The organism is Caulobacter sp. GW456-12-1-14-TSB4 (genome assembly GCF_059424195.1).
Map to the genome: position 1 here is coordinate 31,158 of NZ_JBWKZF010000020.1, position 54,979 is coordinate 86,136.

A 54,979-nucleotide genomic window follows, 5' to 3' on the forward strand; every position below is an offset into this window, starting at 1 on the left:
AGAGAACGGGCCCGGCGTCGCCGCCGGGCCCTCCCAAGTCTTCAGTCGATTCGATCTTAGAAGTTGATCGAGATCGTGGAACGGCGGTTCAGCGGTTCCTTCACACCGTCGCCGGTGGCGACGGCCGGAGCGCTTTCACCCTTCCAGTCGACGCCGAGGACGCCAGCCGGGACACCTTGCGAGACCAGGGCGTCAGCCACGGCCTTGGCGCGGCGTTCCGAGAGCTTGGCGTTGTACTTCGGCGAACCCGACGTGTCGGTGTGGCCGACGACGACGATCTTCGTCGCGTGACCGTCGTTCGAGTACTTCGCGGCTTCCGTGACCACCGATTGCGCTTCCGTCGTCAGGACCGATTGGTCGAACGGGAAGTACACGATGAACTCGCGGGCCTCATACTGCGGCGGCGGCGGGGGCGGCGGCGACGCGAACGAGTAGCGCAGACCCACGGTCAGCGACTGGTCCTTGTACTGGCCCTTGAACGCGCCCGGTTGCACCGGACCCGAGCTGGTCGTCTGCCAGGTGTGTTCCTGAGCGGTCGCCCAACGATAGGTGAAGTCGATCTTCAGCTTGTCCGTGGCCTTGATCGAGGCGCCGGCCAGAGCTTGGTAGGCGATGGCGATGTCGTCATCGTCAGCCGTCAGGGTTTGCACCGACGGGTTCGCCGTCGTGATCGCGCCCGGGATGTTGCTGTATTGGCCCAGGGCCTTGACGTCCAGGCGGTTGATGCCGACGCCGACGCCGACGAACGGGTTCAGCCAAGCGTCCGGAGCGAAGTCATAAATGACGTTCGCCATCAGGGTCCAGGCGTCGATCGAGCCGCTCGGAGCGCCGCAGGTCGGAGCCGCAGCGGTGCGGGTCACGCCGGGGGTGCAGAGGCCGATCGGCGAGCGCGCCGCCGGGCCACGAACGCCCTTCAGGTCGCCGGGGCGATAGCCGCCTTCGACTTCAGCGCGGACGTGCGGGTTGAACTGGTAGCCCAGGCGGACGAAGCCCGTCCAATCCTTCTCGGTCTTCCAGGCCCAGTGAACGTACTCGCCGTCCGGCGAGGTTTGGTTCGACTGCGTCCCGATGGACTGCGGCCAGTGGTAACCGAGGTCGACCGCGCCGTACCAGCCGGTCTCTTGGGCCGAAACGCCCGACGCGGCGAACACCGCGACCAGAGCAGCTCCCGCCAGGAGGTTGAGTTTCATCGTTGAAGAGCCCTCTATTGCCCTGCCCAGGCCGGAGACCGACCGAGCACTGTTATACCAAGGCGAACGCCACGGGACAGTGTCAGCAAAGACACACTCGTCAGGTTTCGCCCCCCTGCCCTATGCTCAGGAAAGCTAAACATGACCGCCCCTCAGGATCAACTTCCGAGCGTGTCCACCAACGTCCGCAGAAAATAAGCGTCAGCTCCGCTGGGTTCGCACGTGAACCGGTTGCGCGCAAGGGCTTGGCGGCACGAAACAGTCAAGCATTCGCAGATCGTCGCCCAAAAACCGCACATTCTTGCCGGCTAAGTCAGGTCATCGACCGACTCTGCTCTAGTCCAGGGTGGTGCGGTAGCGCGCCATGGCCAGACCCGAGACCACGATCACGAACAGTCCGAGGGCGGAAAGACTTGGCCACAGCGCCGTCGTGTCCAGTCCTTTGAGCAAGGCGCCGCGCACCACTCTGAGGAAGTGTGTCACCGGTATCACGCTGCCCAGGGCCTGCGCCCAGTCCGGCATCCCCCGGAACGGGAACATGAAGCCCGACAGCAGGATCGAGGGCATGATGTAGAAGAACGACATCTGCATCGCCTGCAGCTGGGTCCGGGCCACGGTCGAAATGAGAAAGCCCAGGGCCAGCGATCCGACGATGAACAGCAGGACGCCCAGGCAGAGCGCGATCCAGCCACCCGCCATCGGCACGGCGAACAGGGCCTTGGCCAACACCAGGATCACCACCGTCTGGATCACGCCGACGGCCACGTAAGGGGTCAGCTTGCCGATCATCACCTCGATCGGCCGGGCCGGCGTGGCCAGCAGGCTCTCCATGGTGCCGCGCTCATATTCCCGCGTGACGCCCAGCGAGGTCATCATCACCAGGGTCATGGACAGGATCACGCCCAGCAGGCCCGGCACGATGTTGTAGGCGGTGATGGCTTCGGGATTGTAGCGGCGGTGGATCACCACCTCGAACGGATCGCCACCGGGCTTCGCAACCGCGCCGACCAGATCGCGCGACAGGGCCGTGCGCGGCAGGCTGGAGAGCGCCGCGATCGCGCCCCCGGTGGCGGCGGGATCGGAAGCATCGGCCTCGACCAGGATCTGGGCCGCGTCGCCGCGCACCACCCGGCGCGTGAAGTCGGCGGGGATGGTCAGGGCGAACTGCACCTCGCCGCGCGCCACGGCGTCATCGAGCTCCTTCGGCGAGGTCGCGGTGCGGACGATCTCGAAATAGCCGCTGTTGACCAGGGCCGAGAGGGCGGACCGCGCCATCGGCCCCTGGTCCTGCACCAGCACCGCCGTCGGCAGGTCGCGCGGGTCGTTGTTGATGGCGTAGCCGAACAGCAGCAGCTGCACGATCGGCATGACCAGGATCATGGCATAGGTCAGCCGGTCGCGAGTGAGCTGGATGAACTCCTTGATCAGCACCGCCAGGATGCGGGCGCCCGACAGCTGGCTCATTGAAAGTTGTCCGAGGACTGATCCATCAGCCGGATGAACACGTCCTCCAGCGTCGGCTGGACCTCGGCCCAGGCCAAGGGCGGCTTGCGGTAGGGCGCGATCGCCGCCTCCAGCGCCGCGCGGTCGGTCCCGCTGACGTGCAGCGCGGCGCCGAACGGGGCGGCCATCAGGACACCGGGCTGGCCGGCCAGCTCACGGGCAAGGCGATCCGCCCCCTGTCCCTCGGCGCGGAAGGTGACGAGGCCGCTGTCGGCGATCACCTCATCGGCCGTGCCTCGCGCCATCAGCCGGCCGTAGGCGATATAGGCGATGTCGTGGCAGCGCTCGGCCTCGTCCATGTAGTGGGTCGAGACCATGACGGTCAGGCCCTCGGCCGACAGGGCGTGGATTTCGTCCCAGAACTCGCGCCGCGCCTTGGGGTCGACGCCGGCGGTCGGCTCGTCCAGCAGCAGGAGCCTGGGGCCGTGCATGACGCTGGCGGCCAGGGCCAGGCGCTGTTTCCAGCCGCCGGACAGCGATCCGGCCAGCTGCTTCTTGCGCGCGGTCAGGCCCAGGCGGTCCAGGCTCTCCCTCACCCGCTCGCGGCGGCGGTCCAGCTCGTGGACGCGCGCGACGAAGTCGAGGTTCTCCTCGATCGACAGGTCCTCATAGAGCGAGAACTTCTGGGTCATGTAGCCGGTCTGGCGCTTGACCGCCTCGGCGTCCTTGCGGAAGTCCAGGCCCAGCACCGCGCCCTCGCCGCTGTCGGGGGTCAGCAGGCCGCACAGCATCCGCAAGGTGGTGGTCTTGCCCGAACCGTTGGGACCCAGGAAGCCGGTGATCCGGCCCTTCTCGACCTGGATCGAGACGTCCTGCACCACGTGGCGCGGCCCGAAGCTCTTGTTCAGCCCCCGGACGTCAACGGCCAGGTCGCTCACTTTCCACCGTCCAGCGGAACGATGTCGACCGGCTGGCCCGGCGCCAGCGGCGCGCCGCCCTCGGGCTTGGCCTCGACCAGGAACACCAGCCGCTGGCGGGCCTCGCGGCTGTAGATCACCGGCGGGGTGAACTCAGGCTTGGGGCTGACATAGTTGACCCGCGCCAAGCGCTCGGCCCCGCAGCCGTCGCAGGTGAAGCGGACGACCGTCCCGGCCCGATACCGCGCCACCTCGTCCTCGGGCGCGAAGAACCGCAGGCGCACGCGGTCGTCCGACAGCAGCGCCACGACCGGCTGGTTGGCGGCCGCCCATTCGCCGGGCTGGTAGAAGACGTCCTGCACCCGCGCGGCCGCCGGGGCCTTGGGGCTGATCTGGTCCAGGCGCGATTGGGCGGCGGTCAGGGTCTCGCGCGCCGAGGCCACGGCGGCTTGAGCCGCGTTCACCGCGTCCGGCCGCGCGCCCAGCTCGCCGACGCCCTTGCGCCGCGCCACGGCGGCGGCGTTGGCGCGGGCGGTGTCCAGCGCGGCCTTGACCTGGTCGAGCCGCGCCGGGGCGTAGATGCCCTTGGCCACCAGCGGCGCGATGCGGTTGTAGTCGGATTGGGCCTGACGAACCTGCGCCTGCGCGGCCGCACGCTCGGCGTCATAGACGGCCAGTTCCTGCGGGCGCTGGCCCTTCTGGGCGTCACGCAACTGGGCCTGGGCGATCGCCACCTGGGCGGCCGCCTGGTCGCGGGCGGCGGTCAGCTGGGCGGCGTCCAAAGCGAACAACGGCTGGCCGGCCTTCACCCGGTCTCCGCGCTGCACGGCCACCGTCGAGACCAGGCCCGCGTTCGAGGCTCCGACATAGAGCGTCTCGCCCTCGACATAGCCCGACAGCCGATGGGGCCGATGCGCGTCAGGCCCCAGCAGCCGCCAGCCCAGGAAGCCGGCCAGGCCGACGCCCGCCACGACGGCGACCATCCGGACGGCGGGCTTCATGGCAAGACACCCGCTCGCGGAGCCAGACCCGCCAGCACGGTTTCACGATGCTGTACGATCAATCCTTGGAGGTCGATCGCGGGAGCGCCAACGGGCGTGAACGTCTCCTGCCATATCACGCCCATCAGGATCGGCCCCATGATGCTGAAGGCTTGTAGACGCGGATCGCCTATCCGGATTTCGCCGCGCAACTGAGCCTTCTCCAAGGCCTGGCTCAACGCCTTCATAGCGCGACTGACGACCTCGTCGTGCCAGACCCGGGCCAGTTCCGGAAAGTTGCGAGACTCGCCGATGACCAGCTTGGCCACCGCGCCCAACCGCGATGTTTGAACCATCAGTTCGACGCGTGCGAAGAGCAGACGCAGCAAATCCGGAAATGGGATCGTCGCTTGATTCAGAGCCGCTTCGACGAGGTCCAGGTTCGGGACCACCGCCTCGCGGACCACCGCGCGAAAGATGTCTTCCTTGGTCTCGAAATAGAGATAGAGCGCACCCTTCGAGATTCCCGCCCGCGCGGCGATCTCGTCCAGCTTCGCCGCCGCGAAGCCCTTCTCCGCGAACACCTCGAGCGCGGCCTGGACGATCTCGCCCGGTCTTGCCTCGCTGCGCCGCCGCCATTTCGGGGTACCGGCCTGCATTTTCGCGATCCATTATATAACTGACCAGTCGGATATATAATGGATCTGTGGAAAACTCAAGCTGGTCGGATCAGGCTCGCGCCGTCACCAACCAGCAGGCCGAGTTCATCGCGGCGACGCCATCCTTCACGTACGGCTCCAGCGCCGCCTTCACCGCCACGCGGACCTTCTCGCGCACGGCGTCGTCCGTATGGGCCAGGATCGGGTTCAGCGGCCCCACCCGCAGGCTCATGGTCATGAGCTCCTCGGCGCTGACCGGGGTCGGGTCGTCGAGCGGCGCGATGGCGACGTCGCGCCAGCCGCTCTCGTCCAGGATCGTCCGCACCCGGTCGGGATCGGCGAAGCCGAAGCGGCCGGGCGCGTCCTTCTCGAACTTCGGGACCGTCGGCAGGAACGGCGCGGCGGCCTCCAGCGGGACGGTGGAGATGGCGTTGTCCTCCGGCCCCCGCCAACAGGCGAAGGCCAGCCGACCGCCGGGCTTCAGCGCCGTGCGCAGATTGGCGAAGGCCGCCACCGGGTCGGGGAAGAACATCACCCCAAACCGCGAGACGATGGCGTCGAACGCCGGCGCGAAGGCATGGGTCTGGGCGTCGGCCTGCACGAAGTCGACGCCCTCCAGCCCGTCCGCGCCCGCCCGGCGCCGCGCCAGTTCCAGCAGGGCCGGCGAGATGTCGACCCCGACCGCGCGGCCCTGTGGCCCCACCCGCCAGGCCGCCTCGAAGGTCGTCGCGCCCGAGCCGCAGCCGACGTCCAGCACGGTCTCGCCGGCGCGCAGGTCGGCGGCCTCGACCACCGCCTGGGCGAACGGCCGATACATCCGGTCCAGCAAACCCTGCTGCTCGACCCAGACCTTCCCGGCCCGGTCCCAATAGGCCGCCATGTCCTGGTCGCTCATCCGCATCTCCTTCATTGCGATCCTCGTCTTGCCCCGCCATCCTGCAAGTTCAAGCGCACTTGAGGTCAAGCGATGTTCGACATCGACATATCGGAACTCGCCAGACGCTCCGGGGTGCGGGCCTCGACCTTGCGATTCTACGAGGAGAAGGGACTGATCGCTTCGACCGGCCGGCGAGGCCTGAAGCGGCTGTTCGCGCCGGACGCCGCCGAGCGCCTGGCGCTGATCGCCCTAGGCCGCGCCTCGGGCTTCACGCTGGACGAGATCGCCGGGATGCTGGGCGGGCCAGACATCGACCGCGCCACCCTGCGCGCCAAGGCCGCCGTGCTGGACCGCAAGATCGAGACCCTGACCCGTATGCGCGACGGCCTGACCCACGCCGCCGACTGCAAGGTCCCGCAGCTGATGGACTGCCCGCACTTCCTGCGCATCGTGAAAGTCGCGGGCGCCCGGCGGCGGTATCGGGCCGAGGCGCTCTAGTCCTCCCGGATGTCGAAGCGCGTGACCTTGCCATCGCGCAAGGTGAAGATGTGGCCGACCATCTTGTCCGCGAGCCCGTGCGTCTGGCCCTGAAGCGGGTTGCCATCCAGGTCGCGGATGGTCTGGATGACCTCGGCGACGATCGCGCCGCCCGACGTGCGGTGGAAAGCAACCGGCGCGACGTGCGGACTCACCATGGCCCATTGGCGCGTCCAGTACTCGCGGACGCCATCGTGGCCGTGGACGTGGCCGCCATCCATGCCGTTGGCCCAGGCGACGTCGTCGGCCAACGCCACCAGCACGCCGTCGATGTCGCGCGCATTGAAACGTTCGTAGAGGCCTTCGATGAGCTTGATGTCGGCGTCCATGGGACCTCTCCGTGAGACCGTTGCGTCAAGATACATATGCACGTATACACTTTGACGCAAGAGGAGACGCCGATGGATGTGCTGACCACGCCGGGCCACCTGATCAGCCTGGCCGCGCGCGGCTTCGCCCGTCTCAGCGAGGCGCGGCTGAAGCCGCTGGGCTTCGGGGTCGGCCACCTGCCAGTGCTGGTCGCGCTGCGGGACGGCCAGGCCAGCACCCAGCGGGATCTCGCCCGCTTCGCCAAGGTCGAGCAGCCGCCGATGGCCCAGATGCTGGCCCGCATGGAGCGCGACGGCCTGATCGCCCGCACCCCCGACCCGGCCGACGGCCGCAGCAGCCACATCGCCCTGACGCCGAGCGCGGAGGCGCGCCTGCCGGACGCGATCGAGGTCCTGCTGCAAGGCAATCGCGAGGTGCTGGAAGGCTTCACCGACGCCGAGGCCGACCAGCTGGCCGGCCTGCTTCAGCGGGTGATCGCCAACCTCGACCGGATCGCCAGTACTTAGTGGAAAGGGGCGCCTAACGCGCCGCGACGCCGATCATCTCGACCGCGTATTCGGGACGGGCCAAGCGCGACTCGACGGTCGCCCGGGCCGGCGGGTTGTCGGAATCCACCCAGGCGTCCCAGGCCTGGTTCATCGCGTCGATCTGGCCGATGTCCGCCATATAGATGGTGACGCTGACCAGCGCGGCCTTGGTCACCCCGGCCTGGGCCAGGGTGTCGTCGATCTGAGCCAGAACCTCGCGGGTCTGGTCGAGCACCGACTGCCCGGCCGTCTCCTCGGCCACGTGGCCGGCCAGGAACACCAGGCCGTGGGCGGCGACGGCGTCGCTCCAGCGGGCCGCCTTGCCGATCCGTTCGATGGTCATCCGAAAGCTCCTATCGCAGCGTGGCGTCGCGCAGGCGGCGGCGCTTGCCGCCCAGGGCGTCGGGACGGTTCAGCACCTTGCGGTACTCGTCGCGGCGCTCGTGGATCGAGGCGATGACCAGGCCCATCGGCACGCCGATATCGACCAGCACGGCTTCGGACAGCTGCAACGAGGCCTCGATGGTCTCGGGCACCGCGTCCGTGGCGCCCAGCTCGTAGAGCCTTGCCGCGTGACGGGCGTCGCGGGCGCGGACCACGATCGGCACGTCCGGCCGAGCCCCGCGCGCGGCGGCGACCACCGCCTCGGCGGCTTCCGGCGAGTCCATGGTGATCACCACCGCCTTGGCGGTCGCCAGGCCGCAGCGCTCCAGCAGCTCCAGCCGCGAGGCGTCGCCGTAGTAGATCTGCAGGCCTTCGCGGCGCCCCTGCTCGACCAGGCGCGCATCGCGCTCGACCGACAGCCAGGGCAGGTCGTGGCGGTTCAGCATGTCGCCGACCAGCTTGCCGACCCGGCCATAGCCGACGACCAGCACCTGATCGGCGGCCTCTTCGCCACCGCCGTGCGCTGCCGTTTCCGGCGGCGCCTCGGTGGTCGGGGCGGTCTTGTTGCGCGCCAGGCGCGCGCCCAGGCTGGTCAGGGCCGGGATCAGGAACATGGTCAGGGTGGCGCCGACCAGCACCGCCTGGCCGACCGGACGCGGCACGACGCCCGCGCCCATGGCGTTGTCCAGGATCACGAAGGCGAATTCGCCGCCGGCCGCCAGGGCCAGAGCCGACTCGAGCGAGGGCCTGGTCCCCACGCCCAGCAAACGCGCCGCGCCGAACACGATGATCAGCTTGGCGGCCAGCAGGCCCAGGGCCGAGCCCAGCACCATCATCGGCTGGGCCACGATCAGGGAGAGGTCCAGGCGGATGCCCAGCGAGACGAAGAACAAGGAAAGCAGCAAGCCCTTGAAGGGCTCGATCTTGACCTCGACCTCGTGGCGGTACTCGGTCTCGGCCAGCAGCACTCCGGCCACGAAGGCGCCCAGGCCCATCGACAGCCCCGAGATCGCCGCCACCAGGCCCGCGCCCAGGATGACCAGCAGGCAGGCGGCCATGAACATCTCTTCGCTCTTGGCCTTGGCGACGGACTTCATCATCGGCCGCAGGGCCAGGCGGCCGAACAGCACGATGGCGCCCAGGCCCAGCACCGCCGGACCGAGGGCCAGCAGGTCCTTCATCGCGAACGAGCCGTCACCGCGGCCCAGGATGGCCAGGGTGATCAGGATCGGGGCGACGGCCAGGTCCTGGAACAGCAGCACCGAGAAGGTGGCGCGGCCACCCTCTGAATGCAGACGCCGGGTCTCGGACAGGACGGGAATGGCGATGGCGGTGGACGACAAGGCCAGGGCCGCGCCGATGGCCATGGCCGCGACCGGCGGCTGGCCCAGCAGCATGGCCGCCACGCCGATGACGACCGACGAGCCGATCACCTGGATCGCGCCCAGGCCGAACACCAGCCGGCGCATCAGCCGCAGGCGCTCCCACGACAGCTCCAGGCCGATCATAAAGAGGAGGAAGACCACCCCGAACTCGGCGATCTGGGCGATTTCGGCCGGGTTGTCGACGGTGACGTGATTGAGCCAGGGGACTTGGGGAATGAAGCGGCCCAGGCCGAACGGCCCCAGGATCACCCCCGCCAGGAGGAAGCCGAGGATCGGATTGATCTTCAGGCGCTTGAAGAGCGGCGCGGCGACCCCAGCGGTCGCCAAGAACAGGACCACATCCTTGTAGTCCCCGGGGGAAACCTCGTGCGCCACGCGCCCTCCTTCGTGCTTGTTGCTCCTACCCGGCCAGTCGCAGCCGAACGCCCGCTCCGAATTCAGCCGAAGCGATCAGAATGACCCCGCCGGCCTCGATCGCGTCGATCAGAAGCCGCTCGGTGCTATGATGCAGCGCGTGGCGCTCGGTCTCGAAGTCCTTGACCGTGCTCCGCGACACCCCGGCCTTGTCGGCCAGTTCGCCTTGCGACCAGTTCAGAAGGCCGCGCGCCCCGCGACACTGCGCGGGCGACATGATCTTGGCGTGCGGCATGCCGCGCATCTCTTAAGTCAACCAGATTGGTTGAATGTAGCCCGAAAGGCTGAAATGTCAAGGATCGGCCCGCGAATGAGTCGCGAAAAGTCGCCCGGCGCGCGAAGTTTTGCCGTCAGGCCAGGCTCGCCGCCGCCTCGCTGATCAGCCCGCGCAGCCAGCGGTGGGCGGGGTCGTTCCGGTAGCGCACGTGCCAACCCATCTGCACCGGGAAGGTCCCCAGATCGACCGGCGCGGCCACCACCTTCAGGCGCGGATCGCTCGACAGGTGGCGGCAGATCAGCCTGGGCAAGGTGGCGCAGTAGTCGGTGGCCGCGACCATCTCCGGCACGGCCAGGAAGTGGGTGACCGAGACGGCGACCTCGCGGCGCAGGCCCTGCTGGTCCAGCGCCTGGAACAGGCCCGTCCGCATCCGGCCCGGCGGCAGGACATTGACGTGCTTCAACCGCTCGTACTGCTGGCGCGAGAGCGTGTCGCCGATCTCCGGGTGGTCAGCGCGCACCACGCAGGCCAGACCCTCGTCCATCAGGTGCTGGACCACCAGGTTGTCGGGCGGATCGACGATGCGGCCCAGCACCATGGCCGTCGTGCCCGACATCACCCCGGTCTCGGCCAGGTCGTTGCCGAACGGCGTCAGCCGCAGCTTGATGCCCGGCGCTTGCTTGGCCAGGCGCGAGACGATGGTCGGACCCAGCACGAACTCGACATAGCTGTTGGGCGCGACGACGAAGGCGTGGTCGGCGAGGGCTGGATCGAAGTCCTGCTGGCCCAGCACCACCTCGTCGATCCTGGCCAGCGCCTCGGCGATGTCCGGCGCCATCGCCTCGGCCTTCTCGGTAGGCCGCAGGCCGTAGCGCTCGCGCACGAACAGCGGGTCGCGCAGCATGACGCGCAGGCGAGCCAGCGAATTGGACAGCGCCGGCTGGGTGATGCCCAGCCGCTGGGCCGCGCGCGTGACGCTGCGCTCTTCCATCAGCGCCACGAAGACCGGCAGGAGATTGAGGTCGTACCGCATCAGACATCACTGATACGAATATCTACAATCATATCAATAAAGTTCTGGAATATCTCTCGCGGGAGCATGGTCAGCCTGTCCGAAAGGGACAACCAACCCAGCCAAACGGAGGCAGTCATGTCGAAGGGCAAAGTTCTCGTCGTCGGTTCCAACGCCACCCGGATCGAAATCCAGGGTGGCGGCTTCGGCGCCACCGGCCAATATCTCAACGAAACCGTCGTGCCCGCCATGGCCGTGGCCGCGGCCGGCTACGAGGTGGTCCTGGCCACCCCGAACGGCGCGCAGCCTTTCATCGATCCGCACTCGGACAGCGCCGGCCACTTCGGCGACGACCAGGCCGCTTATGAGAAGGCCCGCGCCTATTTCGACACCGATCCGGCCATGACCAACGTCCGCACCCTGACCTCGGTGATCGAGGAAGGCCTGGACAACTACGCCGGCGTCTTCGTGCCGGGCGGCCAGGCCCCGGGCGTCGACTTGATGCAGGACGCCGAACTGGGCGTGATCCTGCGCCACTTCCATGCGCGCTCGAAGCCCACCGCCCTGCTGTGCCACGGCCCGATCGCCGTCACCGCCGCCCTGCCCCACGCCCGTGAGTTCCGGGCCGCCCTGATCGCCGGCGACGAGGCCAAGGCCGCCGAATGGGCCAAGGACTGGCAGTATGCCGGCTACAAGATGACCGTCTTCTCCAACAGCGAGGAGAAGGTCGTCGAGGACCACGTCCTGAACGCCAAGCTCTACTTCAACGTGGCCGACGCCCTGACCATCGCCGGCGGCGAGGTGATCACCACGGAGGTGAACTTCACCCCCAACGTGATCGAGGACCGCGAGCTGATCACCGGCCAGAACCCCAAGTCCGACCACCCGCTGGCCGCCAAGTTCGTGGCCGCCCTGGACCGCGCTCAAGCTTAGAACCGTCAGGTCTCCGGTGGAACACCCACCGGAGACCGGTCTCTTCCCAAGGAACCCACCGATGTCCGTGAAGATCATCGCCCTGCTGACCGCCCGCCCCGGCAAGCTCGCCGAACTGGAAGCCCTGCTCCACACCTTGCAGGCCGCCAGCCGCGCCGAGCCCGGCAACCTGCGCTGGGACATCTGGCGCGACCAGGCCAACCCCGAGCGCCTGGTGCTGGACGAGCTCTACATCGACGCCACCGACGTCGCCGCGCACCGCGAGACGTCGCACTTCAAGGCCTATCTGGCCGTGATCAACGACCTGGCGGAGCGCACGGCGCTGGTGCTGGATGCGATGTCGGTGGGGTGACTAGCCCACCGACGCCGTCGGGCGGACGACGATCTCGTTGACGTCCACACCGTCCGGCTGCTCGATCGCGTAGCGCACCGCGCGGGCGATGGCCTCGGGCTTCAGGGCGATGGCGCGATAGGCGGCCATGGCTTCGATCGCGACCGGGTCGGTGATGGTCGAAGCCAGCTCGCTCTCGACCACGCCCGGCATGACGCAGGTCACGCGCAGCGCCGCGTTCTCCTGGCGAAGACCGTCCGAAATGGCGCGCACCGCATACTTGGTGGCGCAGTAGACGGCGGCGGTCGGCACCACCGACAGCGCGCCGATCGAGGCGATGTTGACGATCTGCCCCGAGCCGCGCGCGGTCATCTCCGGCAGCACCGCGGCGACGCCGTACAGCACGCCCTTGATGTTGACGTCGACCATCCGATCCCACTCGTCGACCTTCAGCGAGGCCATCAGCGACAGCGGCATGACGCCGGCGTTGTTGACGATGACGTCGACCCGTCCCCAGGTCTCGCGCGCCGCCTGGGCGAAGGCCTCGACGCTGGCGCGGTCGGTGACGTCCAGGGCCCGCGCCTGGGCGACGCCGCCCGCCGCGACCAGTTCAGCGACCAGGGCGTCGAGGCGGTCGGTGCGCCGCGCGCCCAGCATGACCTTGGCGCCGGCCGCCGCCAGCTCCCGTGCGATGCCTTCGCCGATGCCGCTGGACGCGCCGGTGATGAGAACAACCTTATCCATGTCCGTCTCCTGAGCGGGCCGATCGCCCGAGCCCAGGAGGTAGTCGTCCGCGATTGGCGCGACTATTGGCTCAAACATGCATGATCTGGTAAGCAGTTCTTACCAATGTCCTTCGATCTCAACGCCCTGGCGACCTTCGCCGCCGTCGCCGAGGCCCGCAGTTTCCGCGCGGCGGCCGAGCGGCTGGGCGTGACGCGCTCGGCCGTCAGCCAGGCGATCCGCAAGCTGGAGCAGGACCTGGGCGCGGCCCTGCTGCACCGCACGACCCGCAGCGTCCACATGACCGAAGCCGGAGAGCGGCTGCTGGCCAGCGTCGCCCCGGCCCTGGCCGAGATGCGGGCCGCCGCCGCCGCGATCACCGACCGCGAGACGCGTCCGGCGGGCCTGCTGCGGCTGGCCGTCTCCTCGATCGCCGAGCGCTTCATCTCCGGTCCGCTGCTGGCCAGCTTTCGCGAGGCCCATCCGGACGTGCGCCTGGACATCCTGGTCACCGACGAGCCGTTCGACATCGTCGAGCGCGGCTATGACGCCGGCGTGCGCCTGGGCGAGGTGATCGAACAGGACATGGTGGCGGTGCCGGTGTCGGGTCCGCAGCGGCAGGTGGTCGTCGCCGCCCCCGCCTATCTGGAGCGCCACGGCGCCCCCGCCCATCCGCGCGACCTGACCGGCCACCGATGCATCGGCTGGCGGCCGGCTCCCGACGTCGCGCCCTATCGCTGGGAGTTCGAGGAAGACGGCCGCGAGTTCGACGTGGCGGTCGATCCCGAGATCACCACCAACGACATGCTGCTGATGATCCGCACGACCTGCGCCGGCGGCGGCCTGACCTTCGGCATGCTGGAAACCTTCCAGCCGTGGATCACGCGCGGCGAGCTGGTCCCGGTGCTGGAGCCCTTCTCGCCGGTCTTCCCGGGCTTCTTCCTCTACTTCCCGGCCCGCCGGAACCTGGCGCCCAAGCTGCGGGCGCTGATCGACCACGTGAAGGTCGCGCGTCGGCAGGCCTAAAGCGCCCCTTAAGGGCCCGCGCTTCCATCCGCCTCACCCTCGCCTGATTGACCGCCTCACCCTCGCGCCCTACTCAGCGAACATGGTCGCCCGCTTAGGACAGTTCCGAGCCTTGCTCGCCGCGTTCGCGGCGATGCTGGCCGTGTTCGTCCAGGCGCTGACGCCGGCCGCGGCCATGGCGCATGACCTGCGCGAGAGCGGCTCGGCCATAGTCATCTGCTCGGCCGAGGGCTCCAAGGTCGTCATCCTCGAGAAGGACGGCTCGGTCCGCACGGCCCCGGCCAAGGGCTTCATGGGGCTGAAGTGCTCCAACTGCGTCGGCCCGACCCTGGCGGTCACGGTCGACGTCCCGGTCCCGGCCATCGCCCCCGTCCAATATGCCGAGTTCGTCGAGACGCCCGTCCAGCGCGTGCTCGGCGTTCGCGGCCATGCTCGCGCCCCGCCGCGCCCGCCCAGCCAGGGCCCGCCCGCCAACCTGAACGCCTGACCTTTTTGCCGCCGCGCCGCGTTGAACCGCCGCGCGCCTCTTCACGCCTTCAGGACTCTCATTCCTATGTCGATCTTCCGCCGCGCCCTGCTGGGCGCCGCTGCGCTCGCCGCCATCGCGCCCGCCGCCTACGCCGCTGAAACCGAAGACCAGGCCGTCTCCTCGGTCATCGTCACCGCCCGCCCCAACCCCGAGGACCCGCCCGTCGTCGCCGACGCCCGCCGACGGCTGTCGGAGACCCCCGGCGCGGTGTCGGTGATCTCGCAGGAGAGCTATCTGGCCCGCCAGGCCCTGGCGCTGGACGACATGCTGCGCGACGCCCCCGGCGTCTACGCCCAGCGCAAGTGGGGCGGCGACGTTCGCATCTCGATCCGAGGCTCGGGCATCGGCAACGCCAACCACAATCGCGGCCTGCTGCTGGCTCAGGACGGCGTGCCGCTGAACGAGGCCGACGGCTATGGCGACAGCCAGATCGCCGACCCGCTGAACACCCGCTACGCCGAGGTCTATCGCGGGGGCAACGCCCTGCGCTTCGGCGGCGCCCTGCTGGGCGGGGCGATCAACATGGTCACCCCGACGGGCAAGGACGCGGGCTTCCAGAACCAGGTCCGGATCGACGGCGGGTCGTTTGGCCTGCTGCGCGAGCGCGTGGCGATCGCCCGCCAGTCCGGCGACTGGGACGTCTACGCCGCCGCCACCAACCAGACCGGCCAGGGGTGGCGCTCGCAGAGCCAGCAGAACATCCAGTTCGGCAGCCTCAACATCGGCCGCAGCTTCGGCGAGGACCGCGAGGTCCGCTTCATCGTCAACGGCTCGAACATCAACCAGGAGATCCCCGGATCCCTGACCCTGGCCCAGTTCCAGGCCGATCCGCACCAGTCGGCGGCCGGCAACCTGGCGGGCGACCAGGGCCGCAACCAGCGCGGCCTGCGCGGCTCGCTGCGCACCAGCTGGCGGCTGAACGACAGCCTCGTCTTCCAGGGCGCGGTCTATGCGGTGTGGAAGGACCTGGACCACCCGATCTTCCAGGTCATCGACCAGCAGAGCCGCAACTACGGCGCCTTCGGTCGCTTCGACTGGGACGGCCAGGTCGCCGGCAAGCGGACCGACGCCTTCTTCGGCGCCTGGTACCGCACCGGCGACATGGACAGCAATTTCTACGTCAACAACCGGGGCGCACGCGGCGCGCCGACCTCGCGGACCTTGCAGAACGCCAAGGCCGTGGACGTGTTCGGCGAGGGCCGCCTGTTCGTCACCGACCGTGTGGCCGTGGTGGCCGGCGCGACCTGGGGCCAGGCGGAACGCGACTACACCAGCTTCGCCATCCCGGGCCAGGCGGCGACCTTCAACCTGCACGCCGACAAGACCTATGACTGGGTGTCGCCGCGCGTCGGCCTGCTGTGGCAGGACGAGGCGGGCGACCAGGTGTTCGCCAACCTGACCCGCTCGGTCGAGCCGCCGAACTTTAGCTCGATGAGCCCGACCAACACCGGCTTCGCCCCCGTGAAGGCCCAGAAGGCCTGGACCGGCGAGGTCGGCGCGCGCGGTCATCGCGGCCCGTTCACCTACGACCTGACGCTCTATCGGGCCGAGCTGCGCGACGAGATGCTGCAATATGCGGTGACCTCGTCGATCCCGGCCTCGACCTTCAATGCCGACAAGACGGTGCACCAGGGGATCGAGGCGGCGCTGGACTGGGCCGTGGCCCCGCGCTGGCGCCTGCGCCAGACCTGGACCTACTCGGACTTCCGCTTCAAGGACGACGTCCAGTTCGGCGACAACCGCCTGCCGATCGTGCCCAAGAATTTCTACCGCTCGGAGGTCCGTTACGACGACCCGCGCGGCTGGTTCGTGGCCCCCTCGGTCGAGTGGTCGGCCAGCGACGCCTGGATCGACTACAAGAACACCAAGACCACGCCCAGCTATGCGATCGTCAACCTCAACGCCGGCTGGAAGGTCACGCCCGCCGTGTCGCTGTTCGTCGACGCGCGGAACCTGACCGACAAGGCCTATGTCTCCAACACCCAGGCCGCCGTCGCCTGGACCGCCGCGACCGCCACGATCTGGCCCGGCGACGGGCGTTCCGTGTTCGGCGGCGTCACCGTGAACTTCTGAGGAGAGCCCCGATGAAAACCCAGCTGATCGTCCTCGCCCTGCTGGCCGCCACGCCTTTCCTGGCAACGGGGGCCGCAGCCCACGTCGTCGCCGTGCAGGACACCGCCAAGGCCGGCTCCTACACCGCCATCGCCTTCCGCGTCGGCCATGCCTGCGGCGCCGGTGACGCGACCCTGAAGGTCCGGATCGAGATCCCCGCCGGCGTCGCCTCGGCCCGGCCGCAGGTGAAGCCGGGCTGGACCTACGCCCTCGAGCGCGGACCGGACCCGAAGGCCGCGCCGACGGCGATCACCTACACCGGCCGCCTGCCCGACGAGGCCTTCGACGACTTCGCGGTGCTGATGAAGCTGCCGGCGACCGGCGACCGCTTGGTCTTCCCGGTCGTCCAGACCTGCGAGAAGGGCGAGAGCCGTTGGACCGACGCGCCCGGCACCGAACGCCCCGCGCCGGTCGTCACCCTGATCCCGAATGACGCGGCCCCGGCCGCCCACCATCATTAGTCAGAGGGGCCGTTCTCGCCCTTCGACGAGCTCAGGGTGAGGACTATTGCTAAGGCCGTTCAGTCGAAAACCTCATCCTGAGCTTGTCGAAGGACGAGGTTTTCGCCCCCGCTCATCACCACTAAGGAGCGTCCCATGTCGCGACCGTTCGCCATCGCCCTGACCGCCATCCTGGCCGCCGCCTCAGCCGCAGCTCCCCAAAGTGTTTTGGCCGCCGACTACAAGCTCGGCGCCGTGACCATCCGCCAGCCCTGGAGCCGCCCGGCCCAGGCAGGGATGAACGGCGTCGGCTTCATGACCATCGCCAACGCCGGCAAGACGCCGGTGACGCTCAAGCGAATGGAGACCGCGGCGGCGGACTCCGTCGAGATCCACCAGTCGGCCATGGTCAAGGGCGTCATGACCATGCGCGAGTTCGACAAGGGCGTGGTGATCCCGGCCGGCGGCCAGATCGTCTTCGCCCCCGGCGGCTACCACTTCATGATCCTGTCCCTGAAGGCCGACCAGAAGGTGGGGCAAAAAGTTCCCGTAACCTTGGTCTTCGACAACGGCCGCAAGGTCCAGATCGACCTGGCCGTGCAACTGACGCCGCCGGCCGGCGGGCCGGCTCCCGCCGCGTCCGAGCACCGTCACTGAAGAGTCAAAAAATGGGCTACATGAACTTTTTTTAAGGGAGCAAATATTCCGCGCCCGTGCAGATTGCCGGCCAGAGCCTGTCCGTTTCTGATGAAATCAGACACGGACAGGCTCTGGTCCAAACATATGGAGCGTGGCGGCCGCCGAAACCGCTCACACTTTCGGCTGCCACGCTCCAGCTCACACCAACGGATGCGACTTCCATGAAACGAGTTTGGTTCGGCGCCGCGGCGATGGCCGCGCTGTCCCTGTCGGCCTTCGGGGCCCAGGCCCACGAGGAACACCCCTGCGTCAACGACGCCTGCACGATCCAGTCGCTGCTGCCGGCGCTGGCCGAAGGCGCCGCCTCGGGCGACGTCACCTCGCTGGAGTCGCCGAAGTACGGGACCTGGGGTTTCGACATCTCGGGCATGGACACCTCGGTGAAGCCGGGCGACGACTTCTACAAGTTCGCCAACGGCGCCTGGGACGCCAAGACGGTGATCCCGTCGGACCGCACCCGCTACGGCAATTTCGACAAGCTGTCGGAGCTGTCGGAAGCCCGCACTAAGGCGATCATCGAAGCCCTGGCCGCCGACAAGGCCGCCACCGGCGAGAAGGCCAAGATCGGCGCCGCCTATCGCTCGTTCATGGACGAGGCCGGCATCGAGAAGCTGGACGCCGCCCCGATCAAGCCGTGGCTGGCCGGCGTGCAGAAGATCAAGACCAAGGACGAGTTCACCGCCCTGATGGGCAAGAGCTCGACCACGCCCTATTCGGCGATCATCGGCCTGGGCATCTCGACCGACGCCAAGAACCCGAAGGCCTACGCCGTCTACGCCTCGACCGGCGGCCTGTCCCTGCCCGACCGCGACTACTATCTGGACGCCAAGTTCGCCGACAAGAAGACGGCCTATCTGGCCTATGTCGAGAAGATGCTGACCCTGGGCGGCTGGGAGAAGCCCGCCGAGAACGCCAAGGCCATCGTCGAGTTCGAGACCAAGCTGGCCGAGGCCTCGTGGAGCCGCGTCGAGCGTCGTGACCGCGACAAGACCTACAACCCGGCCACCCTGGCCGAGCTGCAGGCCCAGACCCCGGGCTATGACTGGAACAAGTATCTGGTCGGCACCGAACTGCCGAAGGTCGATCGCTTCATCGTCACGACCAACACCTCGTTCCCGAAGTTCGCCAAGATCTATGCCGACACCCCGATCGAGACCCTGAAGGCCTGGCAGGCGTTCAAGGTGATCGACGGCGCGGCCCCGACTCTGTCCAAGCGCTTCGTCGACGCCAGCTTCGAGTTCCGCAACAAGACCCTGGCCGGCCAGCCCGAGCAGCGCCCCCGCTGGAAGCGCGGCGTCGCCCAGGTCAACGGCATGCTGGGCGAAGCGGTCGGCAAGGAATATGTCGCCGCCTACTTCCCGCCGGCCTCCAAGGCCAAGATGGTCTCGCTGGTCGGCGACATCCGCACCGTCCTGAAGACCCGCATCGAGGCGTCGGACTGGATGGGCGCGGAGACCAAGGCCAAGGCCCAGGACAAGCTCAACAAGTTCACCGTCAAGATCGGCTATCCCGACAAGTGGCGTGACTATTCCAAGCTGGAGATCAAGGAGGGCGACGCCTATGGCAACGCCCTGCGCGAAGCCGCCTGGGACTATCGCCACGACGTCGAGCGCCTGAACCAGCCGGTCGACAAGTCCGAGTGGGGCATGACCCCGCAGACGGTCAACGCCTACTACAACTCGGTCAACAACGAGATCGTGTTCCCGGCCGCCATCCTGCAGGCGCCGTTCTTCCATCCGGACGCGGATCCGGCCGTCAACTACGGCGGCATCGGCGGCGTGATCGGCCACGAGATCGGCCACGGCTTCGACGACCAGGGCCGCAAGTCCGACGGCGACGGCGTGCTGCGCGACTGGTGGACGGCGGAAGACGCCGCCAAGTTCAAGGTCCAGTCCGACAAACTGGGCGCCCAGTACTCGGCGTTCGAGCCCTTCCCGGGCGTGCACGTCAACGGCGGCCTGACCATGGGCGAGAACATCGGCGACCTGTCGGGCCTGGGCTTCGGCCTCGACGCCTATCACGTGTCGCTGCAGGGCAAGCCCTCGCCGGTGCTGGACGGCTTCACCGGCGACCAGCGCGTCTATCTGGGCTGGGCCCAGGTGTGGCGCCAGAAGTCGCGCGACGACGCCCTGAAGCAGCAGATCGCCAGCGACCCGCACTCGCCGGCCCTCTACCGCGTCAACGGCACGGTCCGGAACCAGCCGGGCTGGTACAGCGCCTTCGACATCAAGCCGGGCGACAAGCTGTACGTCGCCCCGGCGGACCGGGTGAAGATCTGGTAGGTCGAACGACCAACCCGAAACAGGAAGGGCCGCCGGACAACCGGCGGCCCTTTTTGGTTGGGGCGGAGGGGGCGCTAAGTCGGACCTACGGTCGTTTCTGAGGCCTGGGTTATGTTGCAGCCACCAACTCGTCAGCCCAATCCCGCAATTGGTCATGGTGCAAAAGAGCAACACGGTTGGTCACGGCTAACGATTTGGCCGAGGGGGTATAGCTGCTGTTGGTCACGCAGGCCGCATGGTTGGCAAGCTCATGCGCGCGCGCCGCCGCGACTTCCTGGACGGCTTTGTTCCCTACCGGATAGCTGTAAAGCTTGCATTGCAGGACCAATTTGATGCCGTCACGCTCAGCGATGACGTCTGAGCCTTGGTCGCCACTCCCCTTGGTGACCCGCGCGCTCCACCCCGCTTCGCGCAGGATATCGGCGCAATGGTGCTCATAATGCGTTGGATCATTGCCGTTGAAAGTCGGCGCAATATCTTTCAGGTCAATCCCGAGTACCGCAAGACGTTCTTCAATAAGCTTGAAAGCATCGACAGAGCCAACAATCTGCCTTTGCCGTTGGTCGAGCCTAGGCCAGATGATTGTCTCGTAAAAATAGGCAGCCTCCTTGCGCCAACCCTTCACTACCAGGGTCCCGTAGGGATCCGTGACGATCAGTTGGCGTCGTTGTAGAGCGAGCGCCTTGGCGTGTTGATCGATCAGCGCATAAGCGGTGGCAAAGGCCTGAAGACGGCGATGTCGGCGACCCACGGTCACCAGAAGCCAAGCTACAAACACTACGGCCAGAAAGATGAGAAAACCGATGGGACTCGACGTCGTGGCAGGAGGTTGAGTGTCGCGTTGGGCAGGAGAGGCCTCGACCGGTTGGCGTATGCCGGTGTTCGCGGAAGGCTCCGGCGTAACGGAACCGGACGCATCGTGCGTCGCCGATTGTGCAGTTTCCGCGACTTGGGCAATTGCCTCCGGTGCTGCAGCATCAGGACCGCTGAATGACATCTGTACGGAGGTCGCCGCGCTCAATTGCGTTAGACGAGTCCCATAGACCTCCCGCAAGCATGCTAGCGATGCGCAGCTATTTCTCTCTTCGAGCCACTGCCTTTGCTCAGCGCGCACGGACCCCGACAAATCCTGAAGACGCATGGCCTTGTAGAGCGAAGCGATCGTTTCATCCTGGGCGGAAAGCTCGGTGTCACTGCATACAGCTTGCTCGACTTGGCTCAGGGTCCCTTCGCACGCGAAACTAGCAGCCCAAGTCATTGACGGAGGAATGGCAACCGCCATCGCCCCAATAGCCGACGCCGACAATAGGCGCATATGCGTCCTCAAGCGCTCACTTTTGACCATGTCGCCCCCGCGCCAACAGAACACTGCTTAGTCGTTTACCTGTAAGGGTTGTCCCACGCGCGACCTTCGTCAACACCGTCAGCAATCAGGCCCGCGTCTAGCGTAGTTGGATCGGACCGACGGGGGCTATCGCTCCTTCACGAGGCCGCACAGTCATTCGCGTCTTCTGTGAGTGAGTATTTTGCGGCAGGCTCGAGCCACGTTCGCCATCACCGCCGCCACGCACGGAAGTAGCAACGCGGCCGGAATAAATCTTTGTAATCCAAGAGCTAATCTTGAGCGCCAGAGAACAGCGACCACTCTCCTTTCAACTATGGTCGCTCACCACCCATCGTTGCCACTAGCTTGATCGGCTAAGATCGCGACTGCGAGCAATTGTCGGCTTCGGTTTAACCCGCCCTTGTGGTGGGAACCCCTCTGTCCGCCGCAAGCGCAGAATAGGCGGACGGCTGAGCCGTCCGCTGGCGTCTCACGCGATAGCTGAGCAAGGCCTTCCCGCCGCGAGGGCGGGAAGCTTCTTGGGCCGCCCGCTAGACCAACGTCCCCCACGCATGGCCGTCGCCATACACAGCCACCAGGTCGACGTTCAGCTTGGCGTCGCCGTCGGTGAAGTCGTTGAGGAAGGCGGTGTTGGCCGCCGCGTAGCGGCCGGTGTTCTCGGTCACCGCCGCCGACAGCAGCCAGCCGATGAGCCCCGCCTTGGCGCCCTCCGCCGAGCCCGCGAACAGCTCGAAATAGTGCAGGCGGGTCATGTTGCCGCTGACCTGGTCGTACAACAGGTGCTGCATCTTGTCGGCGGTCAGGGTGGTCCCGAAAATCTCCTTGTAGGCCTTGGTGACGGTCTGTTCGAAGTTCAGCGACCCGTAGTTCGTCTCGAACCAGGCATGGGCCTGCCCCTGGGGCGAGGACAGGTTGATCGCGAAGTTGATGTAGCGGTTGTCGACGTTGAACTTCGTATAATAGGGGTCGCTCAGGTCGTTGGCGTTGACCGTGTTGGGGGCGTGCAGGAGGTACTCCAGCCCCCCCGCCGTCGGCGTCTTGCCGGTGAAGAACTCGTAGGTCATCACCGCTACCGACGTGGTGCCCTGGACCAGCTTGTTCATGTCGGTGATCGTCGTGCCGTCGACCATCTTCAACGTCTCGACGTTGATCATGGTGTCGTCGCCTTCGAAGCTGACCGACTGCAGGCCCGCGCCTGTGTGGACGAAGATGTAGTCCTTCAGGTTGCCGCCCATCAGCACGGTGTCATTGCCCGTGCCGCCGTCCATGAAGTCGTTGCCCTCGCCGCCGAACAGGGTGTCGTCGCCGGCGTCGCCATAGAGCTTGTCGTTGCCGCCCTTGGACCCGACGGTGTCCTTGCCGCCGCCGCCGTGCAGGATGTCATCGTCCGCCCCCAGCACGATGTACTGGTCCTCATTGTCGCCGAACACGATCTGCGAGCCCTCGCCGCCGCCGACCTGGGTGGCGCCGATGATGGTGACGAAGTCGATGTTGTTGAGGTTGATGATCGTGCCGGGCGGCAGGTTGGTGACGTCCAGCACCAGGGCCGTGAACACGCCGTTCGTGGGCGGGCTGCCCTCGAAGGTCAGGGGGATGCTGGTCCCGGCGTTGGGCGCGACGGTCGGGGTCACCGTCTGCACCAGGAGCCGCGCGTCCGGGGCCAGGGTGTCGAGGAAACTGCCGCCCGCGCCGGTCTGGCTGGTGTCGCCGCCCGCGCCGCGGATCGCCGTGACCAGGTTGTCGAGCGAGCTGCTAGCCGACTCCGGCGTGGCGTTGCCGCTGATGGTCATGCTGAAGCCGACCGGGGCCGAGACCGACAGCAGCGACTGGCCGTTCTCGGTGAACAGCGGGATGTCGGCGGTCTGCTCCGTCGCCGCCGGCGTCACCGACGAGATGGTCGTCGTCTGGGTGACGGTGCCGTCCGCGTTGGTGGTCTTGACGGTCTCGACCGGCGCGCCGTCGATGATGGTCGTCGTCGTGGTCGGCGGCGGCGTGTCGGGATCGACGTTGACCGCCGTGGAAGTGACGGTCTCGGGCGTGCCGTGCAGGTCGGTATAGCTGGCCACGACCGTGATCGCCGCGCCGACGTCGCTGCTGCTCAGGACCAGGGTCGAGCCGGTGGCGCCGGCGATGTTGGTCCCGTTCGACTTCCACTGGTAGCTGATGGTTCCCAGGCCATCGGCGTCGGCCAGGCTGTTGCCGGCCGTCAGGGTCTGGTTCGGCAGCGCCGAGCCGCTGATCGTCACCGTTCCCGTCGGGAGATCGTTGATGTTGGCGACCGTCGCGGTGGCGGCGCTGGTGGCCGATTCCGCGAAGCCCTGATTGTCGGTGTAGCTGACCACCACGCGGACCGCGCCACCGACATCGGCGTCGCCCAGCGTATAGGTCACCTGATCGGCCGCGCCGACGATATTGGCGAAGCCCGAACCCACGTCGCGCTGCCACTGATAGTGCAGCGTACCCAGGCCATCGGCGTCGGCCAGGGTCGAGGCCGCCGTCAGCACCTGGTCCTCGGTCGCCGTCCCGGTGATCGACACCCCGCCGGTATGCGGGTCATTGACCCCGGCGATAGCCGTCGTGGCCGTGCTGGTGACGCTGCCGGCAAAGCCCTGGTTGTCGGTGTAGCTGACCACCACGCGCAGGGTCTTGCCGACGTCGGCGTCACCCAGGGTGTAGGTCGCCTGGTCGGCCGCGCCGATGCTGACGAAGCCCGAACCGGCGTTGCGCTGCCAGTCGTAGTGCAGCGTGCCGAGGCCGTCGGCGTCGGCCAGGGTCGAGGTGTTGGCCGTCAGGACCTGGTTCTCGGTCGCCGTGCCGGTGATCGACGCGCCGCCGGTCGGGGCGTCATTGACCGCCGTGATCGCCGCGGTGGCGGCGCTGGTGGCCGATTCCGCGAAGCCCTGGCCGTCGGTGTAGCTGATCACCACCCGGACCACCCCGCCGACGTCGGCGTCGCCCAGGGTGTAGGTCGCCTGGTCGGCCGCGCCGGTGTTGACGAAGCCCGACCCGGTGTCGCGCTGCCAGGTGTAGTGCAACGCGCCCAGGCCATCGACGTCGGCCAGGGTCGAGACCGCCGTCAGCACCTGGTCCTCGGTCGCCGTCCCGGTGACGCTGGCGCCGCCGGTGTGCGGGTCGTTGACCCCGGCGATCGTCGCGCTGGCCGTGCTGTTGACGCTGTTGGCGAAGCCCTGGTTGTCGGTGTAGCTGACCACCGCCCGGATCGTGCCGCCGACGTCGGCGTCGCCCAGGGTGTAGGTCGCCTGGTCGGCCGCGCCGATGCTGACATAGCCCGAGCCCGTATTGCGCTGCCAGTCGTAGTGCAGCGTCCCCAGGCCGTCGCTGTCGGCCAGGGTCGAGGTGTCGGCCGTCAGGACCTGGTCCTCGGTCGTCGTGCCGGTGATCGACACCCCGCCCGTCGGAGCGTCGTTGGAGGCGGTGACCGCCGCGGTGGCCGCGCTGGTGGCGCTTTCGACCGTGCCGCCGGCGTCGGTGTAGTAGATCACCACGCGGACCACGCCGCCGATATCGCCGTCGCCCAGGGTGTAGGTCGCCTGGTCGGACCCGACATTGACGTAGCCGCCGCCGACGTCGTGCTGCCACTGGTAGTGCAGCGTGCCCAGGCCGTCGGGGTCGGCGAGGGTCGAGACCGCCGTGAGGGTCGCGTCCTCCGCCGCCGCGCCGGTGACGCTGGCGCCGCCCGTATGCGGATCGTTGACCCCGACGATGGTCGCGCTGGCCGCGCTGGTGACGCTGTTGGCGAAGCCCTGACCGTCCGTGTAGCTGACGACCACCCGGATCAGGTTGCCCGCGTCGGCGTCGCCCAGGGTGTAGGTCGCCTGATCGGCCGCGCCGATGCTGACATAGCCCGAGCCCGTGTCGCGCTGCCAGTCGTAGTGCAGCGTCCCCAGGCCATCGCTGTCGGCCAGGGTCGAGGTGTCGGCCGTCAGGACCTGGTCCTCGGTCGTCGTGCCGGTGATCGACACCCCGCCCGTCGGGGCGTCGTTGGAGGCCACGATCGCCGCGGTGGCCGCGCTGGTGGCGCTTTCGACCGTGCCGCCGGCGTCGGTGTAGTAGATCACCACGCGGACCACGCCGCCGATATCGCCATCGCCCAGGGTGTAGGTCGCCTGGTCGGTCCCGACATTGACGTAGCCGCCGCCCACGTCGTGCTGCCACTGGTAGTGCAGCGTGCCCAGGCCGTCGGGGTCGGCGAGGGTCGAGACCGCCGTGAGGGTCGCGTCTTCCGCCGCCGCGCCCGTGACGCTGGCGCCGCCGGTGTGGGGGTCGTTGACGGCGGTGATGTTGACCGTCACCGCGCCGCTGTCGGAGAGCGCGCCGCCGGCCCCCTGGCCGCCGCCGTCGTTCAGCTCGTAGTTCAGCGACACCGACGCGGGCGGGGCGTCGCTGGTGTTGGTGTAGGTGATGTGGTCGATGATGTCGTTGACCAGGGCCGTGGTCGCCGCCGTCCCGCTGCTGGTGAAGTTGATCGTCAGGACGCCGCCCGTGCTGGTGAACGTCGCGACGGTCAGGCCGCCGACCTGGAGATTGCCGCCGCTGACGGTGAACAGGGCGCCGCCGGTGCTGAAGCCGAAGGTGTCGGCGGCGTTGGCCACGCCGCGCTGCACCGTGAAGCTGGCGCCGGCATAGTCGCCCAAGCCGCTATTGCGGGCGTCGAGGTCGGTGTCGCTGACGCTCACCGAGCCCAGCAGGATCGCCGCCGTCTGTTCGGTGGCGCCCACGGTGGTGGCCGTGGGCGGCACGACCGGCGCGTCGTTCGAGGCGGTGACGGTGATCCCGTAGTTGTCGGTGTCGCTCAGCCCGCCGTCGTTGGTCACGACCGTCAGGGTGTCCGCCCCGCCGTTGAAGGCGGTGTTGGTGTAGGTCAGACCGTTGGTCGCCGCCAGGGTGGCGTTGATCTCGTTCAGCGTGCCGGTGATCGTGACCGAGGCCGTGCCGTTGTTGGTGATCTCGCCCGAGGTCAGGCCGCCCACGACATTGGTCAGCAGGGTGACCGTGCCGTGCGCCGCCGACACGGTCACCGTCACGTTCTGCGAGCCCGGAGCGGTGTCGACATCGGCGACCTGCAGGCCGGTGACGGCGACGCTGCCGTTCCTCGCGGCCGAAATGGCGGCGGGCGCGGTGTTGACCGGCGCGTCGTTGCCGCCGGTGATGGTCAGGACCGTCGCGCCGCTGTTGACCGAACCTCCGGGCGCATCGACGCCGTCATTGACCGTCCAGGTGATGGTCCGGGTAGTGTTGAGGCCGTAGTTGGTCGGGTTGTCGCCCGTGGTCGAATAGGTGACCTGGGCCAGCACCGACTTGTAGTTGGCGATGGTGTCGTAGCCGGTCAGGGTCAGGGTCTCGGTGGCCGCGTTCCAGCTGTAGGAGATGCCGCCGATCGTCCCCGAGGCGTTTCCGCTGACGCCGATATGGTCGTCGGCCGTGCTGGCCTCGTTGGACGTGAACTTGCCGCCGGTGATCTGCACCGTGGCGCCGGTCAGGTAGCCGCCGTCGCTGTCGGTGATGGTCGGCTGGCCGGTCAGCAGGGTGACCGTGCCGCCCTGCTCCACCGCCGCCGTCGACGTGCCGCTGACCGTCAGGACAGGCAGCGAGGCGAAGGCCAGGCCCTCGATATTGGCCGAGGCGTGGCTGAGCGTCGGGCTGGGCGCGATGGTGTTGATCAGGGTGGCGGTCGTGCCGGCCCCGTTCAGCTGGAAGACGTAGATGACGTCGTCGCTTTCCGAACCGCTGCTCTCCTCGCTCTCGATATAGAGCTGGCGGGCGACCGGATCGAAGGTCATGTCGCCGGGATAGAAGAGGTTGCCGCCTGGCAGGCCGACCAGGGTCACCTGGGTGGCGCTGTCGGAGCCGGTGGCGGTTTCGCTGATCATCCACAGCGCGTTCTGGCCGGCGATGTAGGTGCCGCCGCCGGACGGGTTCGGGGAGGTGGTCGCGAAATAGACGCGGCCATTGGCGGTATCGACCTCGACGTCGCCGATATAGCCGTTCGACGGATCGCCGCCGCCGCTCGGGTCGGGGAACTGGCTGGCCACCAGCCGCGTCGTGGTGTTGGGGCTGCTCAGGTTGTCGATCCGGTAGAGACCGGTCGTCAGCCCGCCGACCAGCTCGCTGTAGAACAGCCGCCCGGCCCCCGCATCGAGCGCGAAGTCATACGGGTCCAGCACGTCGAAGCCGCCGATCTGCGGCCGGGTGTCGGTGGTGCCGGTCGTCAGGAAGCCCGCGTCGGTCACCACGCCGGCCGAGGTGTAGTTCAGCACCTTGATGCCGCTGATCGCGCCGTTGGCGTCCTGGCCATCGAAGAAGGCGACGTAGATCTTGTGATTGATCGCGTCGACCTGGATCGTGTTGACGATGAACTTGGGGTCCCAGTTGCTGATCACGACCGTCGGGGCCGCGGAGCTGCCGATCTGGCCGCGCACCAGCTGGGCGGTGTCGTTGTCGTCGCTGTTGACGATGGCGAAGTAGAAGCCCGCCGCCGTGTCGACGCCCATGTCGGCCACGTAGTTGCGGACGAAATTCGTCCCGCCGCTGTTGTCGACCACCGTCGTCTGGTTCGAGCCGTCGCCATTGACCGTGAACACGCGCGTATCGACGCCGCCTCCCGGGGCCCCCGCGCCGTCGGTCATCGCCCACAGCTGCCCGGTGTGCTTCATGCCCAGGACCGAGACACCGTCATCGGTGGCGCCCGCCGCCAGCACGTAGTTCACGCCGCCCACCGAGGCGGTGTGCACCGTGCTCGTGCCGGCCAGCTCCAGCGAGCCTGCGTCGTCGATGTTCTGCACGAAGGTCAGCGTGCCGCCGCTATTGACCTTGAACAGCGAAACGCCGCTCTCCGCGCCGCCCACGGTCAGGTAGGTGGTCCCGCCGAAGGCCGTGGCCGTCACGCTGTTCGCGCCGGTCAGGCGCAGGCCGGCCGTGTCGCCGACATTGTCGACATTGGTCAGCACGCCGGAGCCGTTGACCGAGAAGACGCTGACGCCGTTGTCGACCGCGCCGGCGACGAACAGATAGGTCGTGCCGCCCACCACCGCGGTGGTCACGTCAGTGGCGCCGTCCAGGCGGTACGTGCCGTTGTCGGTGATCGAGCTGGTCTCGGTCAGCGTGCCGTTGGCGTTGATCCGCAGGACGCTGACGCCGTCATCGACGCTGCCCGCCGCGAACAGATAGGTGTTGCTCCCGATCGTCGCCGTGGTCAGGCCCTTGACGCCGTCCAGCTCCAGCGTGCCGCCGTCCAGGGTGTTGGAGACCGAGGTCAGGACGCCGTTGGCCTCGACGCGGAAGGCGCTGATCCCATCCTCGTTCGCGCCCGCGGCGAACACATAGGCCGAACCGCTGACCGTGGCCGAGGCCATCCGCGCCACGCCGTTCAGGTAGGTGGAGCCGGAGTCCGCGAGATCGTAGACGCTGGTCAGGGCGCCGTTCGTCGCCACCCGGAAGACGCTGAGGCCGTTGTCGCCGCCCCCCGCGGCCACCAGATAGGTGGCCCCGCCCGACATGACGGTGGTGAGGCCGCTCACGCCCGTCAGGTTCAGCGAACCGCTGTCGGTGACGTTGTAGACGTTCGTCAGGACGCCGCCCCGGCTGAGCGAGAAGACGCTGACGCCGTTGTCCACGGTTCCGCCGACGAACACATAGGTCGTCCCACCGACATCCGCCGAGGTGATGACGGACGCGCCGTCCAGCTCCAGCGAACCACCATCGGTCTGATTGTCACTGTTGGTGTAGAGAAGCGCCATGGATCAACCCCAAGTATTTGTGCAGGCGCGACTCGCGGCGCCTTGAAAACTATCGGGCTGTCCTGGATGGCGAAGTTTCCGCGGGCGCTGACTAGACGCGCCTACCCGCAGAACAATGTTCGCTCGATCCGTCGAATATACGCGGAGCTCAACTACTCAACCTTGGGTTACCACTCTTCGCAACCTTCGTAACGCGAGACATTCACCACACTTAATCGGCGAATATTCAGCGCTGAGATCATCTAGACCACGTATTTGATATTCGACGCTTCCAAGCTTCCTAGCTCTTCCCACCCACGTTTCGCACTTTTGACATCCGGCGATACAGCCGAGCGCGCGATTTCTCGTCGTTGCACGCGGTATGTTCTTACCAGAGTCAAAGCACGTCTGAGACTTTAGCCCAGCCATCGTCATTTTGGCTGGTAAAACACATCGACGTCTTTGACTGAACGTGCCACGAATCTTGCACCAGCGTGCCAAACTGTCGGTTGGACGACGCAGGATGACAACTATGGCGAGTAACGCTATACAGGGGTTTTTCAAGCCCCCCGCGTGTCCAAGGGGGGCGGCGTCTTCCGAGAGCTACGTGCAGCGCATCGTCTGGACCCTGGCCGGCGCCGAGGCCGCGGAGCACTATCGAGCCAGCGTCGCCTCGCTGTTCGACGTGGTCCTGCCGGACATGGCGCAGTTCCGCGACCACCTGCTGGGCTATCATCTGGGCTCGGCCCTGATCGCCCGCGCCCGGTCGTCGGCGCGGACCCTGGTGCGCTCGCGCGCCCTGGCCCGGCTGGACGGCGTCGACGCCCTGCACGTGATCCTGCAGGTCTCCGGGACCTTCCAGGGCGACTATGACGGACGCGAGGCGCGCGGCGGTCCCGGATCGATCCGGATCCTGGACATGGCCCGGCCGTTCGCGATCAGCGAGAGCGACGCCGAGACCATCACGCTCAGCCTGCCGCGCGAGCGGCTGGAGACGGCGACCGCCAACCGCGACGCCCACGGCCTGGTGTTCTCCGAGCCCAGCGCCATGTCGCGCCTGCTGGTGACCCATCTGGAGGGTCTGGCGCGGGCCGCCCCCGACCTGGCCCCGGCCGAGGCCGCCGCCAGCGCCGAGGCGGCCAGCGCCCTGGCCGCGGGCCTGATCAGCAGCCGAGCGGACATCGAGGCGCCCCACCCCAGCGCCGTCGAGGGCCGATTGTTCGCCATCGCCCGGCGCTATATCGACGCCCAGCTGGACAGCCGCGACCTGACCCCGGCCGCCATCGGCGCGCATCTGGGCGTGTCGCGCCGGACGCTCTACCGCCTGTTCGACGGCAAGCACGGGGTGGCCGGCTATATCCAGCAGCGGCGGCTGGACCGCGCCTTCAACGTCATCGCCCAGCACGCCGAACCGCAGGCCTCGCTGGCCGAGATCGCCTACGCCCACGGCTTCCAGTCGGAGGCCCATTTCAGCCGCGCCTTCCGCGCCCGCTTCGACCTGCGGCCCGGCGAGGCCCGCAGCTTCGGCCAGGAGGGCCGCCGACCGGTCGAGACCGCCTCGTCCGACAGCCCCTTGGAGGGCTCCGGCCCGGCCGACGCCCGCAAGCTGCTGACCTGGCTGCGCGGGCTCTAGCTAGATCCTGTCGCCTTTGGCGATCCGGCCCAGGTGATAGGCGCTGGGCTTGGGCGTGCGCTTGAAGGTCTTCAGGTCCACCGCCACCAGGCCGAAATGCTTGTCGAAGCCCGACGTCCACTCGAAATTGTCCAGCAGCGACCAGTAGAGATAGCCGTGCACCGGGATGCCCTCGCCCAGGCACTGGCGCACGCCGGCCAGCGCCCGGTCGATGAAGACGATCCGGCGCGCGTCGTCATCCGTGCCGATGCCGCTCTCGGTGACATAGATCGGCTTGCCGATCGTCCTGTGCGCCCAGCGGATGGTCGCCGCCAGCGCCTCGGGCCGGAACTCGTAGCCGGCGGCGGTCATCTCCGTGCCCTTCGGCCACAGCACGATACCTTTGTCGTCATAGAGCAGCCGCGTGTAGGTCTGCACGCCGGTGAAGTCGCTGTGGGTGCGGGCGACATCGGCCCAGCCGCCGTAGAGGGCCTTCTCCATCTGGGGCGCGATCGAGTTCTCGCCGACGGCGGCCACCTCCTGGGTCGTCAGGCTGACCCCGACCTGGATGGCGGACCGCTCGGCCTTGATCGCCTGATAGCCCTTGCGGTGGGCGTCCAGCATGATCGGCTGGCTGAGCTCCGGGTTGGAATAGGCCATGGCCATGAACGCTTGCGACCCCGTGGCCTTGCGGGCGGCGTCCAGCATCCTGGCGCGGACCGGATTGGGCGGGGCCAGCGCGCCCATCACCTGGACCAGCAGCTGGACATTGGCCTCGTTGAAGGTGGTGCAGCGGCCCATCAGCCCGCCGAACCGCTTCGTCACGACCTGGCAGTAGCGGGCGAAGAGATCGGCGGCGTCCGGGCGTTCCCAGCCGCCGCGCATCGAAAACCACAGCGGGGCCGAGAAGTGGTTGAAGGTGACGATCGGCGTCTGCCCCTTGGCGTGGCAGGCCTCCAGCACCCGGACATAGTGGTCCAACTCGGCGTTGGAGAACTGGCCCTCGCTGGGCTCGATGCGGCTCCACTCGATGCCGAAGCGGTAGCAGTTGAAGCCCAGGGCCGCGTTCAGGGCGATGTCCTCGGCGTAGCGGTGATAGCTGTCGCAGGCGTCGCCGGAGCGGTCCTTGTAGACGGTGGGGGTCAGGTTCTCGAGCAGCCAGGTGTCAGCGTTGACGTTGTTGCCCTCGCTCTGGTGACCCGAGATCGCCGTGCCCCACAGGAAGCCCTTGGGCAGCGGCTTTGGCCCCGGCGTCGCGGCCAGGCTGACCGCCGGCGAGGCGGCCGCGGCGGCGATCATGGCGCGGCGGCTGATGTTTCCGAGCATGCGCTCCTCCCTCGTTTTATCGTTGGCGCGGACTGGATCATAAATTTACTCACTCGTCAGTGAGGATTTTAACGCCGGATTGCGCGCCGTCCTCACGAGCGGCACAGTCGAGGCTGATGAGCGACACCCTCACCAAGGTCGAACCGCTGGGCGCCGAGCAGGCCGCCGCCCTCGACCGCGACGGCTATCTGCTGCTGCGCGGGGCCGTTCCCGAGGCCTGGCGCGAGGATCTGCGCGCCGCCTTCGACGTGGGGACGCACGCCCAGTGGCCCGCGCCGCGCGGTCCGGGCTGGCTCCACGCCCTGGTCGATCTGGATCCGACCGTGCAGCGCGCCTGCCGCGTCCCACAACTGCTGGCGGCCGCCGGCCGGCTGATCGGCCAGCCCTTCTATTTCAGCCAGGTCGAGGGCCGCGAGCCTCGGCCCGGGGCCGGCCACCAGCCGCTGCATCGCGACGGCCTGGGCGCCAGCACCGTCGCGGCCCTGGTCTTCCTCGACCCCTATGGCCCCGACAACGGCGCCACCCGCCTGATCCCGCGACCTCTCGACGTGGGCGAGCCCGACGAAGCCGTGGCCCTGACCCTCGCGGGCGAGGCCGGCGACATCCTGGTGTTCGACGCCGACCTGCTGCACGGCGCCACCCGCAACCACATCGGCGCCCGCCGCCGCTCGCTGCTGCTGAGCTTCCGCCCGGAGACGGACAGGGCCCTTGATGAGACCACCCGCGCTCTGCGCTGCGTACGGATGGACACGACGGAAGTGTTCGCGCTGTAGCCTCCCTCTGTCTTGGCGAGAGAGGGCTCCAATTTGGAGCGTCAGTCCGCCGCACCCGCGGGTTCCCGCGCGCAACTGTCGATTAACCATCGTGGTCCTTACTCGAACCCTTCCGGCAACCTCGAGCGATTTGCCTCCGTGCCTCCTCCAGCCTTGAACTCGGCCGTCGCCCTCTCGGCCAACGTCGCCCCCGTCGTCGCGGACGCTCCGGTCCCGGTCGCCCGGCCGTTCATGCCGACGGCCGACACGATCCTGCCCTATCTGGAGCGGATCGACGCCAAGCGCTGGTACTCCAATTTCGGCCCGCTGCTGATCGAGCTGGAAGCTCGGCTGGCGGCGCGGTTCGCCAAGCCGACTCTGGCCTGCACCGCCGCCAACGGCACCCAGGCCCTGACCCTGGCCCTGATGGCGCTGGACGCCAAGCCGGGCGGCCTGTGCGTCATGCCGTCCTGGACCTTCGTCGCCACCGCCCACGCGGCGATCCAGGCGGGCCTGGTCCCGTGGTTCGTCGATGTCGATCCGGTGACCGGCGTGCTGGACGCCGACCATGTCCGCGAACGCCTGGCCCACGCGCCGGGCCCCGTCTCGGCGATCGTCCCGGTGGCCGCCTTCGGCAAGCCGCTGGACCCCACGCCGTGGGCCAAGCTGCATGAGGACACCGGCCTGCCGGTGGTCATCGACGCGGCCGCCTCGTTCGACAGCGTCAGCGCCGCTCCGATCCCGACCATGGTCAGCCTGCACGCCACCAAGGCGCTGGGCATCGGCGAAGGCGGCTTCATCGCCTCCGAGGACGCCGGCTTCATCGATCGTTTCCGCGCCCTGACCAGCTTCGGCTTCATGGGCGATCGCGAGGCGCGCTTCGCGGCCAACAACGCCAAGCTCAGCGAATATACCTGCGCGGTCGGCATGGCCGCCCTGGACCAGTGGCCGTCCACCCGCACGGCCTACATGATCACCGCCCAGCGCCTGCGCGTGGCCCTGCTGCACACGCCGTCGGTGGTCTTCCAGGCCGGCTGGGGCCTGGACTGGGTGTCCAGCACCTGCGTGGTCGAACTGCCCGAGGGCGCGACCAGCGCCGTCGAGGCCAGCCTCAAGCGCCAGGGCGTCGACAGCCGCCGCTGGTGGAGCAACGGCTGCCACCACGCCCCGGCCTTCGCCCACTACCCGGCCGACGCCCTGCCGACGTCCGAGCGCTTCGCCGCCTCGACCCTGGGCCTGCCCTATTTCGCCGACATGAGCATCGACCAGGTCAACCGCGTCGCCGCGGCGCTGGCGCAAGCCCTGGCCTGACGAAACTTGGCCTGACCAGACTTGGCCTGATCCGCGCTGCGACGCCGCGCCGCATCGGCTCCGCGTTATGGTTAACCGGACTTTAGAACTTGGAACCCTACGCTTCAGCCATCGGTTGAGGAGCGTCTGCGTCCCGTGGGCACGAGCGGTAAAATCGTCGCGATCGCCAGCCACCTGCCCGAGCAGGTGCTGAGCAACGACGACCTCGCCGCGCTGTATCCCAGCTGGCCCGCCGACAAGATCCTCGACAAGACCGGCATCCAGACCCGCCGCATCGCCGCCCCGGACGAGACCGCCGTCGACCTGGCCGAAGCCGCCGCCAAGGCGCTGTTCGCGCAAGGCCGCGTGGTCCCCGCCGACATCGACTACCTGCTGTTCTGCACCCAGGCGCCCGACCACATCCTGCCGACCTCGGCCTGTATCCTGCAGCAACGGCTTGGGCTGCGCACCGACATCGGCGCGCTGGATTTCAACCTCGGCTGCTCGGGCTTCGTCTATGGCCTGTCGATGGCCCAGGCCCTGATCGCCAGCGGCCAGGCGCGGCGCGTGCTGCTGCTGACCGCCGACACCTATTCCAAGCTGATCCACCCGATGGATCGCGGCGTGCGCAGTCTGTTCGGCGACGGCGCAGCCGCGACCCTTATCGAGGCCGTCGAGACCGACGCCCCGGCGGTCGGCCCCTTCGTGTTCGGCACGGATGGATCGGGGGCCGAGAACCTGATCGTCCCGGCCGGCGGCTTCCGTCAGCCGCGCACCGAAGAGACCGCCGTGGTCACCGAGGACGCCTCGGGCAACCTACGGTCGGCCGACCATCTCTACATGAACGGCGCGGCGATCATGACCTTTACCCTGGGCGCGGTCCCGGCGGCGATCGATCAGCTGCTGGCCCGCGCGGGCGCGGCGATCGACGACTACGACGCCGTGGTGCTGCACCAGGCCAGCGCCTTCATCCTCGACCGCCTGCGCCGCAAGCTGGCCGTGGCCGAGGACAAGTTCGTGGTGGCCCTGCGCGACGTGGGCAACACCGTTTCCTCCACCATTCCCATGGCGCTGGAGCCGCTGGTCAGGGACGGGCGCGCGCGCCGCGTCCTGCTGGTCGGCTTCGGCGTCGGCTATTCCTGGGCCGCCGCCCAGGCCCTTCTCTAGGAGCATCGAGATGCAAAACCTGTACGCCGGCCTGGCCGAGATCTTCGAGATCGACGCCGCCGAAGTCACCGCCGACACCGTCCTGGCCAACCACAACTGGGACTCGCTGGCCATCGTCTCGACCATCGCCCTGGTCGACGAGATCTGCGGCGAGCTGCTGGACGGCGCGGCCCTGGCCAACTGCGTGACGGTCAGCGACATCGCCGCCCTGATCCCGCAGGCCAAGGCCGCCTGATCATGACCACGGCACAAGCTACGCCCGTTGAAGGCCGTCGTCGGGGCGGCTACGCCCTGTCCGGCGTCGCCCTGCGCGGCGTGGTCTGCGCCGTGCCCGGCGAGCCGGTGCCCAACGCGGTCATCGCGCAGACCCTGGGCGACCAGGCCGTCGCCGACGTCGTCAAGATGGTCGGGGTCGAGACCCGCCACTGGGCCGCGCCCGACCAGACCAGCGCCGACCTCTGCGCCGCGGCCGCCGAGCGGCTGCTGGAGACGCTGGGGTGGGAGCGCGATAGCGTCGACGCCCTGATCTTCGTCACCCAGACCCCCGACCACCCGCTGCCGGCCAGCGCCTGCCTGCTGCACGGCCGGCTGAAGCTGGCCACCGACTGCCAGGCCTTCGACGTCAATCTGGGCTGCTCGGGCTATGTCTACGGGATGTGGCTGGCGGGCAGCCTGATCCAGTCGGGCTGCAAGCGCGTGCTGCTGCTGGCCGGCGAAACGAGCAGCCGCCTGGTCGATCCCACCGATCGCGGCACGGCCGTGCTGTTCGGCGACGCCGGCTCGGCCTCGGCGATCGAGCATGACCCCTCCGCCCCGACCCTGCGCTTCCGCATGGGCACGGACGGCGCGGGCGCCGGTGCGCTGATGGTGCCGCAGGGCGGTTTCCGCCCCGTCGATCCCGACCGCGCCTTCACGCTGGACCCGACCCGCCTGCACATGGACGGCGGCGAGGTCTTCACCTTCACCCTGCGCGAAGTGCCCAAGCTGGTGGCCGACACCCTGGCCGACGCGGGCGTGGCCGGCGACACGGTCGACGCCTACCTGCTGCACCAGGCCAACCGCTTCATGCTGCGCCACATCGGCAAGAAGATCGGGGCCACCGACACCGAGCGCCTGCCGATCAATATCGAGCGCTACGGCAACACCAGCTCGGCGACCATCCCGCTGCTGCTGGCCGACGACATGGCCCAGCGCCTGACCACGGGCTCCACGAGGCTGATGCTGGTCGGCTTTGGCGTCGGCCTGTCGTGGGGCGCGGTGCTGGCCGAGTTCGGTCCGCTGGCCTGCGCCGAAGTGATCCGCGCATGACCTTTTCCGCCGATGCGCTGAAGGACCGGACCATCCTAGTCACCGGCGCCTCCTCAGGGTTAGGACGCGCCACCGCCGCCCTGATCGCCCGCTGCGGCGGCCGGGTGATCGCCACCGGTCGCGACGAGGCGCGCCTGGCCGCTACGATCGAAGCGCTCTCGGGCGAGGGTCACAGCGCCTTCGCCGCCGACCTCACCGAAGCCGACGCGGTCGCCGACCGCATCAGCGCCGTCGCCACCGAAGCCGGCGGCCTGGACGGCATGTTCCACTCGGCGGGCAGCGAGCTGATCCTGCCGGCCCGCCTGACCAAGGCCAAGCAGATCGACGGCGTGTTCGGCGCGGCGGTGCACGGGGCCCTGGGCCTCGCCCGCGCGGCCGGCAAGGCCAATGTCATGAAGCCCAGCGCGTCGATCGTGCTGATGTCCTCGGCCTCGGCCCAGCGCGGTCGCGCCGGCATGATGGCCTATTCCGCCGCCAAGGCAGCGATCGAAGGCCTGACCCGCTCGCTGGCCTGCGAGCTGGCCCCCAAGGAAATCCGCGTCAACGCCATCGCCGCCGGCGGGGTGGAGACAGAAATGCACGCGCGCCTAGCCCGGGGCCTGTCCGAGGCCGGCATGGACGCCTATGCCGCCCAGCATCTGCTAGGCTTCGGCGCGCCGGACGACGTCGCGCAGGCGGCCGTGTTCCTGCTGTCGCCCGCCGCCCGCTGGGTGACCGGCGCGGTATGGGCCGTCGACGGCGGCTACCTGGCCAGCTGAGGGACGCAACGATGACGGACTATGTGCTGGTCGGCGGCGGGGCCTTCGCCCGCGAAATCCATGACTGGTTCGCGCCGGGCCTGACCGGCGGCGACCGCTTCGTCGGCTATCTGGACGACGGCGACCAGCCGATGGCCCCGTTCGGTCGCGCCCTGCCGCAGCTGGGCGACACCAAGGCCTACACGCTCGCACCCAACCAGAAGCTGGTGATGGCCGTCGGCGATCCGAAGGGCAAGGTCGCCCTGGCCGGACGGCTGGGCGGCCCCGAAGCCTTCGCCACCCTGATCCATCCTCGCGCCTGGGTCTCGGCCTCGGCCAGGCTGGGTCCCGGCGCCGTGGTCGGTCCGTTCACGGACGTCTCGGCCGACAGCAGGTCCGGCGCCCTCCTGACCCTCAACGCCTATTCCAGCCTGGGCCACGACGTCGCCGTCGGCGATTTCGTCACCCTCAGCGGCTATGTCGACCTGACCGGCGGCGTCACCGTCGGCGACCGCAGCTTCTTCGGCTCCGGTTCGCGGGTCTTGCCGCGCCTGAAGATCGGCTCGGACTGCATGGTCGGGGCCGGCGCGGTCGTGGTGCGCGGCGCGGGCGATGGCGTGACGCTGTACGCGGCGCCGGCGAGGCGGCTTTGAGCCCTCTCGACACCACCCTGCTGAACGATTTCTGGCACCTCGTCGCCCACCGCAGCGAGCTGACCGAGCCGGGCGCCTTCCTGCGCCTGGACTGGGCCCTGGGCGATCTTGTCCTGCACAACGACGAGGGCGAGGTCATCGCCTTCGACAATGTCTGCCCCCATCGCGGCGCGCGGCTGTTCGTCGAGGACCACGGCGCCCGTCGCGCCATCTGCCCCTATCACGGCTGGAGCTATCGCGGCGGCCAGGTCCGCGCGCCGCTGGCCAAGACCTGGCCGCCCGGCGCCCTGGACAAGGTGACCTTGCGCCGCTTCCAGACGGCCTGGTGCGGCGACTTCCTGTTCGTCGGGATCGCGCCCGTTCAGAGCCTGGAAACCCAGCTGGCCGGCGCGTTCGCGCCGCTGGCGCAGGCCTCGGCCCGGATCGCCGGCCGCCGCGACTTCAACGCCTTCGAATTCCAGTCCGACTGGCGGGTCGCCGTCGAGAACGCCCTGGAGAGCGACCACGTCAATCCGATCCATCCGCAGACCCTGGCGCCGCTGGGCCTGCAGGATGACGCCACCGTCTTCGACGGGCCCAACACCACCTACACCGCCCACATCACCGACAGCCGCACCCTGCGCGGCCTGAAGACGATGAGCCGGTTCTTCGAGGTCGAGGGGGCCTATCCCGGCTACTGGACGATCTACGTCTTCCCGTTCGCCATGGTCTCCTCGACCTTCGGCTATTCCTATTCGCTGCAGACCTTCCTGCCGTCGGCGACGCCTCACCGCGCCCACTTCTGCAGCCGCCAGCTGGCCGGCCGGGTGAAGCCTGCTTACGAGGCCGCCGTCGAGGCGTTCCTCGACTCCAGCGCCCGGGTCAACCGCCAGATCTTCGACGAGGACCACGCGATCTGCGCCCGCGTCAGCCCGCACTACGACCTGACCTCTCCCGACCGGATCTTCTCGCCCACCGAAGACCGCGTCGCACGCCTGCACGCCATCCTGACCCCGATGGCCCAGCATAAGGACCTGCCCTGATGGCCCTCGTCGATTTCCTCCTCGAAGGCGCCCAGGAGCGGTACTTCTCGTCGCTGATGATCATCGCCGAACGCTGGGACGTCATGCTGGGCGAGGACGCCCTGGACGGCGTCAACGACTACACCTTCGTCGACCGGGTGCTGCGCCTGCTGGAAAGCGGCAAGTACGGCGGCGACTTCATCGTGCAGGTGATCTCCGACCTCGGCTCGATCTCCTGGTGGCGCGGCCCGCACATCGGCGATGTCGACGCCGGACGGGTCGCCGCCCTGGCCCGACGCCTGCACCTGCGCGGCGCCGACTCCCTGACCCTCCCGCCGCGCGACGTATCGCTGAGCGCGGCCCAGCGGGCCCACGTCATCTTCGCCGGCGACCTGATGGGGCCCTTCCACTCACCCTCGCGCGGCGCGATCGACTATGTCGCCACCCTGGCCATGGACCCGACGATCGAGCGCATCGACCTGCACTACGGCAACGAGGGGCCGCTCCTCGAGGCCTTGCAGGCCTATATCGCCGAGCGCCTAGGCGACATCCCTCCCGAGCGGGGCGTCCGGCTAATCTCGACGGTCCAGAACCCCGACTACCTGGTCGACGCCATCCGCAAGGGTCCATGCACCTATCACTTCTGGTGCGAGCCGATCATGGCCCCGCACATCACCATCGCCAGCCGCCTGGGCCCGACGGTAATGTTCACCTGTGGCGACGAGCCGCCGCCCCAGTACGCCGACGTCTTCTGGTACTTCCACGAGCCGGACTACATCGCGCCGATCTGGAAGCGCCGCGGCGCGCCGGGCAGCTATATGCGCAACTACGTCCAGAGCCTGTCGGGACCGTTCTACGACCAGGGCCCGCCCGCTCCGCGCACCCGCGCCGAGGTCCACCTGCCGCAGGACGCCTTCGTCATCACCACGGTCGGCAACCGTCTGACCGTCGACCTGGACGAGACCTTCGTCACCGGCATGGAGGTGGTCCTGCGCAATCACCCCAAGGCCATCTGGCTGGTGGTCGGCGGCCTGCCCGACCATCTGCTCGACGCCTGCCGGGCGATCCTGGGCGACCAGTTCCGCTACCTGGTCCACGACATGGAGCTGGCCCGGCTGATGACCACGGTCGACGTGTTCGCCAACCCGTTCCGCAACGGCGGCGGCAACAGCGCCATGTTCGCCCTGACGGCCAACGCGGTCGTGCTCACTACCCAGGACGGCGACGTGGCCTCGATGGTCCCGCCCGAGCACCGCGCCAAGGACGCCGACGACTACTTCGCGCGCCTGACGGCCCTGATCGACGAGCCCGGCCTGATCGACGCCTGGCGCGGCCCGCAGCAGGAACGCCGCAAGCTGATGAACGACCAGACCTATTTCCTCAGCGCCCTGAAGGCGATGGTCGACCTGGCCCACGAACGCTTCGAAGCCCGCCAGGGCCGCACCCTGACCTCGGTGGTGGAAGAGGGCTAGACCAGCGTCAGGACCAGCGGCCCGTTCCGGGTCGCCACCAGGGTGTGTTCGTACTGCACCGTGGCCTGGCGCTGGGGCGGGCGCAGGGTCCAGCCGTCGTCCAGTTCCTCGACATAGTCCGCGCCCAGCGACAGGAACGGCTCGATGGTGAAGACCAGGCCCTCGGGGATGGTCCGGCGGTCGCGCGGCTCGTACCAGGTCGGGATCTCGCGCGGGTCGTCGTGCAGCGAGCGGCCGACCCCGTGGCTGGCGAGGTTGCGCACCAGGCTGTAGCCGTTCTTCTGGGCGAAGCTCTCGATCGAGCGGCCGACTTCGTTCAGCCGGCCGCCGGGCTTCACCGAGCGGATGCCGGCCCACATCGCCCGCCGGCCGTCGCGGCACAGGCGCTCGACGCGCTTGGTCACCGGCGGCACCGCGAAGCTGGCGCCTGTGTCGCCATAGTAGCCGTCCAGCTCGGCCGAGACGTCGATATTGATCAGGTCGCCGGCCTTGACCACCGTGTCGCCGGGGATGCCGTGGGCGCAGTCGGGCCCCACTGAGATGCAGGTCGCGCCCGGGAAGTTGTAGGTCAGCTCCGGCGCCGAGCGCGCGCCTTCCTTCTCCAGCAGGGCGCGGCCCAGGTCGTCCAGCTCGCGGGTGGTCATGCCCGGCTCCAGCGCCTCGCCCATCGCCGCCAGGGTCCGCGCCACCAGGTTGCCGACGGTGCGCAGCTTCTCCAGCTGGTCCTCGTTCTCGATGGTCATGGCGGGTCTCCGATAGGGCGCGGGCGCAAGGTGGCGGGTTTGGCGGAGAGGAGCAATGGGCGCCCCCTTGCGGACGATCGATCTTCATGCCAATACTGAACCCGATGGTTCAGCATTCAACAGAACGCCTCGACGCCTCCTTCGCCGCGCTGTCGGACGCCACCCGGCGCGGCGTGCTGGAGCAGCTGGGCCGCTCGGAAGCCTCGATCACCGAGCTGGCCGAGACCTTCCACATGACCCTGACGGGCATGAAGAAGCATGTCGGCGTGCTGGAGCGGGCGGGGCTGGTCACCACGGAAAAGGTCGGCCGCGTGCGGACCTGCCGGCTCGGCCAGCGCGGCTTCGACGAGGAAGTCGCCTGGATCGAGGAACGTCACCGGATCTGGAGCACGCGCTTCGACGCGCTGGACCAGGTCATCGAAGCCATGAAACGCAAGGAGAAGATGGATGGGTGAACGCGTGAGCGACGGCCGCACGACGGTCGAGCGCAAATCCGACCGCGAACTGGTCGCCACCCGGGTCTTCGACGGCCCGGTCCGCCTGGTCTACGACGCCTGGACCCAGGCCGAGCTGTTCCAGCTGTGGTGGGCGCCCAAGTCCAGCGGCGTGCCGATGGTCGGCTGCGAGATGGATGTCCGCACCGGCGGCGGCTACCGCATCACGTTCCAGCGCGACGCCGAGAACAGCATGAGCTTCTTCGGCAAGTACCTGGAGGTCGTTCCGGGCGAGCGCCTCGTCTGGACCAATGACGAAGCCGGCGAGGAACAGGGCGCCGTCACCACCGTCACCTTCGAGGACGAGGACGACGGCAAGACCCTGCTGACCTTGAGCGAGCTCTATCCGACCAAGGAATCGCTCGACGAGTCCTTCGTCGGCATGGAGGACGCCATGCCCGAGCAGTTCGGCCAGCTGGACGAACTGCTCGTCACGCTGAAAGCGAAGGGCTAGGGCCTATACTCGGTAAATGCCCTGGGATTCCAAGGCTCCAAAATCTTGTCATCCCGGAAGCCTCGAAGAGGCTGTCCGGGACCCAGGGGCCACCGCACTGCATTGGCCCCTGGGTCCCGGCTCTCCGCTTCGCTGCGGCCGGGATGACAAGCTTTGGGAGATGCCAATCGAGTCTGGCCCTAGGCGAAGCCTGGCAGCTGCAGGAAGTCGGCCGCGTCGTGCCGCTCGCGCAGGAACTCGCCCGGCGGTGAGGCGGTGCGGTTGACGACGCGGCCGCGCTTGACGGCCGGCCGCGCGGCGACCTGTTCGTACCAGCGCATCAGGTGCTTGTAGTCCTGCACGCCCAGGAACTCGTGGGCGTCATAGACCCCGAACAGGCTGCCCGGCTGCCAGGGCCAGACCGCCATGTCGGCGATCGTGTACTGGTCGCCGGCCAGGAATTCATGCGAGGCCAGATGGGTGTCCAGCACGTGCAGCTGACGCTTGACCTCCATGGCGTAGCGGTCGATCGCATATTCGATCTTCAGCGGCGCGTAGCGGTAGAAGTGCCCCAGGCCCCCGCCGACGAACGGGGCGGTCCCCATCTGCCACATCAGCCAGTTGAAGGTCTTGGTCCGCGCGCGCGGCTCGGTCGGCAGGAAGGCCCCGAACTTCTCGGCCAGATAGACGAGGATCGCGCCGCTCTCGAACACCGGAATGGCCGGGTCCGTCGAGCGATCGACCAGGGCCGGGATCTTGGAGTTCGGATTGATCTCCACGAAGCCGCTGCCGAACTGGTCACCCTTGAAGATGTCGATCAGCCAGGCATCGTACTCGGCGCCCGTATGGCCGGCGGCCAGCAATTCCTCCAGCAGGATCGTCACCTTCTGGCCGTTCGGCGTGCCCTGCGAATAGAGCTGCAGCGGATGCTTGCCGACCGGCAGCTCACGTTCGAACCGCGCGCCGGAGGTGGGCTGGTTGATGCTGCCGAACGTGCCGCCATAGTTGGTGTTCGGGGTCCAGACCTTGGGAGGCGTGTAGTCTTCGCTCATGGCTTGCTCTCCTACGCGGCCAGAAGGCCTTCGGCGTTCAGCGCCGCCTGCACGCTGGAGCGGCGCTCCATGCGGGCCATGAACCGCTGGATCGCGGCGTGGCCGGTGATGTCCAGGTTCACGCGCGGCGACCAGCTCAGCACGTTGTAGAGATAGGCGTCAGCCACGCAGAACTGGTCGCCCAGCAGGTAGTCGCGGGTCGCCAGATGGGCGTCGATATAGTCGAACTTGACGGGCATCTGCAGCGCCGCGAAGGCCGCCTTGGTCGCCGCGTCCAGGGCCGGCGAGAACAACACGGCGTAGTTCTTGTGCAGGTCGGCGGCGATGAAGTTCAGCCACGCCAGCGCGTCATAGCGCGCCCGGCTCCCGAACGGCGGCAGCAGCCCGGCGTCCGGATGCTGGTCGGCGATCCATTGCAGGATGACCGCGCCCTCGGTGAGGACGTCGCCGTCGTCCAGCTTCAGCGCGGGCACGAAGCCCTTGGGCGTCACCTGCAGATAGTCGCCCTCGACCGTGGTCTTGGTCTTGAAGTCGACGGCGACCAGATCGAACGGCTGGCCGACCTCGCGCAGGACGATCTGGGAAGCCAGGCCGCACGAGCCCGGAGCGAAATAGAGTTTCATGGCGTAGGCCTTGTGACGTCGCCGGGGAGAGCGACGGCGATTGACTAGACCCCGCGCGAGGCGGGATAAACAGGCCGCTTTTCCGAACATTGCGGACTGAAACGACTTCATGAGCGTGCGGATCGAGAGCGTCAGCGCCATGGCCGCCTTCGTGCAGGCCGCCGAGCTGCGCAGCTTCAAGCTGGCCGGCCAGCAGGTCGGGCTGTCGTCCTCGGCGATCGGCAAGACCATCGCCAAGCTGGAGGATCAGCTGGGGGTGCGGCTGTTCCACCGCTCGACCCGCGCCATCACTCTGACCCACGAGGGCGAGATCTTCCTGGAGCGCTGCCGACGGGTGCTGGGCGAGCTGGAGGCGGCCGAGGCCGAGCTGGCCCATGCGACGGCCCAGCCGCGCGGGCGCCTCCGGGTCAGCGTGCCGTTCGCCGGCGACCTGCTGACGCCGCTGCTGGGCCGGTTCCTGGCCGCCTATCCGGAGATCGAGCTCGACCTCGACTACAATGATCGCCTGGTCGACGTGATCGAGGACGGCTTCGACGCCGTCGTGCGCACCGGCGAGGTCAGCGACAGCCGCCTGATGCACGTGAAGCTGGGCGACTTCACCTTCCGCCTGGTCGCCTCGCCGGCCTATCTGGCCCGGCATGGCGCGCCGCGGACGCCGGCCGAGCTGGCCCGGCACCGCCTGCTGCACCACCGCTTCTACGAGACCGGCAAGCTCAATGTCTGGGACCCGGCCGTGCCGGAGGGCGTCGCCTTGCCCGTGGCGCTGGCGGCCACCTCGCTGGAGCCGCTGATCAGCCTGGTCGAGGCCGGCTGCGGGATCGCCTATATCCCGTCCTTCGCCCTGATCGCGCGCCTGCGCGACGGTCGCCTGGTCGAGGTGCTGCCGGGCGCCGACAAGCGCACCAGCGCGCTGCGCCTCTTATGGCCGCGCAGCAAGGCGCCCCTGCCCAAGCTCTCCGCCTTCGTGAAGTTCATGACGGAGCAGGTCAGGAGCGCCTTGAACGAGGGCCCTTAGGCGCCCGTCGCCGCGTCGAACGCTTCCAACGCGCGGGTCGAGTAGACGAGCGCCGCGCCGGCGTTCAGGGCCACCGCGACGCCCAGCGCCTCGGCCACCTGTTCGCGGGTGACGCCGGCCTTCAGGGCCTCGTTGCTATGGATCGAGATGCAGCCGTCGCAGCGGGTGGTCACCGCGACCGCCAGCGAGATCAGCTGGCGCATGCCCTCGTCCAGATGCGCGGTCTTACGGCCCGCGCCGGACACCGTCAGATAGCCCTTGACGGTGTCGGCCGACAGTTCCTGCAGCTTGCCGACATTGGCCAGCAGGTCTTGGCGATTGGCGTTCCAGTCCATGGTGTTAGCTCCTTTGTGATGGGGTCAGGCGACGGCGGCGGCCAGGGTCGGGTAGTCGAGGTAGCCCTCGACGCCCTGGGTGTAGAAAGTCTCCGGATCGGCCACGTTCAGCGGCGCGCGGGCGCGCAAGCGGTCGACCAGGTCGGGATTGGCGATGAAGGGCCGGCCAAAGCTGATCGCGTCGGCCAGGCCGCTCTCCAGATCGGCCCGGGCGCGCGTGGCGTCATAGTCGCTGTTCAGCACCAGCGGCCCGGTGAAGACCTTTCGGATCATCGGCGACTGGCGCGGCACGTCGGTCCTGGCCATGGTGCCGTCCTTGCGATGCTCCTTCAGCTCCAGGAAGCCGATGCCGATGGCGTCCAGCCGGGCCGCGGCCGCCGTGAACAGCGGGGTCGGGTCGCTGTCGTCCACGCCCCAGGTCTCGCCGTTGGGGGACAGGCGGACCGAGGTGCGATCCGCGCCGATCGTGTCGGCCACGGCCTGGGTCGCCTGCGCCAGGAAGCGCACGCGGTTCTCGACGCTGCCGCCATAGGAGTCCGTGCGCTGGTTGGCGCTGTCGCGCAGGAACTGGTCGATCAGCATGCCGTTGGCGCCGTGCAGCTGCACCCCGTCGAAGCCGGCCGCCCGGGCGTTATCGGCCGCGCGGGCGAAGTCGGCGACCACGCCGGCGACCTCCTCGATCGTCAGCGGCCGGGCGCGTTCGGCGGGCTGGGGACCATCGAAGGTCCAGGCGGGGACGGGCGAGACGGTGGCGCTGGACGACACCGGCTGCTCGCCGATCACGGACGGATGGCCCGCCCGGCCGGTATGGCCCAGCTGGGCGATGATCAGCCCGCCGCGATCATGGACGGCCCGGGTGATCGGCCGCCAGGCCTCGACCTGCGCCTGCGACCACAGGCCCGGCGTATAGGTGAAGCCGTTACCCTGGCGCGAGACGCCGATGGCCTCGCTGATGATCAGCCCGGCCGAGGCGCGCTGGGCGTAATACGACGCCATCATCGGCGTCGGCAGGCCCTCGGGCGTGGCGCGGCTGCGGGTCAGCGGCGCCATGAGGATGCGATTGGGCGCGGCCAGCGCGCCCAACGCGATGGGGTCGAAAAGCGTCGACATTGGAAGGAGATCCGTGGTGGCGATCCCGATCAGTCGGGAACGTCCTTCCAACTAGGCCTGGCGCCACAGCGGATAAATGGGCCGCTTTTCCGAACATTGCGGAGTAAATAGACTTTATGGGCGACGCGGAACCTGCGCCACCAAACCCTCCACCCGCTCGGCGAAGTCCCGCGGCTTTTCCAGGTACATGAAGTGCCCGGTCGCCGGGACGGTCTCCAACCGGGCGCCGGACACGGCGGCGGCCACTGCCTTGGCCTGGTCGAAGACGTCCTTGATATCCACCTCGCCGACCAGCACCAGCGTCGGGACGCGGATCTCGCCGAGGCGGTCCTTGGCGTCGGGGCCCGCGCGTTCGACCTTGCCGCTGGGGTTGCCCAGGTTCTGCGGATTGGCCTTCAGCAGGGCCACGACCCTGGCCCGCTCGGCGTCGGCGCCCTTGCTCAGGATGTAGGGGTCCTTCACCGCGCCCTCGATATTGCCGGCCTTCATCAGCACGGCGAGCTTGAGGCCCCGGGCGATGAAGCCGGCCGAGGGCTTGAAGCCGCTGATCCACGGACCGGCCAGGACCAGGCCATCGACCGCCTCCGGATGCGCCAGGGCGAAGTCGACGGCGACCCCGCCCCCGGCCGAGGAGCCGACCAGGGTGGCGTGGTCGATCCCCGCCGCCTTCATCACCGCCGCCAGGTCGTCGACCGAGGCGAACGGCGTCGTGGCCGCCGGCGTCGCGCCATAGCCGCGCCGATCGTAGCGCACGACCTTGAAGCGCTGGCACAGCAACGGCCAGACCGCGTCATAGGCCGCCGAATGGAGGATGCCGTCGTGCAGCAGCACGATGGCGCTGTCACCGGCGCCGCAGGTCTCATAGGCGACCTTGCCGCCCTCGACCTCGGCGAAGGTCTGGGCCTGGGAATAGCCCGCCCAGAACAACAGGCAGCCGGCCGCGATCGCCCGGACGGGCGTTGAAAGTCTCATGGCGTGTCTCCGGAAAAGGCGCCGTCAGCCGGCGCGTTTGACGTCCTGCTCCGCCGTGTCCGGCGGCTGCTCGGGCTGGTATTCGAGGATGTCGCCCGGCTGGCAGTCCAGGAAGTCGCAGATGGCTTCCAGGGTCTCGAACTTGACCCCTTTCACCTTGCCGGACTTCAGCAGGGACAGGTTGGCGTCGGTGATCCCGATGGCGCGGGCCAGCACGTTGGAGCGCACCTTGCGCTTGGCCAGCATCACGTCGAGGCGCAGGACGATCGGCATCAGACGAAGGCCTCCCGGTCCGCCTCGATCTCGCGGCCGACCTGCATGACCTGGCCGACCACGAACACCAGCAGTCCCAGGATGAAGGCCTGGATGCTGGCCATGTGGGCCCAGTTCCTGTCGATCTCGTAGCCGGTGGCCGCCAGGGCCAGGTGGCAGAGGAACGGCGAGACGGCGTAGGCGCACAGCCAGGCCCCGACCCGGCCGAAGCGGCGGGCGGCCTCGCCGGAGAACACCTCGCCCCGGGCGTAGCCGCCGAACAGCGCCCGAAGGCTCCAGAAGATCATCAGGATCGGCGTGGCCCGCACAATGCCGACGCCGACATAGACCAGGCGATGGACCAGCGGCAGCGAACCGAACGCCACCGAATTGGCCGGACCTTCGCCGATATAGCAGTTGTCGGGCCCGATCCGGACCAGCTCGCCCTTGTAGAACAGCATGGTGACGATCGCCGCGACGAGCACGGCGGCGGCTAGGGCGAAGAGGCCGGTGAACAGCCACACGGCCGCCCGACTGCCCAGGCGCACGCGGCGCTGAGCCACGCTCTCGGGCGCTGGCGCGGGCGGGGCGCGGTAGAGCGGCTTCAGATGCAGAACCGTGGCCATGACGTCCTCCATGGCGCCAAACTCGATCCTAAAAAACTTTCTGTCAATCGATAATGCGAAGCCTCGACCGAGACGTCCGCCGCGATTGATCTCGACCGTCGTCGCCCCTAGATAAGCCCCGCCGAAAATAGAGTTGCAGGGTGGTGTCTCCTGCGCCCGCTCGCGGGTTCTTCTCAGCCACGGCGTCACCTCAACGGAGGGACGCCCGCTGTCGCGACGGCGTCCCTCGTCCAAAGGACGCTGCGCTCCATGCCCTATCTCTATCTGTTCATCGCCATCGCCGCCGAGGTCACGGCCACCAGCTTCATGAAGTCGTCGGAGGGGTTCACCAGGCTCGTTCCGTCCGTCGTCGTGGTCGCGGGCTACGCCGTGGCCTTCTATTTCCTGTCCCTGACGCTGCGCACCCTGCCCACGGGCATCGCCTATGCGATCTGGTCCGGCGTTGGCGTCGTGCTGATCGCGACCATCGCCTGGATCTTCCAGGGCCAGAAGCTGGACGCGGCCGCCATCCTGGGCATGACGCTGATCGTGGCCGGCGTCGTGGTGCTGAACCTGTTCTCGAAGAGCGGCGCGCACTGATCCGCGCGGGGCGTCATTCCCACCCCTTGTGTTATATTATATCACCACTAGATAGGAGACCGACCAGGCAGGACCGGGATCGGCGTCCACGGACGCCGCGCGCCGACGCCTCCGCGACGCGTACAGTAGGAGCGCCTTCATGACCCCCGCCCTCGCCAAGGCTCTCGACGCGTCCGCCGTCGGGTTGTCCGCCCTGTGCCTGGTCCACTGCCTGGCCCTCCCGGCGCTGGCCCTGCTGCTGCCGGTGCTAGGGTTCTGGGCGCAGGCCGAGTGGGTGCACGTGGTCTTCGTGCTGGTCGCAGCGCCGGTGGCGGTGCTGTCGTTCATCGACCTGCCCCGGCTGCGGCCGCGCTCGTGGCCGCTGGCGTCGATGGCGATCCTGGGCCTCTCGCTGATGATCGCCGGCGCGCTGGAGTTCCCGGCCCCAGCCGACGAGCGCGTGTTGACGGTGATCGGCGGCCTGCTGCTGGCCGGCGCCCACCTCGCCAACTGGCGCCACCGTCACGGCGACGCCCACTGCGCGGCGTGCGATTGAGACGGGGGCTGCGGACGGATCAGCAATGCTGGAGGCCGCGGTTCAAGGCGGCCTACGCGACGCCCGCCCGGGGCCAGGAGCCGACCTAAGGCCTGCCAAACACCTTCGAGAAGAACCCGGATTTTTTGGGCGATGGCGATGGAGCTGGGTCCTTGTGATTTGAGAGACCCGAGGAGGTCTCCCAGAGAACGCCGACCGGAGGAGGAGCCTCGCCGGGTTCAAGCTCAAGAACAAAGTGAACGTCTGGCCGATCTTCGTAATCGTCCGGATTGTACATCTGCACGATCCGGACCCGCACGGACTCCCAAGGAACACTGAATACATCTTCAGCCTCATCCTTTGAGGGAATGCCGTACTCCTCAAACTGGGCCGCCATCGTGAGGGCGTTATAGGACGCGATATTGAGCTTACCGTCGCGACCTTCAGCCAACCGAGAGCCGATCGAAATCCCTGGGTGTCGGTGAATCCCATTCTCACTTCGATGAGATAGTCGCCGCCGCCGTCACCACATTCCCAAACCAGGATCGCGCCCTTGGCCATCTCGGCGGCGAAGTGGTCCAGGATCTGCTCATAGGTCCAATCCGCGTCCACGAATGTGGAATAGGCCGAAGCGTCGACGATGGAGAGCAGGCCGTTGTCGTCGATCGTACGCAGCAGGGTGGCGGACGTGGCGTTCATTGGGCTTCCGGACAGGCAGTTTCCATCGCAGCATTTATCCGCAACCGTTCTCCGGCAAGCGGACTCGCAAGACGTCGCTCATCGGTCGAAAGCCGACCTTGGTCGGCGTCGTCCTTGAGGGACCTGATCAGCCTCCTCTCTCCAAGCAAGAGGGAATCCGAGGAGCCTCACCCCGCCTTCCGCGCCCGGTCGATGTCCGGCATCCGGTAGAGCCCCTCCTCGATCTGCGCCAAACGCGACGGGACGATCTCGGCGTTCGAGACCCCGTAGAGCTTCTGGAAGTTCATGATCAGGGGCTGCCACCTGGCCGGATCGATGCGGTTCTCGTGGCCCGCCATCAGCAGGTCCGGATGCACATGGACCCGTGTGATGCGGACCTCGAACGCCGAGATCAGCCCCGCGACCTGGGGGTCATCGTCCATGATCCCATGGCGCGCGGCCACGACGGCCTCGAGCTGGATGGGACATTCCAGGGCGCGCGGCGCGTCCACCGTCTGCGAGGCGATCGGCGTCAGGCCGGCCGCCTCGAACTTGCGCGGCTCGTAGGCGTAGCCCAGCTGCTGCTTCAGTGCGGGGATGTCCTGGGTTCCGGTCAGGCGGGCCAGCCGGTTCACCGCGTCGGCCTGCGCGGGCGAGGCCAGGTTGAGCACGCACTGTCCGGTGCGGATCATGTTCTGCGGCGTCTGGGACGCGGTCTGCAGGCCCAGCATGCATCGCCAGCCCAGCCACCAGGCGGACGACATCGGCGCGATGTTGGCCGTGCCGTCCGGGTTCAGCGTGCTGATCAGGACGACGGGCGTGCCGAGATAGAGGATCGAGGGCTCGATGGCGACGTGAGGCGCGGTGATGGCCGGCGCGGTCATGGGAAATGCGGTCATGGGGAAGCTCCGTAAATGCGAACGGCGCTACTCATGAGGTTGGCGAAACGGTTGAGACACCCGCTTCTTGCGGGTCTCGGAGCGTCGATGCGAGGATCGCTCCGGCTTCGTCGCGGATTGTCGGAAAGGGCGCCGCCCCACCCCGCGCGCCGGAGCATTGGAAGCGCTCCCAGGTCACGGAACTAATTTTGACTCATTCGTCAAAAAACTTGGCCATAAACTTAACCATGGCCCAGATACACCAAACCCGCCGCGGGGGATAATCGCGACGGGCTGGCTATTTCTCGATCATTCGATCTAGGCGGGCGTTTCCTCCCCGAAACGCCGAAGAACGGGAGCTCTCTTTGGGCTCGTTTCGTCCTTGCATCGTCTAGAAACGTCAAATTCATGACGGTGTCAACGCGGCAAATCCCTTTTTCGCAAAGGTTTCGCCGAATTTTTGACGCGAGCGGCGTAGTTTGGACCGGAAAGTCGATTTTATCTCGTGAATCGATGCTCAGATTTGACGGTTATGTCAAAACTGACTTTTGAGTATGTCAGCGAAGCGGTCCAGGACCGCCGAGCGCGACTCGAACACATAGTCCGGACGCGACACGGTGACGGGCTCGACCCCGGCGGCGGCCAGGGCGGCGGCGGCGTCGAACAGGTCGCCAGTGGCCAGCAAGGCGCCGTTCGCCCGCCGCGAACCGCCCTTGGCGACGAAGTCGGCCACGGCCGCCTGCCCGGCGGCGTCCTGCTCGGCCGGCCAGACCAGGGTGGCCAGCTTGCCGGCCCGGCCCTTGGCCTCGACGACGGCCAGCAGGCGCTTGAGGCTCTCCAATTGCTCCGGCGACCAGGTCGCGATCAGCGAGGCCGTCAGTTGCGCCTGGCTCTTCAGGATCACGCCGTCCGACAGGATCTTCAGGCCGTTGGCGGCCAGGGTCGCGCCAGTGGTGGTGATGTCGACGACCAGCTCGGCGGCGCCGGCGGCCGGAGCGCCCTCGGTGGCGCCGCTGCTCTCGACGATCCGGTAGTCGGCGACGCCGTGGCGGGCGAAGAAGGCGCGGGTCTGGGTGACGTACTTGGTGGCCACCCGCAGACGCCGACCGGTCTTGGCCAGGTGCAGGTGCCCGACCTCGTCGACATCGGCCATGGTGTCGACGTCGAGCCAGTTCTTGGGCGCGGTCACGACCAGGTCCGCGCGGCCGAAGCCCAGGGCCCGCAGCAGCATGACCCGGCTGTCCATGTCGTCGCCGCGTTCGCGCAGCAGGTCCTCGCCCGTGACGCCCAGGTGCAGGTCGCCGCTGTCGAGGCCGGCGGCGATGTCGCCCGCCGACAGCAGCCGCACCGAGACGCCGGGCAGGCCGGCCAACTCGGCCGAATAGCCGCGCGCGCCGCCGGTCATCTCCAGCTTGAAGCCGCAGTCGGCCAGCCAGGCCTCGACCTGGTCCTTCAGGCGGCCTTTCGAGGGGATGGCGAAGATCATGGGGCCGCTCATTCGCCGCCTCCCGCATAGGCGCGCGCCGGACGGACCATGCAGCCCACCGCGCCGGTGTTGGTGGAGACGCCCAGCTTGCCTACTCCTAGCTTAAGGGGGAGCCCGTCGTAGCGGCCGCCAGCGGCCAGCGGCCGCTCAGCGCCAAGAGCAGCCGAGTGAACCTCGAACAGGTAGCCGTCGTAGTAGCCGAAGGCCCGGCCGAAGGCGGCGGCCAGGGTCGCCTTCTCCAGCGGCACGCCGCGCGCGGCCATGCCTTCGAGACGCGAACGCCAGCCGGCGATGGCGGCCTTCAGCGCCGCATCGTTCGGGCCCGCGAGGGCCGCGATGGCGTCCAGCGCCGCGTCCGGACGATCCGAGACGGCGAGGAAGGCGCGGACCTTGTCGGCCTGGTCCGGGTCCAGACGGCCGGCCTTGGCGGCCTCGGCGCGCTCGACCAGGCGGTGGGCGATCTCGGCCGGGCGGCGGCCGCCGACGGGCTCGATGCCCGCCAGGGACCACAGCTCCTGCAGCACTTGCGCGGCTTCCGCCTCGGGCAGGCCGGCCAGCAGGGCGGCGATGCGCGACTGCTCGGCGGTGGGGGCAGCGGCCTCACCATCCAGCTCGGCTTTCAGCTGGCGCGGCTTGGCGAAGCTGCGTTTGAGGCGGGCGGCCAGGGGCGGCGCCAGGTCCAGGCTGTCGACGAAGGCCGCGAACAGCGAGACGTCGCCGAGGATCAGCGAGAGGTCCGAACGTCCGCCGGCGGCGGAAGACGCCCAGGCCAGGGCGGCGATCTCGGCGTCGGCGGCCACGGGGTCGCCGGCCTCGAAGGCCTCGACGCCCAATTGCAGGAACTCCTCGGCCCGGTCGCTGCCGCGCGGGGCGACGCGGAAGGCCTTGCCCTCATAGCGCCGACGCGCGGGCTGGGCGCCGTTCTCGAAGTGCTGCCGGGCCACCGCCACGGTGAAGTCCGGCCGCAGGCAGGCCTCCTCGCCGCCGTCGCCGGAGACGACGAACAGCCGCGAGCGCATGGCCTCGCCGGTCAGGTCCAGCAACAGGCCCAGGGGCTGCAGCACCGGCGCGTCGGTCAGGGCCGCGTCGGCCGCCAGCAGGGGAGCGCGGATGGCGTCGAGCGCCTCCGCCGGAATGGAACGCTCGAGCCTCACGTCAATCAGCCCCCGATGATCTTCTGGACCGCCGCGACCAGCTGATCGCGCGGGATGGTCTGCTGGCCGGGCCGCTCGGCCTTCCAGGCGGCGTTGTCGGTCACCCCCTCGGCGGCCATGCGGCCGGCGTCCAGGTCCTTGATGGTCACCGTGCCGGCGGTGATCTCGTCCCCGCCCAGCATGACCACGGCCGGCGCGCCCCGGCGATCGGCGTATTTCATCTGCGGCTTCATGCCCGAAGTGCCCAGATAGACCTCGGCCGGGATGCCCGCCGCGCGCAATTGTCCGACCACGGAGAAGTACTCGCCCATGTGCGCCTGGTCGAAGGTGATCACCACCACCGGCCCGCGCGCCACGCCGCCCGGCTCGCGTCCAGCCGCCCGCAGCGCCGCCGCCAGGCGGGTGACGCCGAACGAGAAGCCCGTGGCCGGCGTCGCCGTCCCGGTGAACCGCGCCACCAGGTCGTCATAGCGCCCGCCGCCGCCGATCGAGCCGAACGAGACCTTGTTCCCCTTCTCGTCCGTGGTGCTCAGCAAGAGCTCGGCCTCGAACACCGCGCCGGTGTAGTATTCCAGCCCCCGGACGATCGACGGATCGATGAAGGCCTGGTCGTCGGCGATGCCCAGGCTGGTCAGGGCCGCGTCGATCCGCGACAGCTCCAGCAGGCCCTCGTCGCCCTCGGCCGAGCCGCCGATGACCTTGGCGATGTTGTCCAGCGTCGCGGCGCGACCACCCGCCCCGGCCGACACGAAGTCCAGCACCGAGTCGATCGCTTTGCCCTTCAGGCCCGCGCCCTTGGTGAAGTCGCCGCTCTCGTCCAGGCGCCCCTCGCCCAGCAGCAGGCGGACCCCGTCGACGCCCAGACGATCCAGCTTGTCGACCGCGCGCAGCACGGCCAGCTTCTGGCCGGCGCTCTCGGCCCCCGCCGAGGTCAGCAGGCCGTTCAGCAGCTTGCGATTGTTGATCTTCAGCACCGCCGCGCCGCGCGGCAGGCCGGCCGCCTCCAACCCCTCGACCGCCATGGCGATGATCTCGGCGTCGGCCTCCGGACGGGCCGAGCCCACCGTGTCGGCGTCGCACTGGATGAACTGGCGGAAGCGCCCCGGCCCCGGCTTCTCGTTGCGCCACACCGGCCCGAAGGCGTAGCGGCGGAACGGCTTGGGCAGGGTCTCCCAGTTCTGCGCCGCGAACCGCGCCAGCGGCGCGGTCAGGTCGTAGCGCAGCGCCATCCACTGGTCGTCGTCATCTTGGAGCGCGAACACGCCCTCGTTGGGCCGGTCGCTGTCGGGCAGGAACTTGCCCAGGGCGTCGGCATATTCGAACGCCCCGGTGTCCAGCGCCTCGAAGCCGTAGCGCTCATAGACCGCCGACACCGCCTCCAGGATCGCCCGCTCGGCCCGCAGGTCGCGGGCGCGCTTGTCGGCGAAGCCGCGCGGAGCGCGGGCCTCGGGGCGGAAGTCCTGGGCGGTGTTGTCAGCGGTGTCGTCGGTCATCGGCGTCGGTCCTTAGATCTTCAAGGCTTCGACGGATGGCGCTTATGCCAAGCCCCATCCGCTAGGCGGGGCTCTGGCTGGGTCGCTCGGCTTTAGAGCGCGCGGACCCGGCCGATCCCGCGAGGCGAGGTCGGATGGTGGTGGCAGCCGTGATGGTGCGGCAGGCGGGTCATCGGGGCGGGGTGTAGCGGATGGC

53 protein-coding genes are annotated in these 54,979 nt (G+C 68.5%); 25 read left to right on the forward strand and 28 right to left on the reverse strand.

What is annotated here, in order from left to right:
* Window positions 1-56: 56 nt before the first annotated feature.
* The 6 genes from AC07YH_RS18015 to AC07YH_RS18040 form a co-directional block, all read right to left on the reverse strand.
* On the reverse strand, window positions 57-1,190 hold the full coding sequence (locus AC07YH_RS18015) for an OmpA family protein (RefSeq protein ID WP_494748329.1): 1,134 nt from the start codon (window positions 1,188-1,190) through the stop codon (window positions 57-59).
* Between the two features lie 336 nt (window positions 1,191-1,526).
* Window positions 1,527-2,654, reverse strand: a complete 1,128-nt coding sequence (locus AC07YH_RS18020; protein WP_494748330.1) for an ABC transporter permease — start codon at window positions 2,652-2,654, stop codon at window positions 1,527-1,529.
* The gene (locus AC07YH_RS18025) at window positions 2,651-3,571 is read right to left on the reverse strand and encodes an ABC transporter ATP-binding protein (RefSeq protein ID WP_494748331.1); all 921 of its coding nucleotides are present in this window, start codon (window positions 3,569-3,571) and stop codon (window positions 2,651-2,653) included. The genes AC07YH_RS18020 and AC07YH_RS18025 overlap by 4 nt, the downstream gene beginning before the upstream one ends.
* On the reverse strand, window positions 3,568-4,551 hold the full coding sequence (locus AC07YH_RS18030; RefSeq protein WP_494748332.1) for an HlyD family secretion protein: 984 nt from the start codon (window positions 4,549-4,551) through the stop codon (window positions 3,568-3,570). Before AC07YH_RS18030 ends, AC07YH_RS18025 begins: the two co-directional genes overlap by 4 nt.
* Window positions 4,548-5,189, reverse strand: a complete 642-nt coding sequence (locus AC07YH_RS18035; RefSeq protein WP_494748333.1) for a TetR/AcrR family transcriptional regulator — start codon at window positions 5,187-5,189, stop codon at window positions 4,548-4,550. The genes AC07YH_RS18030 and AC07YH_RS18035 overlap by 4 nt, the downstream gene beginning before the upstream one ends.
* Window positions 5,190-5,259: 70 nt before the next feature.
* Window positions 5,260-6,084 (reverse strand): class I SAM-dependent methyltransferase, encoded by an 825-nt coding sequence (locus AC07YH_RS18040; protein WP_494748334.1) that lies wholly within the window; start codon window positions 6,082-6,084, stop codon window positions 5,260-5,262.
* Window positions 6,085-6,156: 72 nt separating this feature from the next.
* Between AC07YH_RS18040 and AC07YH_RS18045 the strand changes: the two genes are divergently transcribed.
* On the forward strand, window positions 6,157-6,564 hold the full coding sequence (locus AC07YH_RS18045) for a helix-turn-helix domain-containing protein (RefSeq protein ID WP_494748335.1): 408 nt from the start codon (window positions 6,157-6,159) through the stop codon (window positions 6,562-6,564).
* Here AC07YH_RS18045 and AC07YH_RS18050 read toward each other — a convergent pair.
* Window positions 6,561-6,932, reverse strand: a complete 372-nt coding sequence (locus AC07YH_RS18050; RefSeq protein WP_494748336.1) for a nuclear transport factor 2 family protein — start codon at window positions 6,930-6,932, stop codon at window positions 6,561-6,563. The two genes, AC07YH_RS18045 and AC07YH_RS18050, sit on opposite strands and share 4 nt — an antisense overlap.
* A gap of 72 nt (window positions 6,933-7,004) precedes the next feature.
* Between AC07YH_RS18050 and AC07YH_RS18055 the strand changes: the two genes are divergently transcribed.
* Window positions 7,005-7,439 carry a MarR family winged helix-turn-helix transcriptional regulator gene (locus AC07YH_RS18055; RefSeq protein ID WP_494748337.1) on the forward strand — a complete coding sequence of 145 codons (435 nt, stop codon included), beginning with the start codon at window positions 7,005-7,007 and terminating at the stop codon, window positions 7,437-7,439.
* 13 nt (window positions 7,440-7,452) lie between these two features.
* Here the strand turns inward: AC07YH_RS18055 and AC07YH_RS18060 are convergent, their stop codons facing one another.
* From AC07YH_RS18060 to AC07YH_RS18075, 4 genes are all read right to left on the reverse strand, one after another.
* Complete coding sequence (locus tag AC07YH_RS18060; protein WP_494748338.1) at window positions 7,453-7,803, reverse strand: RidA family protein; 351 nt, start codon at window positions 7,801-7,803, stop codon at window positions 7,453-7,455.
* 10 nt (window positions 7,804-7,813) lie between these two features.
* Entirely contained in the window at window positions 7,814-9,604 is a 1,791-nt protein-coding gene (locus tag AC07YH_RS18065; RefSeq protein WP_494748339.1) for a cation:proton antiporter domain-containing protein, read from the reverse strand.
* A gap of 25 nt (window positions 9,605-9,629) precedes the next feature.
* Complete coding sequence (locus AC07YH_RS18070) at window positions 9,630-9,878, reverse strand: helix-turn-helix transcriptional regulator (protein WP_494619202.1); 249 nt, start codon at window positions 9,876-9,878, stop codon at window positions 9,630-9,632.
* 115 nt (window positions 9,879-9,993) lie between these two features.
* Window positions 9,994-10,893, reverse strand: a complete 900-nt coding sequence (locus AC07YH_RS18075) for a LysR family transcriptional regulator (protein WP_494748340.1) — start codon at window positions 10,891-10,893, stop codon at window positions 9,994-9,996.
* A gap of 117 nt (window positions 10,894-11,010) precedes the next feature.
* On the opposite strand from AC07YH_RS18075, the gene AC07YH_RS18080 reads away from it, so the two are divergent.
* Both AC07YH_RS18080 and AC07YH_RS18085 read left to right on the forward strand, forming a co-directional pair.
* Window positions 11,011-11,805 carry a type 1 glutamine amidotransferase domain-containing protein gene (locus AC07YH_RS18080; protein WP_494748341.1) on the forward strand — a complete coding sequence of 265 codons (795 nt, stop codon included), beginning with the start codon at window positions 11,011-11,013 and terminating at the stop codon, window positions 11,803-11,805.
* A 61-nt stretch (window positions 11,806-11,866) separates the two neighbouring features.
* Complete coding sequence (locus tag AC07YH_RS18085) at window positions 11,867-12,157, forward strand: putative quinol monooxygenase (protein ID WP_494748342.1); 291 nt, start codon at window positions 11,867-11,869, stop codon at window positions 12,155-12,157.
* On the opposite strand, the gene AC07YH_RS18090 is transcribed toward AC07YH_RS18085, so the two are convergent.
* On the reverse strand, window positions 12,158-12,880 hold the full coding sequence (locus AC07YH_RS18090) for an SDR family oxidoreductase (RefSeq protein WP_494748343.1): 723 nt from the start codon (window positions 12,878-12,880) through the stop codon (window positions 12,158-12,160). It lies immediately after the preceding gene.
* A 105-nt stretch (window positions 12,881-12,985) separates the two neighbouring features.
* Between AC07YH_RS18090 and AC07YH_RS18095 the strand changes: the two genes are divergently transcribed.
* The 6 genes from AC07YH_RS18095 to AC07YH_RS18120 all read left to right on the forward strand — a co-directional run bounded on the left by AC07YH_RS18095 (window position 12,986) and on the right by AC07YH_RS18120 (window position 19,947).
* On the forward strand, window positions 12,986-13,885 hold the full coding sequence (locus AC07YH_RS18095; protein WP_494748344.1) for a LysR family transcriptional regulator: 900 nt from the start codon (window positions 12,986-12,988) through the stop codon (window positions 13,883-13,885).
* 112 nt (window positions 13,886-13,997) lie between these two features.
* On the forward strand, window positions 13,998-14,372 hold the full coding sequence (locus AC07YH_RS18100) for a DUF2946 family protein (RefSeq protein ID WP_494748345.1): 375 nt from the start codon (window positions 13,998-14,000) through the stop codon (window positions 14,370-14,372).
* A gap of 66 nt (window positions 14,373-14,438) precedes the next feature.
* Entirely contained in the window at window positions 14,439-16,487 is a 2,049-nt protein-coding gene (locus AC07YH_RS18105; protein ID WP_494748346.1) for a TonB-dependent receptor family protein, read from the forward strand.
* A gap of 11 nt (window positions 16,488-16,498) precedes the next feature.
* Window positions 16,499-16,987 carry a YcnI family copper-binding membrane protein gene (locus AC07YH_RS18110; protein WP_494748347.1) on the forward strand — a complete coding sequence of 163 codons (489 nt, stop codon included), beginning with the start codon at window positions 16,499-16,501 and terminating at the stop codon, window positions 16,985-16,987.
* Between the two features lie 135 nt (window positions 16,988-17,122).
* Entirely contained in the window at window positions 17,123-17,623 is a 501-nt protein-coding gene (locus AC07YH_RS18115) for a copper chaperone PCu(A)C (protein WP_494748348.1), read from the forward strand.
* Between the two features lie 203 nt (window positions 17,624-17,826).
* Window positions 17,827-19,947, forward strand: a complete 2,121-nt coding sequence (locus AC07YH_RS18120) for a M13 family metallopeptidase (RefSeq protein ID WP_494748349.1) — start codon at window positions 17,827-17,829, stop codon at window positions 19,945-19,947.
* Between the two features lie 109 nt (window positions 19,948-20,056).
* Here the strand turns inward: AC07YH_RS18120 and AC07YH_RS18125 are convergent, their stop codons facing one another.
* Window positions 20,057-21,262, reverse strand: coding sequence for a restriction endonuclease (locus AC07YH_RS18125; RefSeq protein WP_494748350.1), 1,206 nt, complete (start codon window positions 21,260-21,262; stop codon window positions 20,057-20,059).
* 560 nt (window positions 21,263-21,822) lie between these two features.
* Window positions 21,823-29,049 carry a hemolysin-type calcium-binding protein gene (locus AC07YH_RS18130; RefSeq protein WP_494748351.1) on the reverse strand — a complete coding sequence of 2,409 codons (7,227 nt, stop codon included), beginning with the start codon at window positions 29,047-29,049 and terminating at the stop codon, window positions 21,823-21,825.
* A 586-nt stretch (window positions 29,050-29,635) separates the two neighbouring features.
* Here AC07YH_RS18130 and AC07YH_RS18135 point away from each other — a divergent pair.
* A complete protein-coding gene (locus tag AC07YH_RS18135; RefSeq protein WP_494748352.1) occupies window positions 29,636-30,661 on the forward strand; it encodes a helix-turn-helix domain-containing protein in 1,026 nt (341 codons plus the stop codon).
* Here AC07YH_RS18135 and AC07YH_RS18140 read toward each other — a convergent pair whose 3' ends face one another.
* Entirely contained in the window at window positions 30,662-31,966 is a 1,305-nt protein-coding gene (locus tag AC07YH_RS18140; protein ID WP_494748353.1) for a glycoside hydrolase family 1 protein, read from the reverse strand.
* Between the two features lie 116 nt (window positions 31,967-32,082).
* Here AC07YH_RS18140 and AC07YH_RS18145 point away from each other — a divergent pair, with 116 nt between their 5' ends.
* The 9 genes from AC07YH_RS18145 (at window position 32,083) to AC07YH_RS18185 (ending at window position 40,346) form a co-directional block, all read left to right on the forward strand.
* A complete protein-coding gene (locus AC07YH_RS18145; RefSeq protein WP_494748354.1) occupies window positions 32,083-32,739 on the forward strand; it encodes a phytanoyl-CoA dioxygenase family protein in 657 nt (218 codons plus the stop codon).
* 138 nt (window positions 32,740-32,877) lie between these two features.
* Window positions 32,878-34,029 carry a DegT/DnrJ/EryC1/StrS family aminotransferase gene (locus AC07YH_RS18150; RefSeq protein ID WP_494748355.1) on the forward strand — a complete coding sequence of 384 codons (1,152 nt, stop codon included), beginning with the start codon at window positions 32,878-32,880 and terminating at the stop codon, window positions 34,027-34,029.
* Between the two features lie 135 nt (window positions 34,030-34,164).
* Complete coding sequence (locus AC07YH_RS18155; RefSeq protein ID WP_494748356.1) at window positions 34,165-35,175, forward strand: ketoacyl-ACP synthase III; 1,011 nt, start codon at window positions 34,165-34,167, stop codon at window positions 35,173-35,175.
* Between the two features lie 10 nt (window positions 35,176-35,185).
* The gene (locus AC07YH_RS18160; RefSeq protein WP_494748357.1) at window positions 35,186-35,410 is read left to right on the forward strand and encodes a phosphopantetheine-binding protein; all 225 of its coding nucleotides are present in this window, start codon (window positions 35,186-35,188) and stop codon (window positions 35,408-35,410) included.
* Between the two features lie 2 nt (window positions 35,411-35,412).
* A complete protein-coding gene (locus tag AC07YH_RS18165; RefSeq protein ID WP_494748358.1) occupies window positions 35,413-36,483 on the forward strand; it encodes a 3-oxoacyl-ACP synthase III family protein in 1,071 nt (356 codons plus the stop codon).
* Window positions 36,480-37,241 (forward strand): SDR family NAD(P)-dependent oxidoreductase, encoded by a 762-nt coding sequence (locus tag AC07YH_RS18170; protein ID WP_494748359.1) that lies wholly within the window; start codon window positions 36,480-36,482, stop codon window positions 37,239-37,241. The genes AC07YH_RS18165 and AC07YH_RS18170 overlap by 4 nt, the downstream gene beginning before the upstream one ends.
* An 11-nt stretch (window positions 37,242-37,252) precedes the next feature.
* Complete coding sequence (locus tag AC07YH_RS18175) at window positions 37,253-37,873, forward strand: LbetaH domain-containing protein (protein ID WP_494748360.1); 621 nt, start codon at window positions 37,253-37,255, stop codon at window positions 37,871-37,873.
* The gene (locus tag AC07YH_RS18180; protein ID WP_494748361.1) at window positions 37,870-38,895 is read left to right on the forward strand and encodes an aromatic ring-hydroxylating oxygenase subunit alpha; all 1,026 of its coding nucleotides are present in this window, start codon (window positions 37,870-37,872) and stop codon (window positions 38,893-38,895) included. Before AC07YH_RS18175 ends, AC07YH_RS18180 begins: the two co-directional genes overlap by 4 nt.
* Window positions 38,895-40,346: a glycosyltransferase family protein gene (locus AC07YH_RS18185; protein WP_494748362.1), complete on the forward strand. Its 1,452-nt coding sequence runs from the start codon at window positions 38,895-38,897 to the stop codon at window positions 40,344-40,346. The genes AC07YH_RS18180 and AC07YH_RS18185 overlap by 1 nt, the downstream gene beginning before the upstream one ends.
* Here the strand turns inward: AC07YH_RS18185 and map are convergent.
* Window positions 40,343-41,089: a type I methionyl aminopeptidase gene (gene map, locus AC07YH_RS18190; RefSeq protein WP_494748363.1), complete on the reverse strand. Its 747-nt coding sequence runs from the start codon at window positions 41,087-41,089 to the stop codon at window positions 40,343-40,345. The genes AC07YH_RS18185 and map overlap by 4 nt on opposite strands.
* Window positions 41,090-41,193: 104 nt before the next feature.
* Here map and AC07YH_RS18195 point away from each other — a divergent pair, with 104 nt between their 5' ends.
* Both AC07YH_RS18195 and AC07YH_RS18200 read left to right on the forward strand, forming a co-directional pair.
* Window positions 41,194-41,544 carry an ArsR/SmtB family transcription factor gene (locus AC07YH_RS18195; protein WP_494748380.1) on the forward strand — a complete coding sequence of 117 codons (351 nt, stop codon included), beginning with the start codon at window positions 41,194-41,196 and terminating at the stop codon, window positions 41,542-41,544.
* Window positions 41,537-42,037, forward strand: a complete 501-nt coding sequence (locus tag AC07YH_RS18200; RefSeq protein WP_494748364.1) for an SRPBCC domain-containing protein — start codon at window positions 41,537-41,539, stop codon at window positions 42,035-42,037. Before AC07YH_RS18195 ends, AC07YH_RS18200 begins: the two co-directional genes overlap by 8 nt.
* Window positions 42,038-42,216: 179 nt before the next feature.
* On the opposite strand, the gene yghU is transcribed toward AC07YH_RS18200, so the two are convergent.
* Both yghU and gstA read right to left on the reverse strand, forming a co-directional pair.
* Entirely contained in the window at window positions 42,217-43,068 is an 852-nt protein-coding gene (gene yghU / locus AC07YH_RS18205) for a glutathione-dependent disulfide-bond oxidoreductase (protein ID WP_494748365.1), read from the reverse strand.
* A gap of 11 nt (window positions 43,069-43,079) precedes the next feature.
* Window positions 43,080-43,691 (reverse strand): glutathione transferase GstA, encoded by a 612-nt coding sequence (gene gstA, locus AC07YH_RS18210; protein WP_494748366.1) that lies wholly within the window; start codon window positions 43,689-43,691, stop codon window positions 43,080-43,082.
* 109 nt (window positions 43,692-43,800) lie between these two features.
* On the opposite strand from gstA, the gene AC07YH_RS18215 reads away from it, so the two are divergent.
* Entirely contained in the window at window positions 43,801-44,706 is a 906-nt protein-coding gene (locus tag AC07YH_RS18215; RefSeq protein ID WP_494748367.1) for a LysR family transcriptional regulator, read from the forward strand.
* On the opposite strand, the gene AC07YH_RS18220 is transcribed toward AC07YH_RS18215, so the two are convergent.
* From AC07YH_RS18220 to AC07YH_RS18240, 5 genes are all read right to left on the reverse strand, one after another.
* The gene (locus AC07YH_RS18220; protein WP_494748368.1) at window positions 44,703-45,041 is read right to left on the reverse strand and encodes a carboxymuconolactone decarboxylase family protein; all 339 of its coding nucleotides are present in this window, start codon (window positions 45,039-45,041) and stop codon (window positions 44,703-44,705) included. The genes AC07YH_RS18215 and AC07YH_RS18220 overlap by 4 nt on opposite strands.
* Before the next feature lie 24 nt (window positions 45,042-45,065).
* Window positions 45,066-46,151 (reverse strand): alkene reductase, encoded by a 1,086-nt coding sequence (locus AC07YH_RS18225; RefSeq protein WP_494748369.1) that lies wholly within the window; start codon window positions 46,149-46,151, stop codon window positions 45,066-45,068.
* A gap of 114 nt (window positions 46,152-46,265) precedes the next feature.
* Complete coding sequence (locus AC07YH_RS18230; protein ID WP_494748370.1) at window positions 46,266-47,123, reverse strand: alpha/beta fold hydrolase; 858 nt, start codon at window positions 47,121-47,123, stop codon at window positions 46,266-46,268.
* 24 nt (window positions 47,124-47,147) lie between these two features.
* Window positions 47,148-47,396: a helix-turn-helix domain-containing protein gene (locus AC07YH_RS18235; RefSeq protein ID WP_494748371.1), complete on the reverse strand. Its 249-nt coding sequence runs from the start codon at window positions 47,394-47,396 to the stop codon at window positions 47,148-47,150.
* Window positions 47,396-48,001, reverse strand: coding sequence for a DUF2975 domain-containing protein (locus AC07YH_RS18240; RefSeq protein ID WP_494748372.1), 606 nt, complete (start codon window positions 47,999-48,001; stop codon window positions 47,396-47,398). Before AC07YH_RS18240 ends, AC07YH_RS18235 begins: the two co-directional genes overlap by 1 nt.
* Window positions 48,002-48,250: 249 nt before the next feature.
* Here AC07YH_RS18240 and AC07YH_RS18245 point away from each other — a divergent pair, with 249 nt between their 5' ends.
* Both AC07YH_RS18245 and AC07YH_RS18250 read left to right on the forward strand, forming a co-directional pair.
* A complete protein-coding gene (locus tag AC07YH_RS18245) occupies window positions 48,251-48,580 on the forward strand; it encodes an SMR family transporter (protein ID WP_494748373.1) in 330 nt (109 codons plus the stop codon).
* A gap of 139 nt (window positions 48,581-48,719) precedes the next feature.
* A complete protein-coding gene (locus tag AC07YH_RS18250) occupies window positions 48,720-49,115 on the forward strand; it encodes a MerC domain-containing protein (RefSeq protein ID WP_494748374.1) in 396 nt (131 codons plus the stop codon).
* Window positions 49,116-49,200: 85 nt separating this feature from the next.
* Here AC07YH_RS18250 and AC07YH_RS18255 read toward each other — a convergent pair whose 3' ends face one another.
* The 5 genes from AC07YH_RS18255 to hisS all read right to left on the reverse strand — a co-directional run bounded on the left by AC07YH_RS18255 (window position 49,201) and on the right by hisS (window position 54,783).
* Entirely contained in the window at window positions 49,201-49,545 is a 345-nt protein-coding gene (locus AC07YH_RS18255; protein ID WP_494748375.1) for a hypothetical protein, read from the reverse strand.
* Window positions 49,546-49,960: 415 nt separating this feature from the next.
* Window positions 49,961-50,671: a flavin reductase family protein gene (locus AC07YH_RS18260; protein ID WP_494748376.1), complete on the reverse strand. Its 711-nt coding sequence runs from the start codon at window positions 50,669-50,671 to the stop codon at window positions 49,961-49,963.
* A 514-nt stretch (window positions 50,672-51,185) separates the two neighbouring features.
* Window positions 51,186-52,148, reverse strand: coding sequence for an ATP phosphoribosyltransferase (hisG, locus tag AC07YH_RS18265; protein ID WP_494748377.1), 963 nt, complete (start codon window positions 52,146-52,148; stop codon window positions 51,186-51,188).
* Window positions 52,145-53,299 carry an ATP phosphoribosyltransferase regulatory subunit gene (locus AC07YH_RS18270; protein ID WP_494748381.1) on the reverse strand — a complete coding sequence of 385 codons (1,155 nt, stop codon included), beginning with the start codon at window positions 53,297-53,299 and terminating at the stop codon, window positions 52,145-52,147. The genes hisG and AC07YH_RS18270 overlap by 4 nt, the downstream gene beginning before the upstream one ends.
* Entirely contained in the window at window positions 53,296-54,783 is a 1,488-nt protein-coding gene (gene hisS / locus AC07YH_RS18275) for a histidine--tRNA ligase (protein ID WP_494748378.1), read from the reverse strand. The genes AC07YH_RS18270 and hisS overlap by 4 nt, the downstream gene beginning before the upstream one ends.
* Window positions 54,784-54,979: the final 196 nt, after the last annotated feature.

What these genes read in the sequence shown, in the direction of transcription:
- AC07YH_RS18015 (WP_494748329.1), bottom strand. Translation starts at nt 1,190, where the DNA reads ATGAAACTCAACCTCCTGGCGGGAGCTGCTCTGGTCGCGGTGTTCGCC.
- AC07YH_RS18020 (WP_494748330.1), bottom strand. Translation starts at nt 2,654, where the DNA reads ATGAGCCAGCTGTCGGGCGCCCGCATCCTGGCGGTGCTGATCAAGGAG.
- AC07YH_RS18030 (WP_494748332.1), bottom strand. Translation starts at nt 4,551, where the DNA reads ATGAAGCCCGCCGTCCGGATGGTCGCCGTCGTGGCGGGCGTCGGCCTG.
- AC07YH_RS18035 (WP_494748333.1), bottom strand. Translation starts at nt 5,189, where the DNA reads ATGCAGGCCGGTACCCCGAAATGGCGGCGGCGCAGCGAGGCAAGACCG.
- AC07YH_RS18040 (WP_494748334.1), bottom strand. Translation starts at nt 6,084, where the DNA reads ATGAGCGACCAGGACATGGCGGCCTATTGGGACCGGGCCGGGAAGGTC.
- AC07YH_RS18045 (WP_494748335.1), top strand. Translation starts at nt 6,157, where the DNA reads ATGTTCGACATCGACATATCGGAACTCGCCAGACGCTCCGGGGTGCGG.
- AC07YH_RS18050 (WP_494748336.1), bottom strand. Translation starts at nt 6,932, where the DNA reads ATGGACGCCGACATCAAGCTCATCGAAGGCCTCTACGAACGTTTCAAT.
- AC07YH_RS18055 (WP_494748337.1), top strand. Translation starts at nt 7,005, where the DNA reads ATGGATGTGCTGACCACGCCGGGCCACCTGATCAGCCTGGCCGCGCGC.
- AC07YH_RS18060 (WP_494748338.1), bottom strand. Translation starts at nt 7,803, where the DNA reads ATGACCATCGAACGGATCGGCAAGGCGGCCCGCTGGAGCGACGCCGTC.
- AC07YH_RS18070 (WP_494619202.1), bottom strand. Translation starts at nt 9,878, where the DNA reads ATGCCGCACGCCAAGATCATGTCGCCCGCGCAGTGTCGCGGGGCGCGC.
- AC07YH_RS18075 (WP_494748340.1), bottom strand. Translation starts at nt 10,893, where the DNA reads ATGCGGTACGACCTCAATCTCCTGCCGGTCTTCGTGGCGCTGATGGAA.
- AC07YH_RS18080 (WP_494748341.1), top strand. Translation starts at nt 11,011, where the DNA reads ATGTCGAAGGGCAAAGTTCTCGTCGTCGGTTCCAACGCCACCCGGATC.
- AC07YH_RS18085 (WP_494748342.1), top strand. Translation starts at nt 11,867, where the DNA reads ATGTCCGTGAAGATCATCGCCCTGCTGACCGCCCGCCCCGGCAAGCTC.
- AC07YH_RS18090 (WP_494748343.1), bottom strand. Translation starts at nt 12,880, where the DNA reads ATGGATAAGGTTGTTCTCATCACCGGCGCGTCCAGCGGCATCGGCGAA.
- AC07YH_RS18095 (WP_494748344.1), top strand. Translation starts at nt 12,986, where the DNA reads ATGTCCTTCGATCTCAACGCCCTGGCGACCTTCGCCGCCGTCGCCGAG.
- AC07YH_RS18105 (WP_494748346.1), top strand. Translation starts at nt 14,439, where the DNA reads ATGTCGATCTTCCGCCGCGCCCTGCTGGGCGCCGCTGCGCTCGCCGCC.
- AC07YH_RS18110 (WP_494748347.1), top strand. Translation starts at nt 16,499, where the DNA reads ATGAAAACCCAGCTGATCGTCCTCGCCCTGCTGGCCGCCACGCCTTTC.
- AC07YH_RS18115 (WP_494748348.1), top strand. Translation starts at nt 17,123, where the DNA reads ATGTCGCGACCGTTCGCCATCGCCCTGACCGCCATCCTGGCCGCCGCC.
- AC07YH_RS18120 (WP_494748349.1), top strand. Translation starts at nt 17,827, where the DNA reads ATGAAACGAGTTTGGTTCGGCGCCGCGGCGATGGCCGCGCTGTCCCTG.
- AC07YH_RS18125 (WP_494748350.1), bottom strand. Translation starts at nt 21,262, where the DNA reads ATGCGCCTATTGTCGGCGTCGGCTATTGGGGCGATGGCGGTTGCCATT.
- AC07YH_RS18130 (WP_494748351.1), bottom strand. Translation starts at nt 29,049, where the DNA reads ATGGCGCTTCTCTACACCAACAGTGACAATCAGACCGATGGTGGTTCG.
- AC07YH_RS18140 (WP_494748353.1), bottom strand. Translation starts at nt 31,966, where the DNA reads ATGCTCGGAAACATCAGCCGCCGCGCCATGATCGCCGCCGCGGCCGCC.
- AC07YH_RS18145 (WP_494748354.1), top strand. Translation starts at nt 32,083, where the DNA reads ATGAGCGACACCCTCACCAAGGTCGAACCGCTGGGCGCCGAGCAGGCC.
- AC07YH_RS18160 (WP_494748357.1), top strand. Translation starts at nt 35,186, where the DNA reads ATGCAAAACCTGTACGCCGGCCTGGCCGAGATCTTCGAGATCGACGCC.
- AC07YH_RS18165 (WP_494748358.1), top strand. Translation starts at nt 35,413, where the DNA reads ATGACCACGGCACAAGCTACGCCCGTTGAAGGCCGTCGTCGGGGCGGC.
- AC07YH_RS18170 (WP_494748359.1), top strand. Translation starts at nt 36,480, where the DNA reads ATGACCTTTTCCGCCGATGCGCTGAAGGACCGGACCATCCTAGTCACC.
- AC07YH_RS18175 (WP_494748360.1), top strand. Translation starts at nt 37,253, where the DNA reads ATGACGGACTATGTGCTGGTCGGCGGCGGGGCCTTCGCCCGCGAAATC.
- AC07YH_RS18185 (WP_494748362.1), top strand. Translation starts at nt 38,895, where the DNA reads ATGGCCCTCGTCGATTTCCTCCTCGAAGGCGCCCAGGAGCGGTACTTC.
- map (WP_494748363.1), bottom strand. Translation starts at nt 41,089, where the DNA reads ATGACCATCGAGAACGAGGACCAGCTGGAGAAGCTGCGCACCGTCGGC.
- AC07YH_RS18195 (WP_494748380.1), top strand. Translation starts at nt 41,194, where the DNA reads ATGGTTCAGCATTCAACAGAACGCCTCGACGCCTCCTTCGCCGCGCTG.
- AC07YH_RS18200 (WP_494748364.1), top strand. Translation starts at nt 41,537, where the DNA reads ATGGGTGAACGCGTGAGCGACGGCCGCACGACGGTCGAGCGCAAATCC.
- yghU (WP_494748365.1), bottom strand. Translation starts at nt 43,068, where the DNA reads ATGAGCGAAGACTACACGCCTCCCAAGGTCTGGACCCCGAACACCAAC.
- gstA (WP_494748366.1), bottom strand. Translation starts at nt 43,691, where the DNA reads ATGAAACTCTATTTCGCTCCGGGCTCGTGCGGCCTGGCTTCCCAGATC.
- AC07YH_RS18215 (WP_494748367.1), top strand. Translation starts at nt 43,801, where the DNA reads ATGAGCGTGCGGATCGAGAGCGTCAGCGCCATGGCCGCCTTCGTGCAG.
- AC07YH_RS18220 (WP_494748368.1), bottom strand. Translation starts at nt 45,041, where the DNA reads ATGGACTGGAACGCCAATCGCCAAGACCTGCTGGCCAATGTCGGCAAG.
- AC07YH_RS18225 (WP_494748369.1), bottom strand. Translation starts at nt 46,151, where the DNA reads ATGTCGACGCTTTTCGACCCCATCGCGTTGGGCGCGCTGGCCGCGCCC.
- AC07YH_RS18230 (WP_494748370.1), bottom strand. Translation starts at nt 47,123, where the DNA reads ATGAGACTTTCAACGCCCGTCCGGGCGATCGCGGCCGGCTGCCTGTTG.
- AC07YH_RS18235 (WP_494748371.1), bottom strand. Translation starts at nt 47,396, where the DNA reads ATGCCGATCGTCCTGCGCCTCGACGTGATGCTGGCCAAGCGCAAGGTG.
- AC07YH_RS18240 (WP_494748372.1), bottom strand. Translation starts at nt 48,001, where the DNA reads ATGGCCACGGTTCTGCATCTGAAGCCGCTCTACCGCGCCCCGCCCGCG.
- AC07YH_RS18245 (WP_494748373.1), top strand. Translation starts at nt 48,251, where the DNA reads ATGCCCTATCTCTATCTGTTCATCGCCATCGCCGCCGAGGTCACGGCC.
- AC07YH_RS18250 (WP_494748374.1), top strand. Translation starts at nt 48,720, where the DNA reads ATGACCCCCGCCCTCGCCAAGGCTCTCGACGCGTCCGCCGTCGGGTTG.
- AC07YH_RS18260 (WP_494748376.1), bottom strand. Translation starts at nt 50,671, where the DNA reads ATGACCGCATTTCCCATGACCGCGCCGGCCATCACCGCGCCTCACGTC.
- hisG (WP_494748377.1), bottom strand. Translation starts at nt 52,148, where the DNA reads ATGAGCGGCCCCATGATCTTCGCCATCCCCTCGAAAGGCCGCCTGAAG.
- hisS (WP_494748378.1), bottom strand. Translation starts at nt 54,783, where the DNA reads ATGACCGACGACACCGCTGACAACACCGCCCAGGACTTCCGCCCCGAG.